At 71.6% G+C, this 57671-nt stretch carries 49 protein-coding genes and 2 tRNA genes (1 of these 51 running past the window's edge); 17 read left to right on the top strand and 34 right to left on the bottom strand.

Annotated elements, in window-relative coordinates; all coding sequences use genetic code 11:
- Nucleotides 1-337: 337 nt before the first annotated feature.
- The 12 genes from BU52_RS17400 to BU52_RS17455 form a co-directional block, all read right to left on the bottom strand.
- Nucleotides 338-2302: a TIGR03960 family B12-binding radical SAM protein gene (locus tag BU52_RS17400; RefSeq protein WP_037935215.1), complete on the bottom strand. Its 1965-nt coding sequence runs from the start codon at nucleotides 2300-2302 to the stop codon at nucleotides 338-340.
- A 101-nt stretch (nucleotides 2303-2403) separates the two neighbouring features.
- Nucleotides 2404-3960, bottom strand: coding sequence for a CYTH and CHAD domain-containing protein (locus tag BU52_RS17405; protein WP_037935216.1), 1557 nt, complete (start codon nucleotides 3958-3960; stop codon nucleotides 2404-2406).
- 101 nt (nucleotides 3961-4061) lie between these two features.
- Nucleotides 4062-5264 carry a rod shape-determining protein RodA gene (gene rodA / locus BU52_RS17410; protein WP_037935217.1) on the bottom strand — a complete coding sequence of 401 codons (1203 nt, stop codon included), beginning with the start codon at nucleotides 5262-5264 and terminating at the stop codon, nucleotides 4062-4064.
- Complete coding sequence (gene mrdA, locus BU52_RS17415) at nucleotides 5261-7537, bottom strand: penicillin-binding protein 2 (RefSeq protein ID WP_037935219.1); 2277 nt, start codon at nucleotides 7535-7537, stop codon at nucleotides 5261-5263. The genes rodA and mrdA overlap by 4 nt, the downstream gene beginning before the upstream one ends.
- A 114-nt stretch (nucleotides 7538-7651) precedes the next feature.
- A complete protein-coding gene (gene mreD, locus BU52_RS17420; RefSeq protein ID WP_037935221.1) occupies nucleotides 7652-8320 on the bottom strand; it encodes a rod shape-determining protein MreD in 669 nt (222 codons plus the stop codon).
- 13 nt (nucleotides 8321-8333) lie between these two features.
- Nucleotides 8334-9275: a rod shape-determining protein MreC gene (mreC, locus tag BU52_RS17425; protein WP_037935230.1), complete on the bottom strand. Its 942-nt coding sequence runs from the start codon at nucleotides 9273-9275 to the stop codon at nucleotides 8334-8336.
- 170 nt (nucleotides 9276-9445) lie between these two features.
- Entirely contained in the window at nucleotides 9446-10465 is a 1020-nt protein-coding gene (locus BU52_RS17430) for a rod shape-determining protein (RefSeq protein WP_024887540.1), read from the bottom strand.
- Nucleotides 10466-10795: 330 nt separating this feature from the next.
- A complete protein-coding gene (gene ndk / locus BU52_RS17435; protein WP_037935232.1) occupies nucleotides 10796-11209 on the bottom strand; it encodes a nucleoside-diphosphate kinase in 414 nt (137 codons plus the stop codon).
- A 65-nt stretch (nucleotides 11210-11274) separates the two neighbouring features.
- On the bottom strand, nucleotides 11275-11625 hold the full coding sequence (locus BU52_RS17440) for a DUF4233 domain-containing protein (protein ID WP_037935233.1): 351 nt from the start codon (nucleotides 11623-11625) through the stop codon (nucleotides 11275-11277).
- 6 nt (nucleotides 11626-11631) lie between these two features.
- A complete protein-coding gene (gene folC / locus BU52_RS17445; RefSeq protein WP_037935234.1) occupies nucleotides 11632-13152 on the bottom strand; it encodes a bifunctional tetrahydrofolate synthase/dihydrofolate synthase in 1521 nt (506 codons plus the stop codon).
- Nucleotides 13153-13207: 55 nt separating this feature from the next.
- Nucleotides 13208-14257, bottom strand: coding sequence for an acyltransferase family protein (locus tag BU52_RS17450; protein WP_037935236.1), 1050 nt, complete (start codon nucleotides 14255-14257; stop codon nucleotides 13208-13210).
- Nucleotides 14258-14411: 154 nt separating this feature from the next.
- Nucleotides 14412-17036 carry a valine--tRNA ligase gene (locus tag BU52_RS17455; RefSeq protein ID WP_037935237.1) on the bottom strand — a complete coding sequence of 875 codons (2625 nt, stop codon included), beginning with the start codon at nucleotides 17034-17036 and terminating at the stop codon, nucleotides 14412-14414.
- 137 nt (nucleotides 17037-17173) lie between these two features.
- Between BU52_RS17455 and BU52_RS17460 the strand changes: the two genes are divergently transcribed.
- Together BU52_RS17460 and BU52_RS17465 are read left to right on the top strand one after the other, a co-directional pair.
- Nucleotides 17174-18142, top strand: coding sequence for a hypothetical protein (locus BU52_RS17460; RefSeq protein WP_037935240.1), 969 nt, complete (start codon nucleotides 17174-17176; stop codon nucleotides 18140-18142).
- A gap of 36 nt (nucleotides 18143-18178) precedes the next feature.
- On the top strand, nucleotides 18179-19039 hold the full coding sequence (locus BU52_RS17465) for a hypothetical protein (protein ID WP_037935243.1): 861 nt from the start codon (nucleotides 18179-18181) through the stop codon (nucleotides 19037-19039).
- A gap of 63 nt (nucleotides 19040-19102) precedes the next feature.
- Here the strand turns inward: BU52_RS17465 and clpX are convergent, their stop codons facing one another.
- The 5 genes from clpX to BU52_RS17490 all read right to left on the bottom strand — a co-directional run bounded on the left by clpX (nucleotide 19103) and on the right by BU52_RS17490 (nucleotide 23988).
- On the bottom strand, nucleotides 19103-20389 hold the full coding sequence (gene clpX, locus BU52_RS17470) for an ATP-dependent Clp protease ATP-binding subunit ClpX (protein ID WP_037935513.1): 1287 nt from the start codon (nucleotides 20387-20389) through the stop codon (nucleotides 19103-19105).
- A 184-nt stretch (nucleotides 20390-20573) separates the two neighbouring features.
- Nucleotides 20574-21254: an ATP-dependent Clp protease proteolytic subunit gene (locus BU52_RS17475; RefSeq protein ID WP_037935248.1), complete on the bottom strand. Its 681-nt coding sequence runs from the start codon at nucleotides 21252-21254 to the stop codon at nucleotides 20574-20576.
- Nucleotides 21255-21365: 111 nt separating this feature from the next.
- Nucleotides 21366-21971 (bottom strand): ATP-dependent Clp protease proteolytic subunit, encoded by a 606-nt coding sequence (locus tag BU52_RS17480; RefSeq protein ID WP_051858342.1) that lies wholly within the window; start codon nucleotides 21969-21971, stop codon nucleotides 21366-21368.
- A 380-nt stretch (nucleotides 21972-22351) separates the two neighbouring features.
- Entirely contained in the window at nucleotides 22352-23746 is a 1395-nt protein-coding gene (gene tig / locus BU52_RS17485) for a trigger factor (protein WP_037935256.1), read from the bottom strand.
- 165 nt (nucleotides 23747-23911) lie between these two features.
- Nucleotides 23912-23988, bottom strand: a tRNA-Pro gene (locus tag BU52_RS17490).
- A gap of 166 nt (nucleotides 23989-24154) precedes the next feature.
- Between BU52_RS17490 and BU52_RS17495 the strand changes: the two genes are divergently transcribed.
- Nucleotides 24155-24225, top strand: a tRNA-Gly gene (locus BU52_RS17495).
- Nucleotides 24226-24309: 84 nt separating this feature from the next.
- Here BU52_RS17495 and BU52_RS17500 read toward each other — a convergent pair.
- A complete protein-coding gene (locus tag BU52_RS17500) occupies nucleotides 24310-24504 on the bottom strand; it encodes a hypothetical protein (protein WP_037935257.1) in 195 nt (64 codons plus the stop codon).
- A 634-nt stretch (nucleotides 24505-25138) separates the two neighbouring features.
- Between BU52_RS17500 and BU52_RS17505 the strand changes: the two genes are divergently transcribed.
- Entirely contained in the window at nucleotides 25139-26332 is a 1194-nt protein-coding gene (locus tag BU52_RS17505; protein WP_078903297.1) for an acyltransferase family protein, read from the top strand.
- Between the two features lie 13 nt (nucleotides 26333-26345).
- Here the strand turns inward: BU52_RS17505 and BU52_RS17510 are convergent, their stop codons facing one another.
- Both BU52_RS17510 and BU52_RS17515 read right to left on the bottom strand, forming a co-directional pair.
- Complete coding sequence (locus BU52_RS17510) at nucleotides 26346-26807, bottom strand: HD domain-containing protein (protein ID WP_051858343.1); 462 nt, start codon at nucleotides 26805-26807, stop codon at nucleotides 26346-26348.
- A gap of 26 nt (nucleotides 26808-26833) precedes the next feature.
- Nucleotides 26834-28015, bottom strand: coding sequence for a PP2C family protein-serine/threonine phosphatase (locus tag BU52_RS17515; protein WP_037935260.1), 1182 nt, complete (start codon nucleotides 28013-28015; stop codon nucleotides 26834-26836).
- 163 nt (nucleotides 28016-28178) lie between these two features.
- Between BU52_RS17515 and BU52_RS17520 the strand changes: the two genes are divergently transcribed.
- Nucleotides 28179-29432 (top strand): GNAT family N-acetyltransferase, encoded by a 1254-nt coding sequence (locus BU52_RS17520; protein WP_037935261.1) that lies wholly within the window; start codon nucleotides 28179-28181, stop codon nucleotides 29430-29432.
- 6 nt (nucleotides 29433-29438) lie between these two features.
- Here the strand turns inward: BU52_RS17520 and BU52_RS17525 are convergent, their stop codons facing one another.
- Together BU52_RS17525 and BU52_RS17530 are read right to left on the bottom strand one after the other, a co-directional pair.
- Nucleotides 29439-30266, bottom strand: coding sequence for an Fpg/Nei family DNA glycosylase (locus BU52_RS17525; protein ID WP_037935262.1), 828 nt, complete (start codon nucleotides 30264-30266; stop codon nucleotides 29439-29441).
- Nucleotides 30267-30313: 47 nt separating this feature from the next.
- Nucleotides 30314-30799, bottom strand: a complete 486-nt coding sequence (locus BU52_RS17530) for a ribose-5-phosphate isomerase (RefSeq protein ID WP_037935264.1) — start codon at nucleotides 30797-30799, stop codon at nucleotides 30314-30316.
- 205 nt (nucleotides 30800-31004) lie between these two features.
- Between BU52_RS17530 and BU52_RS17535 the strand changes: the two genes are divergently transcribed.
- The gene (locus tag BU52_RS17535; RefSeq protein ID WP_037935270.1) at nucleotides 31005-32489 is read left to right on the top strand and encodes an amino acid permease; all 1485 of its coding nucleotides are present in this window, start codon (nucleotides 31005-31007) and stop codon (nucleotides 32487-32489) included.
- Between the two features lie 240 nt (nucleotides 32490-32729).
- On the opposite strand, the gene BU52_RS17540 is transcribed toward BU52_RS17535, so the two are convergent.
- Nucleotides 32730-33314, bottom strand: coding sequence for a biotin transporter BioY (locus tag BU52_RS17540; RefSeq protein ID WP_037935272.1), 585 nt, complete (start codon nucleotides 33312-33314; stop codon nucleotides 32730-32732).
- A 391-nt stretch (nucleotides 33315-33705) separates the two neighbouring features.
- Between BU52_RS17540 and BU52_RS17545 the strand changes: the two genes are divergently transcribed.
- Both BU52_RS17545 and BU52_RS17550 read left to right on the top strand, forming a co-directional pair.
- Nucleotides 33706-35085 (top strand): amino acid permease, encoded by a 1380-nt coding sequence (locus BU52_RS17545; RefSeq protein ID WP_037935274.1) that lies wholly within the window; start codon nucleotides 33706-33708, stop codon nucleotides 35083-35085.
- A 173-nt stretch (nucleotides 35086-35258) separates the two neighbouring features.
- Entirely contained in the window at nucleotides 35259-35501 is a 243-nt protein-coding gene (locus BU52_RS17550; protein WP_037935277.1) for a hypothetical protein, read from the top strand.
- 3 nt (nucleotides 35502-35504) lie between these two features.
- On the opposite strand, the gene BU52_RS17555 is transcribed toward BU52_RS17550, so the two are convergent.
- Nucleotides 35505-36152, bottom strand: a complete 648-nt coding sequence (locus tag BU52_RS17555) for a mycothiol-dependent nitroreductase Rv2466c family protein (protein ID WP_037935280.1) — start codon at nucleotides 36150-36152, stop codon at nucleotides 35505-35507.
- A gap of 137 nt (nucleotides 36153-36289) precedes the next feature.
- Between BU52_RS17555 and pepN (BU52_RS17560) the strand changes: the two genes are divergently transcribed.
- Both pepN (BU52_RS17560) and BU52_RS17565 read left to right on the top strand, forming a co-directional pair.
- The gene (gene pepN / locus BU52_RS17560) at nucleotides 36290-38866 is read left to right on the top strand and encodes an aminopeptidase N (protein ID WP_037935283.1); all 2577 of its coding nucleotides are present in this window, start codon (nucleotides 36290-36292) and stop codon (nucleotides 38864-38866) included.
- Between the two features lie 195 nt (nucleotides 38867-39061).
- Complete coding sequence (locus tag BU52_RS17565; protein WP_037935286.1) at nucleotides 39062-40114, top strand: hypothetical protein; 1053 nt, start codon at nucleotides 39062-39064, stop codon at nucleotides 40112-40114.
- 34 nt (nucleotides 40115-40148) lie between these two features.
- On the opposite strand, the gene BU52_RS17570 is transcribed toward BU52_RS17565, so the two are convergent.
- Genes BU52_RS17570 through BU52_RS17580 form a run of 3 tightly spaced genes read right to left on the bottom strand, consistent with a single transcriptional unit; the run spans nucleotide 40149 to nucleotide 41967 of the window.
- Entirely contained in the window at nucleotides 40149-40601 is a 453-nt protein-coding gene (locus tag BU52_RS17570; RefSeq protein ID WP_200881209.1) for an NUDIX hydrolase, read from the bottom strand.
- Nucleotides 40602-40610: 9 nt separating this feature from the next.
- Complete coding sequence (locus BU52_RS17575; protein ID WP_037935289.1) at nucleotides 40611-41510, bottom strand: pyridoxamine 5'-phosphate oxidase family protein; 900 nt, start codon at nucleotides 41508-41510, stop codon at nucleotides 40611-40613.
- 13 nt (nucleotides 41511-41523) lie between these two features.
- Entirely contained in the window at nucleotides 41524-41967 is a 444-nt protein-coding gene (locus tag BU52_RS17580) for a VOC family protein (RefSeq protein ID WP_037935291.1), read from the bottom strand.
- A 121-nt stretch (nucleotides 41968-42088) separates the two neighbouring features.
- Between BU52_RS17580 and BU52_RS17585 the strand changes: the two genes are divergently transcribed.
- Nucleotides 42089-42637 carry a CGNR zinc finger domain-containing protein gene (locus BU52_RS17585; protein ID WP_037935292.1) on the top strand — a complete coding sequence of 183 codons (549 nt, stop codon included), beginning with the start codon at nucleotides 42089-42091 and terminating at the stop codon, nucleotides 42635-42637.
- A gap of 221 nt (nucleotides 42638-42858) precedes the next feature.
- A complete protein-coding gene (locus BU52_RS17590) occupies nucleotides 42859-46170 on the top strand; it encodes a S8 family serine peptidase (RefSeq protein ID WP_037935295.1) in 3312 nt (1103 codons plus the stop codon).
- A gap of 55 nt (nucleotides 46171-46225) precedes the next feature.
- Here BU52_RS17590 and BU52_RS17595 read toward each other — a convergent pair whose 3' ends face one another.
- Both BU52_RS17595 and BU52_RS17600 read right to left on the bottom strand, forming a co-directional pair.
- Nucleotides 46226-47089 (bottom strand): hypothetical protein, encoded by an 864-nt coding sequence (locus tag BU52_RS17595; protein WP_051858321.1) that lies wholly within the window; start codon nucleotides 47087-47089, stop codon nucleotides 46226-46228.
- Nucleotide 47090: 1 nt separating this feature from the next.
- On the bottom strand, nucleotides 47091-47627 hold the full coding sequence (locus BU52_RS17600) for an RNA polymerase sigma factor (RefSeq protein WP_037935298.1): 537 nt from the start codon (nucleotides 47625-47627) through the stop codon (nucleotides 47091-47093).
- 333 nt (nucleotides 47628-47960) lie between these two features.
- Between BU52_RS17600 and BU52_RS17605 the strand changes: the two genes are divergently transcribed.
- Nucleotides 47961-48977, top strand: a complete 1017-nt coding sequence (locus BU52_RS17605; protein WP_037935301.1) for an aspartate-semialdehyde dehydrogenase — start codon at nucleotides 47961-47963, stop codon at nucleotides 48975-48977.
- 79 nt (nucleotides 48978-49056) lie between these two features.
- Here BU52_RS17605 and BU52_RS17610 read toward each other — a convergent pair whose 3' ends face one another.
- A complete protein-coding gene (locus BU52_RS17610) occupies nucleotides 49057-49545 on the bottom strand; it encodes a DUF1203 domain-containing protein (RefSeq protein WP_037935303.1) in 489 nt (162 codons plus the stop codon).
- Between the two features lie 175 nt (nucleotides 49546-49720).
- Between BU52_RS17610 and pepN (BU52_RS17615) the strand changes: the two genes are divergently transcribed.
- The 3 genes from pepN (BU52_RS17615) to BU52_RS17625 all read left to right on the top strand — a co-directional run bounded on the left by pepN (BU52_RS17615) (nucleotide 49721) and on the right by BU52_RS17625 (nucleotide 53331).
- Complete coding sequence (pepN, locus tag BU52_RS17615) at nucleotides 49721-52300, top strand: aminopeptidase N (protein ID WP_037935305.1); 2580 nt, start codon at nucleotides 49721-49723, stop codon at nucleotides 52298-52300.
- A 168-nt stretch (nucleotides 52301-52468) separates the two neighbouring features.
- Nucleotides 52469-52963 (top strand): TetR/AcrR family transcriptional regulator, encoded by a 495-nt coding sequence (locus tag BU52_RS17620; protein ID WP_037935306.1) that lies wholly within the window; start codon nucleotides 52469-52471, stop codon nucleotides 52961-52963.
- A 2-nt stretch (nucleotides 52964-52965) separates the two neighbouring features.
- Nucleotides 52966-53331, top strand: coding sequence for a hypothetical protein (locus BU52_RS17625; protein WP_037935307.1), 366 nt, complete (start codon nucleotides 52966-52968; stop codon nucleotides 53329-53331).
- Here the strand turns inward: BU52_RS17625 and BU52_RS17630 are convergent.
- Entirely contained in the window at nucleotides 53253-54299 is a 1047-nt protein-coding gene (locus tag BU52_RS17630) for an EamA family transporter (protein WP_078903300.1), read from the bottom strand. The genes BU52_RS17625 and BU52_RS17630 overlap by 79 nt on opposite strands.
- 143 nt (nucleotides 54300-54442) lie before the next feature.
- On the opposite strand from BU52_RS17630, the gene BU52_RS17635 reads away from it, so the two are divergent.
- Entirely contained in the window at nucleotides 54443-54955 is a 513-nt protein-coding gene (locus tag BU52_RS17635; RefSeq protein WP_037935309.1) for a MarR family winged helix-turn-helix transcriptional regulator, read from the top strand.
- A gap of 281 nt (nucleotides 54956-55236) precedes the next feature.
- Here the strand turns inward: BU52_RS17635 and BU52_RS17640 are convergent, their stop codons facing one another.
- The 3 genes from BU52_RS17640 to BU52_RS17650 all read right to left on the bottom strand — a co-directional run.
- A complete protein-coding gene (locus BU52_RS17640; RefSeq protein ID WP_037935310.1) occupies nucleotides 55237-55512 on the bottom strand; it encodes a hypothetical protein in 276 nt (91 codons plus the stop codon).
- An 82-nt stretch (nucleotides 55513-55594) separates the two neighbouring features.
- Complete coding sequence (malQ, locus tag BU52_RS17645; protein ID WP_037935312.1) at nucleotides 55595-57652, bottom strand: 4-alpha-glucanotransferase; 2058 nt, start codon at nucleotides 57650-57652, stop codon at nucleotides 55595-55597.
- On the bottom strand, nucleotides 57653-57671 hold the 3' portion of the coding sequence (locus tag BU52_RS17650; protein ID WP_037935313.1) for a hypothetical protein. Its footprint extends 257 nt past the window's final position; the window shows 19 of its 276 coding nt (coding positions 258-276); its start codon lies beyond the right edge, outside the window; it ends in the stop codon at nucleotides 57653-57655.

Raw genomic sequence — 57671 nt, forward strand, 5'->3', positions numbered from 1 at the left:
AGTCTCACGAGAACCAGGCCGCAGGATCGAACGGCTCCTCCGTTCCATCAGCGTCAATGATGACGATCTCGCTTTCGACACTACTGAGCCCACTCCGGGTCGAAGGGGGCTCAGTAGTCGCCAGAACGCTTCAGCAAAATTCCGAGAGCCTCAGACCCACTCCACCTCTGAGTGGATGGCCGAGGCCCCTCCCGGGCCCGGCAGGGGCGTACAAGGCCCGCACTGCTGCTCCGGCTGCCGACGGCTCGTAGCCCCGACAGCAGCCAACGCAGCAGCCACCTCGGCCTCACTCGCGCCCGCCAGGGCGTCCATCACCCGAACGAGTGCGTCACTCACCTCAGTGCGAGTGACCGCTCGGCGCCGGCGCGGCATTCTTGACCGTGAGAGGCAGCAGCTTCTTCCCGGTCGGACCGATTTGTATGGCCGTGTCCATCTGCGGGCACACCCCGCAGTCGAAGCACGGGGTCCAGCGGCAGTCCTCGACCTCGGTCTCGTCGAGGGCGTCCTGCCAGTCCTCCCAGAGCCAGTCCTTGTCGAGGCCGGAGTCGAGGTGGTCCCAGGGGAGGACCTCCTCGTAGGTGCGCTCGCGGGTCGTGTACCAGTCGACGTCCACGCCGAACTCCGCCAGCGCCTTGTCCGCGCACGCCATCCAGCGGTCGTAGGAGAAGTGCTCGCGCCAGCCGTCGAAGCGGCCGCCGTCCTCGTAGACCGCGCGGATGACCGCGCCGATGCGGCGGTCGCCGCGGGAGAGCAGGCCCTCGACGATGCCGGGCTTGCCGTCGTGGTAGCGGAAGCCGATCGAGCGGCCGTACTTCTTGTCGCCGCGGATCTTGTCGCGGAGCTTGGCGAGGCGCTCGTCCGTCTGCTCGGCCGACAGCTGCGGGGCCCACTGGAAGGGGGTGTGCGGCTTGGGGACGAAGCCGCCGATGGAGACCGTGCAGCGGATGTCGTTGGAGCCGGAGACCTCGCGGCCCTTGGCGATCACGCGGGTGGCCATGTCGGCGATCTGCAGGACGTCGTCGTCGGTCTCGGTGGGCAGGCCGCACATGAAGTACAGCTTCACCTGGCGCCAGCCGTTGCCGTAGGCCGTGGCGACGGTCCTGATCAGGTCGTCCTCCGAGACCATCTTGTTGATGACCTTGCGGATGCGTTCCGAGCCGCCCTCCGGGGCGAAGGTGAGGCCCGAGCGACGGCCGTTGCGGGTCAGCTCGTTCGCCAGGTCGATGTTGAAGGCGTCGACGCGGGTGGAGGGGAGGGACAGGCCGATCTTGTCCTCCTCGTACCGGTCGGCCAGGCCCCTGGCGATGTCACCGATCTCGGAGTGGTCGGCCGAGGACAGGGAGAGCAGACCGACCTCTTCGAAGCCCGTCGCCTTCAGTCCCTTGTCGACCATCTCGCCGATGCCGGTGATCGACCGCTCGCGGACCGGGCGGGTGATCATGCCGGCCTGGCAGAAGCGGCAGCCCCGGGTGCAGCCGCGGAAGATCTCCACGGACATGCGCTCGTGGACGGTCTCGGCGAGCGGGACGAGGGGCTGTTTGGGGTAGGGCCACTCGTCGAGGTCCATCACCGTGTGCTTGGAGACCCGCCACGGGACGCCCGACCTGTTCGGCACGACACGGGCGATACGGCCGTCGGGGAGGTACTCGACGTCGTAGAAGCCGGGGACGTAGACCCCGCCGGTCCTGGCCAGGCGGAAGAGGAGTTCCTCGCGGCCACCGGGGCGGCCCTCCTCCTTCCAGGCGCGGATGATCCGCGTGACCTCCAGGACGGCCTGCTCGCCGTCGCCGATGACGGCGCAGTCGATGAAGTCGGCGATCGGCTCGGGGTTGAAGGCGGCGTGGCCGCCGGCCATGACGATCGGGTCGTCCAGCGTCCGGTCCTTGGCCTCCAGCGGGATGCCGGAGAGGTCCAGGGCGGTGAGCATGTTGGTGTAGCCGAGCTCGGTGGAGAAGCTCAGGCCGAACACGTCGAAGGCCTTCACCGGGCGGTGGCTGTCGACGGTGAACTGCGGGACCTGGTGCTCCCGCATCAGCGTCTCGAGGTCGGGCCAGACGCTGTAGGTGCGCTCGGCGAGGACCCCGTCCTGTTCGTTGAGGACCTCGTAGAGGATCATGACGCCCTGGTTGGGCAGTCCGACCTCGTACGCGTCCGGGTACATGAGCGCCCAGCGGACGTCGCAGGAGTCCCAGTCCTTGACCGTGGAGTTGAGCTCTCCGCCGACGTACTGAATCGGCTTCTGCACATGCGGGAGCAGAGCTTCGAGCTGCGGGAACACAGACTCGGCGGCTTCGGCAGGCATCTCGCGAACCTTCGTGTGGTGACTGCGGGGTCCCCCGGCCGGAGGCTGGGGGCGGGTGACCATCCAGCGTAACCCGGCCGACGGGGTCCCCCGTACGTCGCTCAGACGGCGGTCCTCTTGGTGATCGCGGACCACGCCTCGGGGAGTGCGGCCTCGGCGAGCTGCGCGCGGTGTTTCTCGCGGCCGTGGAGGACGCCGTAGGTGAAGGCGCTCTCCCCTGCCGCGTGGGCGACGGCGGCGAGCTCGCGCAGGGTCCGGCGGGCCATCACGCTGTCCTGGTGGTCGCCGAGCAGGCCCTGGAGCGACTTCATGGACGTGACCAGGTCGTTCGCCGGTTTCCCGAGGGCGGGGGCGGCGGCCTCGGCGGCGTAGCGGGTGCGCTTGGTCTTCTTGCGGGCCTCGTGCAGGGCGACGTCGCGTTCGGTGCCGGGCGGGAGGTCGAGGGCCTGGGTGACGAGGCCTTCGAGCTTGCCGAGGTCCTTGCGCAGGGCCTTGGTGAGGGTCTTCGCGGGTTTGGCTCCGGCCTTCTTGCGCAGCGGCGGGTCGTCGAGCAGGGCGTCCAGGGTGTCGAGGAGGGTGAGGTAACGGCGGGAATCGAGGAGGGCGGTGAGGCGGCCGTGGGCTCCGCTGTGCCGGGCCCGGGACCAGGCGGTGAGGCGGTCGGCGACGGGGCCGTGGACGAGGGCGTCGGGCAGGTCGGCGAGGGCGGTGGTGAGGCGTTCGGCGAGGACTTCCTGGTCGCGGTCCACGCCCAGCGCGTCGGCCAGCCATTTCAGGTCGTCGGCGACGGGGTCGGTGGTCTCGCGGTCCAGGACGTCGCGGAAGGTACGGAAGGTGCTGCGCAGGCGGCGGGTGGCGACCCTCATGCGGTGGACGGAGTCGGGGACGTCCTGGCGGACGGCGGGGTCGAGCTCGACGAGGGCGTCGCGCTGGGCGCGGACGTAGGCGAGGACGTGGTCCCCGGCGGTGACGGGTTCGCCCACCGTCCGTGGGCGCCGTTTCTTCTTCGGGGCCGCCTCGGGTGCTGTGGCGGGGGCGGGTGCCGTCGCGGCCGTGGTGCCGTGGGGGGCGGTCTCGGCGAGTGCCCTGGCCAGCTTGGAGGTCGACGTCGAGGGGCGCATGCCGGCCTTGCGCAGGCGTTTTTCGACCTTGTCGAGGAAGGCGGGGTCGCCGTCGTCGGCGAGTTCGACCTCGATCTCGGTCCACCGGGCGGTGCCGCCGCCGGTGAGTCGTTCGGCGTGGACGGTGTCGAGGCTGACCTCGGCGAGCAGCTCGCCGTCGGAGTCGACCAGGTGGCGTACGTCACGGTCGGAGCGCAGCCGGACGAGCGGCAGCAGTGGGTGATCGCGGACGCGGGAGCGGACGAGGGCGGCCAGTTCGTCCGGGAGGGTGTCGGAGAGCGGGGCGCGGATCTCGTCACGTACTCCGGGGGCGACCGGGAACTTCAGGTGCCAGCCGGCGTCCGAGCCGCCGGTGCGGCGGCGCAGGGTGACGGCCGACGCGGCGAGGCGTTCGTCGGCGGTGTCGTGGTAGGTGGCGTCGAGGTGGGTGACGCCCTTGTCGAGGACGGATGCGACGCCGGGGACGCGGGTCAGGTCGGGCAGTCCGCCGTCGTCGGACTCGTACTTTCGCTCGATCTCGCGCTTGGTGTCCGCCATGAACCGAATCTATCCGCCGGGGGCCGATGTAGTCGCGTGGGTGCGGAGCGGCGGGTGGGCCGCTCCGCACCGGTGACGTGCGGGCCGGGCGGGACGCGTCGCTAGGCGGACATCGGCCGCTGCATCCGGATGGACTGGAGCAGGCCCACGGCGAGCCATACGGCGAACATGGAGGAGCCCCCGTAGGAGACGAACGGCAGGGGCAGTCCGGTGACCGGCATGATGCCGAGGGTCATGCCGACGTTCTCGAAGGTCTGGAAGGCGAACCAGGCGACTATGCCGGCGGCGACGACGGTGCCGTACAGGTCGGTGGTGTCGCGGGCGATGCGGCAGGCGCGCCAGAGGATGACGCCGAGCAGGCCGATGATCAGTGCGCCGCCGACGAAGCCGAGTTCCTCGCCGGCGACGGTGAAGACGAAGTCGGTCTGCTGCTCGGGCACGAACTGGCCGGTGGTCTGTGAGCCCTGGAAGAGGCCGGAACCGGTCAGTCCGCCGGAGCCGATGGCGATGCGGGCCTGGTTGGTGTTGTAGCCGACGCCGGCGGGGTCGAGTTCGGGGTTGGCGAAGGCGGCGAAGCGGTTGATCTGGTACTCGTCGAGGACACCGAGCTGCCAGACGGTGATCGCGCCGGCCGCTCCGGCGCCGAGGAGGCCGAAGACCCATCGGTTGGAGGCGCCGGAGGCGAGCAGTACGCCGAGCACGATGACGACCATGACCATGACCGACCCGAGGTCGGGCATGAGCATCACGATCAGCATGGGGACGACGGCCAGGCCGAGTGCCTGGAGGACCGTGCGGTGGTCGGGGTAGGGCTTGTCGCCTGCGTCGACCCTGGCGGCGAGCAGCATCGCCATGCCCAGGATGATCGTGATCTTCACGAACTCGGAGGGCTGGAGGGAGAAGCCGCCGGGGAGCTTGATCCAGGAGTGGGCGCCGTTGATGGTGGAGCCCAGCGGTGTGAGCACGAGCAGGATCAGGAAGACGGAGGCGCCGTACAGCAGGGGCACGGCGGTGCGCAGGGCGCGGTGGCCGAGCCAGAGGACGCCGATCATCAGGGCGAGTCCGATGCCGGTGTTGAGCCAGTGCCGGACCAGGAAGTAGTAGGGGTCGCCCTGGTTGAGTTCGGTGCGGTTGCGGGTGGCCGAGTAGACCAGGAGCGAGCCCAGCAGGGACAGGGCGACGGCCGACAGCAGCATCGGCCAGTCGAGGCGGCGGGCCAGGGAGTCGCGGGCGAAGACCCGTGTCCAGCCGGCCCGCTCGGGTCCGTATCCGGAGACCTGGAAGCTGTTGACGCCGCCGGTCATGACGCCGTCCTCCGTGTCCCGCCGCGGCCGCTCCGTCGTCGCTCGCGGCGGCGGGTGTCGCGGTTGGTGTTCTCCGGTGAGGGGACCGTGCCGGGCTGCTGCGGGTCGGCGGGGTCGTCCTGTTCGGTGGTGGCCCGGGCGTCGGGCGAGGGCTTCGTCCGGTCCTTGGCGGGGTCCTTGGAGACCTTCGGGGCCTGGATGGTGCCGTCGGTGCGGACCTTGGGGAGGGTCTTCTGCGGTGTGGGCAGCAGCGCCTTCTTCTTGTCGATCTCGCCGTCCTCGGAGACGCCGTACAGGGCGTTGTAGATGTTGCGCACGGCGGGGCCCGAGGCGCCGGAGCCCGTACCACCCTGGGAGATCGTCATGACGATCGAGTAGTCCTTGGTGTAGGTGGCGAACCACGAGGTGGTCTGCTTGCCGTACACCTCGGCGGTACCGGTCTTGGCGTGCATCGGGATCTCGTCCTGCGGCCAGCCCCCGAATCGCCACGCGGCCGTACCGCGGGTGGCGACTCCCTCGAGGGCTCCGTCTATCTGGCTGAGGGTCTTCTTCGTCATCGGCAGTTTGCCGTGCGACTCGGGCTCGATCTCCGTGACGGTCCTGCCGTCGGGGCTGATGACGGCCTTGCCGACGGTGGGGTCGTAGAGGGTGCCGCCGTTGGCGATGGCCGCGTAGATGGTGGCCATCTGGATGGGGGTGACGAGGGTGTCGCCCTGGCCGATGGAGTAGTTGACGGAGTCACCGGCGCGCAGCCGGTTGCCTTCGAGGCAGTTCTCGTAGGCGATGCGCTCGGCGTAGCTGCCGTCCTTCTTGCCGGTCTTGCACCAGACGTCCTTGTTGGCCTTCCAGTAGTCCAGTTTCCACTGGCGGTCGGGGACGCGGCCGGTGACCTCGTTGGGCAGGTCGATGCCGGTCTCCTTGCCGAGGCCGAACTGGTGGGAAGTCTTGTAGAACCAGTCGTCGGGCTTCTTCTTCGGCTTGTTGCCGCCGTCGCGCTTCCACTCCTCGTGGGAGAGGGCGTAGAAGACGGTGTCGCAGGACACCTCGAGGGCGCGGCCGAGGCTGATGGGGCCGTGGTTCTGGGATTCGAAGTTCTTGAAGACCTGGCTGCCGATGGAGTACGAGCTGGAGCAGTTGTAGGGGCCTTCGAAGGAGTACCCGGCGTTGATCGCGGCGGCCGTGGGGATCACCTTGAAGATGGAGCCGGGTGCCGACTGGCCCTGGATGGCGCGGTTGAGCAGCGGGTAGTTGGAGTCCTTGCCGGTGAGGGCGGCGTAGTCCTTGGCGGAGATGCCGCCGACCCAGGCGTTGGGGTCGTAGGTGGGGTTGGAGGCCATCGCGACGACGCGGCCGGTCTTGGCCTCCATGACGACGACGGCGCCGGAGTCGGCTTCGTAAGTGCGGTTGGTGTTGCGGTCGTGCTGCTTGCGGGCTTCCTTCATCGCCTCGTTCAGCTCGTACTCGGCGATGCGCTGGACGCGGGCGTCGATGCTGGTGACGAGGTTGGCGCCGGGCTCGGCGGGGTCGGCCTCGGCCTGGCCGAGGACCCGGCCGAGCTTGTCGACCTCGTACCGCGTGACGCCGGCCTTGCCGCGCAGCTGCTTGTCGTACTGGCGCTCGAGGCCGGAGCGGCCGACCATGTCGGAGCGCAGGTACGGCGAGTCGGTGTCCTGTGCCTTCTGGATCTCCTCGTCGGTGACGGGTGAGAGGTAGCCGAGGACCTGGGCGGTGTTGGCCTTGCCCGGGGCCGCGTAACGGCGCACGGCCTGGGGTTCCGCGGTGATGCCGGGGAAGTCCTCGGCGCGCTCGCGGATCTGCAGGGCCTGCTTGGGGGTGGCCTCGTCGGTGATGGGGATGGGCTGGTACGGCGAGCCGTTCCAGCAGGGCTGGGGGGTCTTGGCGTCGCAGAGCCGGACCTTCTCGCTCACCTCCTTGGCGCTCATGCCGAGGACGCCGGCGAGCTTGGTGAGGACCGCCTTGCCGTCGTCCTTCATCTTCAGGAGTTCGGTGCGGGAGGCGGAGACGACCAGCCGCGTCTCGTTGTCCGCGAGGGCCACTCCGCGCGCGTCCAGGATGGAGCCGCGGACCGCGGGCTGGACGACCTGCTGGACGTGGTTGCCGGAGGCCTCCCTGGCGTACTGGTCGCCCTCGCGGATCTGGAGGTACCACAGGCGCCCGCCGAGGGTGCCGAGGAGGGAGACGACGAGGACCTGGATGACGACGAGCCGGATCTGGACCCGTGGGCTGCGGCCGGTCTCGGGGATGTTGGTCACGCGGCTTCCTCCCCTCTCAGAGCGCGTGCGCGGGTGCGGGTACGAGTGGTGAACGGCCGGTACGCGGGTCGGCGTTCCGCCGCCGTTCACCCGTTCCGGTGAAGTTCGGCCGGGTCACAGGCGTTTGACCCCCTTGATGCGTCCGGCGCGCGCCGTCCGGGCCCGGGCCACCTTGACGCGCAGTCCGCCGCGCTGGCCGCCGATGCGCAGTCCGGTGCCGCCGGACAGCCAGCCGGAGGAGATGTCGCCGGACGTCGCGGAGCCCGTCTCGGCGAGCGGATCGTTCTCGGCGCGCCGCGCCAGGGCCATGACGCCGGGGACGACGAACGGCGCGAGCAGCAGGTCGTACAGCGCGGCGGTGAACAGCAGCCCGCCGAGGCCGACATGACGGGCCGCGGTGTCGCCGACGGCGGCGCCGACACCGGCGTAGAGCAGGGTGGAGCCGACCGCGGCGGCGACTACCACGACCATGGGGCCGGTGGCCGACTTCACCTGGCCGCTCTCGGGTTTGACGAGTCCGGCGAGGTAGCCGATGACGCACAGCACGAGGGCGTAGCGGCCGGCCGCGTGGTCGGCGGGCGGGGCGAGGTCGGCGAGGAGGCCGGCGGCGAAGCCGACGAGGGCGCCGCCGACATGACCGTAGACCAGGGCGAGGCCGAGGACGGTGAGCAGCAGCAGGTCGGGGACGGCGCCCGGCAGGTGGAGGCGGGAGAGGACGCTCACCTGGATCACCAGGGCGACGACGATCAGCGAGCTGGAGAGCAGGATCCGGTTGACGCGCATGGGGTGACAGCTCCTACTGCTCTTGCTGGTTCAGGCCGTCGGCAGGGGCGGAGGGGGTGACGGTCACCGTCACGGTCGGTGTGGGGGTCGGCTTGGGCTTCTTGGGCAGCACCGTGTCGCGCGGGTCCTTCTCGGGGGCCTGGACGACGACGCCGACCACGTCGAGCTTGCTGAAGCTGACGAACGGCGTGACGTGCAGGGTGCGGGTGAGGTTGCCGCCGGTGGGGTCGACGCGGGAGACGACGCCCACGGGAACGCCGGGCACGAAGGGCTTGTCGGCCTGCGAGCCGAAGGTGACCAGCCGGTCGCCCTTCTTGATCTCGGCCTTGCTGTTGAGCAGTTCGACGCGGAGCGGGCGGTCGCCCTGGCCGGAGGCGAAACCGAGTTCGTCGCCGGACTCCATGCGGGTGCCTACGGTGAAGTCGGGGTCGCTGGCGAGCAGCACGGTGGCGGTGTTCGGGCCCACGGTGGTGACGCGGCCGACGAGTCCGTCGCCGTTGAGGACGGTCATGTCGCGTTTGATGCCGTCATCGGCTCCGGCGTCGATGGTGATGGTCCAGGAGAAGCCCTGGGCCGCTCCTATGGCGATGACCTGGGCGCCCTTGATGCCGTACTGGCCCCTGCCGGAGATCTTCAGCAGTTCGTCGAGCTGGGCGAGGCGGCTGCGGCTGCGGTCGTCGCTGCCGAGTTCGGCCTTGAGCGCGGCGTTCTCCCGCTCCAGTTCGGCCAGCCGGTCGTGCCGGTCGCCGGACTCGCGGACGGCGGTGACCGCGTTGCCGATCGGGTCGACCGCGCTGGACACGCCGTTCTCGATCGGGCCGAAGACGGTCGCCGCGGCCTGCCGGGCACCGTCGACCGGTGAGTCCTCCCCGCCGCGGATGTCCACCGTGATCAGCGCGAACGCGATGGCGATCAGCAGCACCAGGAGCAGCCGGCTCTCTCGTGTGTCCCTCACGTGCGGCGGCCGTGCCTTCCTCGTCGAGAACGGGTGTGCGGTGTGGTCTTGTTCAGATGTCGGGCGGTGACCGACGGGCCGTGCGCGGCTCGTGGACAGCCTGTGGCTCTACACCAGCGCTCCGCCGTACGAGACGCGAACGTCCCGTACGGCGGAGTCGAGGAGTCGTGTCATCTGCGGGGCTGGGCGTCCAGCACCTGCTGCAGCGCCTCGAACTCCTCGACGCACTTGCCGGAGCCGAGCGCCACGCTGTCCAGCGGGTCCTCGGCGATGTGGATCGGCATGCCCGTCTCCCGGCGCAGCCGCTCGTCGAGGCCGCGCAGCAGGGCGCCGCCGCCGGTCAGCACGATGCCCCGGTCCATGATGTCGCCGGACAGCTCCGGCGGGCACTTGTCGAGGGTCGTCTTGACCGCGTCGACGATGGCGTTGACCGGTTCCTCGATCGCCTTGCGGACCTCGGCCGCGGAGATGACGACGGTCTTGGGCAGTCCGGACACCAGGTCCCGGCCACGGATCTCGGTGTGCTCGTCGGTGTCGAGGTCGTACGCCGAACCGATCGTGATCTTGATCTGCTCGGCCGAGCGCTCACCCAGCAGGAGCGAGTACTCCTTCTTGATGTGCTGGATGATCGCGTTGTCCAGTTCGTCGCCCGCGACGCGGATGGACTGTGCGGTGACGATGCCGCCGAGGGAGATGACCGCGACCTCCGTCGTGCCGCCGCCGATGTCCACCACCATGTTGCCGGTGGCCTCGTGGACCGGCAGCCCGGAGCCGATGGCGGCGGCCATGGGCTCCTCGATGATGTGCACCTGGCGGGCGCCGGCCTGCGACGACGCCTCGATGACGGCGCGGCGTTCGACGCCGGTGATGCCCGAGGGCACACATACGACGACCCGCGGACGAGCCAGATACCGCCGCTTGTGGATCTTCAGGATGAAGTAGCGCAGCATCCGCTCGGTGATCTCGAAGTCGGCGATGACGCCGTCCTTCAGGGGGCGCACGGCAACGATGTTGCCGGGCGTGCGCCCGATCATCTTCTTCGCTTCGGCGCCGACCGCGAGGATGCCACCGGTGTTGGTGTTGATCGCGACGACGGACGGCTCGTTCAGTACGATCCCACGACCCCTGACGTACACCAGCGTGTTGGCGGTCCCGAGGTCGACAGCCATGTCACGGCCGATGAACGACATTGAGTTCCCCATCAGGATTCGTCTGGCCTTCCCACGAGCTTTTGAGGGCTTTTCAGGTTGGCGAGGTGGGTGCGGTGACGTGAAGGCTTCCATCGTAGACGCGCCTTCGCGAACACTGTGCGAGGGTCTTCGCCATTGTCATCAGACGGCGCGTCGCGCTGCTCCTGGAGACGGGCCATCGGGGGCATCCGTTCCCCCGAACGCGTCGCATATGCCAAAAAATGGCCCGGGGGCAAAGCCCCCAGACCATCCGACAGACGGCAAACGTACTCTACGCGGCCGCGACATGATCGTTATGCACGCGGCCCACGCACGACCGGCCGTACGGCGTTACGCGCGGCCCGGGAAGAAGATCTTCACCTCGCGCTCGGCGGACTCCTCGGAGTCGGAGGCGTGGATCAGGTTCTCCCGGACGATCACACCGAAGTCGCCGCGGATCGAACCCGGCTCGGCGGCGATCGGGTCCGTGGGGCCCGCCAGCCGGCGCACCCCCTCGATGACCCGCTCGCCCTCGACGATCAGGGCCACGACCGGGCCGGAGGCCATGAACTCCACCAGCGGCTCGTAGAACGGCTTGCCCTTGTGCTCGCCGTAGTGCTGCTCCAGCGTGTCCTGGTCCAGGGTGCGCAGCTCCAGCGCGGTGATCTGCCAGCCGGCCTTGCGCTCGATACGGCTGATGATCTCGCCGGTCAGGCCACGACGGACGGCGTCGGGCTTGAGGAGGACGAGGGTGCGCTGGGTCACGACGGAGCTCCTTGTGCGTGAAGTGGTGCGGAGTGACGAGGTTACCGGGCGTGTCGGGGCCGGTGTCACGCAGCGTCAGGCTGGTCGGCGCGGGCGGCGAAACGGGCCTTGGCTTCGTCCACCTTCCGCCCGAAGTGCACCGATGCCCACCACAGCAGCGCGAAGACCACGCCCAGGAAGAACATCATCGGAACGAAGACACCGGAGGCGACGAGGGCGATCTGCAGCGCCCAGCCGAGAGCCACCCCGCCCGGCCGCGTGATCACCCCGCACAGGGCCACGGACAGGAACATCGCGATGCCGCAGACCGTCCACACCGTGCCGGTGGACAGGTCCGGGTCCTTCATCGCGACCAGCCCGGCGAAACCGATGACGAAGAACTCGCCGATCAGGGTCGAAGCACAGAGCGTACGCACGGGATCTCAGCCCCTCCCCAGGAGCAGTCGGGCCTCGCCGACAGTGATGACGGAACCGGTGACGAGCACACCGCCGCCCGCGAACTCGCCCTCCTCCTCGGCCAGCGTGATCGCGGCCTCGAGCGCGTCCGGCAGCCGCGGTTCGACCTGGACGCGGTCCTCGCCGAACACCTCGACGGCGATCGCGGCCAGTTCGTCGGCGTCCATCGCGCGATGGCTGGAGTTCTGGGTGACGACGACCTCGGCGAAGACCGGCTCGAACGCCTCCAGCAGCCCGCGCACGTTCTTGTCGCCGCTCGCGCCGACCACGCCGATGAGCCGGCTGAACTGGAACGCCTCCCCGATCGCCTCGGCCGCCGCCCGTGCGCCCGCCGGGTTGTGCGCGGCGTCCAGGACGACGGTCGGAGACCGCCGCACGACCTCCAGCCGGCCCGGCGAGGCGACGGCGGCGAACGCCTTGCGCACGGTGTCGATGTCGAGCCGCCCCTCACGCTGGGCGCCCACGCCGAAGAACGCCTCCACCGCGGCGAGGGCCACCGCCGCGTTGTGCGCCTGGTGCGCGCCGTGCAGCGGGAGGTACACCTCGGGGTACTCGCCGCCCAGCCCGCGCAGGGTCACCTGCTGGCCGCCGACGGCGACCTGCCGGGCGACGACCCCGAACTCCAGGCCCTCACGGGCCACCGTGGCGTTCACCTCGACGGACTTCTTCAACAGCACCTGAGCGGCGTCCACCGGCTGCTGCGCCATGATCACGGTCGCGTCCCGCTTGACGATGCCGGCCTTCTCCGTGGCGATCTCCGCGGGCGTGGTGCCGAGGCGGTCGGTGTGGTCCAGGTCGATCGGCGTCACCACGGCGACACCGGCGTCGATCACGTTCGTCGCGTCCCAGCTGCCGCCCATGCCGACCTCGACGACCGCCACGTCCACGGGCGCGTCGGCGAAGGCGGCGTACGCCATGCCGGTGAGGACCTCGAAGAAGGACAGCCGGTACTCCTGCGACGCGTCGACCATCTCGACGTACGGCTTGACGTCCCGGTACGTCTCGATGAAGCGCTCGGCGGAGATCGGGGAGCCGTCCAGGCTGATCCGCTCGGTGATCGACTGCACGTGCGGGGAGGTGTAGCGGCCGGTGCGCAGCTCGAAGGCGCCGAGCAGGGCCTCGATCATGCGGGCCGTGGAGGTCTTGCCGTTGGTGCCCGTGATGTGGATCGACGGGTACGACCGCTGCGGCTCCCCGAGGACGTCCATCAGCGCGGAGATGCGGGCGACCGAGGGCTCCAGCTTGGTCTCGCCCCAGCGGGTGGCGAGCTCCGCCTCGACCTCGCGCAGGGCGTTGTCGACCTCCGGGTCCTCGGGGCGCGCGGGCACGTCCGCCTGCGGCGGGCCCCCCTGGGTGCGCAGGGTGCGGCTGCCGGCCTCGATCACCGCGAGGTCGGGGTCGCGGCGGGTCTCCTCCTCGACGAGCTCGGCGAACTCGTCGAAGGTGTCGTCCGGGTCGGGACCTGCTGATTCTGGGCGCTCGCTCACGGTCCCCAGTCTACGGAGCGGCCGGGACGCCGCCCGGCAGCCCCCGTCTCCCGCGTCAGCCGAGCCATCTGCGCATCCCCAGACGGCCCCACAGCACGCTCGCGGCGAAGGACAGGGCGGCGGCGGCCACCGCCGTCACGGCGAGCGCCACGGGTGCCGGGAACCCGTGCGGGAGCCCCTCGGCGACGGGTCCGACCAGCAGCAGCACGAACAGCAGGTGCACCAGGTACGTTCCGAACGACGCGTCCGACAGCCGCTCCAGCACCGCCCGCGCCCTGTCCGGCACCCGCACCCCGCCCACCGCGCCGAGCACGGCGAAGGTCAGCGCGGCCACCGCCGGGCTCCCGTAGGCGGCGGGCTGCCGCACGGTGAGCTGGTACGCGGTCAGGGCGACGAGGGCGACCGCCGCGCCCGCGAGCCACAGCGCACGCGGACCGCGCCGCCGGGCGGCGAGCAGGGCCGCGCCCGCCACCGCGTAGCCCAGGGTGGACAGCGACACCTTCCAGTCCCAGGCGGGCAGCGGCAGCCCGGTGAGGGCCCGCCCGTCCCCGGCGAGCACCGGGGCGACGGCGAACGCGACGAGCAGCAGCAGCGACCGGCGGGGTGCGGCACGCCGGTGGAGGACGAGCACCACGACGCCGAGCAGCAGCAGGAGCGGCACGTAGGTGTAGAGGTACCAGAGGTGGAAGGCGGCCTCCACGGACCCGAAGAGGGCCCGCAGCGCCTCCTCGGCACCGCCGTCGAGGGGCGGCCCGTACAGCTGCTGCCAGAGCAGGTACACCGCCGTCCACACCGCCATCGGACGCAGGATCCGCCCGAGCCGGGTGAGGAGCTGGGCCTCGCCGCGCACCGGCGAGCCCACGAGGGCGGCCCAGCCGGCCATCGCGAAGAACGCGGGCACGGCGAACCGGCCGGCCGAGTCGCCGACCACACCGGTCGCGCGGTGGCCCGCGTCCAGGAACTCGGCGGAGGCGTGGACCAGTACCACGGCGGCCGTGCACAGGACGCGCAGCAGGTCGATGTCGTACCGCCGCTCCCGGCCGGTTCCGCCCCGCGCGGTCGGTCCGGCGGGCGGCACGGCGGTGGGAGGCGCGGTGCGGGGCATCGTGGGGGTGCTCCTGACGGCGTCGGCCCGGTCGGCCGGGCGGTGGGCGAAGCCGCAGGTTCTCCCCGGCGGGTTACGCCGTCCTCACCGCGACGTGAACGGCCCCCGGCCGGGAGGTCACCGGTCGGGGGCCGCGGGCGGTCCGGGTGGGCCGTCAGGCCTGGGGCAGGCGGTCGAGCTGGGACTGGATGCGGAGGATGTCCTCCTCCGCCTTCGCCAGCCGCGTGCGGATCTTGCCGACCACGTGGTCCGGGGCCTTCGCCAGGAACGCCTCGTTGCCGAGCTTGGCCGTCGCCTGGGCCTTCTCCTTCTCGGCGGCGGCGAGGTCCTTGGCGAGCCGCTTGCGCTCGGCGGCGACGTCGATCACGCCGGACAGGTCCAGCGCGACCTCGACACCCGCGACGGGCAGGGTGGCCGTCGCCGTGAACGCCTCGCCCTCCGGCTGGAGGCGCAGCAGCTGCCGGATGGCCGGCTCGTGCGCGGCGAGCGCCGTGCCGTCGAGGCTCAGCCGGGCCGGGACCCGCTGCCCGGGCTGCAGTCCCTGGTCGGCCCGGAAGCGGCGGACCTCGGTGATCACCGACTGGAGCGTCCCGATCTCCCGCTCGGCGTCCGCGTCCCGGAAACCGCTGTCGGACGGCCAGTCGGCGATGACGACCGACTCGCCCCCCGTCAGCGTCGTCCACAGCGTCTCGGTGACGAACGGGACGACCGGGTGGAGGAGCCTGAGCGTGACGTCGAGGACCTCACCGAGGACGCGCTTGCTGACCTCGGCCGGCTCCCCGCCCGCCTGGAAGGTGGTCTTGGACAGCTCGACGTACCAGTCGAAGACCTCGTCCCACGCGAAGTGGAACAGCGCGTCCGACAGCTTGGCGAACTGGAAGTCGTCGTAGTACGCGTCGACTTCGGCGACCACCGAGTTCAGCCGGGACAGGATCCAGCGGTCGGTCGGCGACATCGCCGACGCGTCCGGCAGCGGGCCCTCGACCGTCGCGCCGTTCATCAGCGCGAAGCGGGTCGCGTTCCAGATCTTGTTGGCGAAGTTGCGTGAGCCCTGGACCCAGTCCTCGCCGATCGGCACGTCGACGCCGGGGTTGGCGCCGCGCGCGAGCGTGAAGCGCAGGGCGTCGGAGCCGTACTTGTCCATCCAGTCCAGCGGGTTGACCGCGTTGCCGAAGGACTTCGACATCTTCTTGCCGAACTGGTCGCGGACCATGCCGTGCAGGGCGATGGTGTGGAACGGCGGGGTGCCGTCCATCGCGTACAGGCCGAACATCATCATCCGGGCGACCCAGAAGAAGAGGATGTCGTAGCCGGTGACCAGGACGGAGTTCGGGTAGAACTTCGCGAGCGACTCGGTCTGTTCGGGCCAGCCGAGGGTGGAGAACGGCCACAGGCCCGAGGAGAACCAGGTGTCGAGGACGTCGGTGTCCTGGTGCCAGCCCTCGCCGGCCGGCGGCTGCTCGTCGGGACCGACGCAGACGACCTCGCCGTTCGGCCCGTACCAGACCGGGATGCGGTGACCCCACCACAACTGCCGCGAGATGCACCAGTCGTGGAGGTTGTCGACCCAGTCGAAGTACCGCTTCTCCATCTCCTGCGGGTGGATGCTGACGCGGCCGTCACGGACCGCGTCACCGGCCGCCTTCGCCAGCGGACCGACCTTGACCCACCACTGCATCGACAGCCGCGGCTCGATGGTGGTCTTGCAGCGCGAGCAGTGGCCGACGCTGTGGACGTACGGCCGCTTCTCGGCGACGATCCGGCCCTCGGCGCGCAGCGCGGCGACGATGGCGGAGCGGGCCTCGAGCCGGTCCAGGCCCTGGAAGGGGCCGTGGGCGGTGATGACGGCGTGCTCGTCCATGACCGCGATGGCGGGCAGGTCGTGGCGCCGGCCGATCTCGAAGTCGTTCGGGTCGTGGGCCGGGGTGACCTTGACCGCGCCCGTGCCGAACGCGGGGTCGACGTGCTCGTCCGCGACGACCGGGATGGAACGGTCGGTCAGCGGCAGCTTGACGAGCTTGCCGACCAGGTGCTTGTAGCGCTCGTCCTCGGGATGGACGGCGACGGCCGTGTCACCGAGCATCGTCTCGGCGCGGGTCGTGGCGACGACGATGGTGTCGTCCCCGTCGCCGTACTTCATGGAGACGAGCTCGCCGTCGTCCTCCTGGTAGTCGACCTCGATGTCGGAGATCGCGGTCAGGCAGCGCGGGCACCAGTTGATGATGCGCTCGGCGCGGTAGATCAGCTCGTCGTCGTAGAGCCGCTTGAAGATGGTCTGGACGGCCGTCGACAGGCCCTCGTCCATGGTGAAGCGCTCGCGCGACCAGGCGACACCGTCGCCGAGGCGGCGCATCTGGCCGCTGATCTGGCCACCGGACTCGCCCTTCCACTGCCAGACCCGCTCGACGAACGCCTCGCGGCCGAGGTCGTGGCGGGACTTGCCCTCCTTGGCGAGTTCCCGCTCGACGACGTTCTGCGTGGCGATGCCCGCGTGGTCCATGCCCGGCTGCCACAGGGTCTCGAAGCCCTGCATGCGCTTGCGGCGCGTGAGGGCGTCGATGAGCGTGTGCTCGAAGGCGTGCCCGAGGTGCAGGCTGCCGGTGACGTTCGGCGGCGGGATGACGACGGTGTACGGCGGCTTGTCGCTCTTGGCGTCCGCCTCGAAGTAACCGCGCTCCACCCAGCGCTCGTACAGCGGCCCCTCTACGTCGGCCGGCGCGTACTGGGTCGGCAGTTCGGTGGTGGGCGCTGGTGGCTGCTGCTGAGCGTTCTCGGTCACGGGGCTCAGTTTAGAGGCGTCACGGGCCTGTCCCGAAACGCGTTTCCTTTGTAACGGTGCGACCCCCACTGACCTGAACGTGTCGCTCCTGAGTCAGGATGTCGGCAACGCATGAGCATCCGGAGGGGAACCCAGTAATGAGCTACAACCAGCCGGGCCCGTACGGCGGGCAGCCCCAGCAGCCCGGGCCGTACGGCCAGCAGGGTCCTTACGGCCAGCCGCCGCAGGCTCCGCAGCCCGGCTACGGCTACCCCCAGCAGGCGCCCCCGCCCGGCCAGCCCGGGTACGGCTACCCGCCCCAGCCCGGCCAGCCCGGCGTCCCGCCGCAGCAGCCGTACGGCCAGCAGCCGCCCTACGGCCAGGCCCCGTACGGCATGCCGCCCCAGCCCCCGGCGCCGGGCGGCGGCGGCAAGAAGGCGGCGATCATCGTCGGCGCGGTCGCGGTCGTCGCGGCGATCGGCGTGGGCGCGTACTTCGTCATCGGCGGGGGCGGCGGCGCGGGCGGTCTGGAGGACGACGGCCCGCACAAGCTGTCCACCCCGGCGACGGTCCTCGACGAGTACAAGCGGGTCGGCGACGGAAACCAGTCGAGCGATGCCGACGTCACGAAGGACATGGCGAAGAGCGGCGTCAAGAACGGTACGGCCGTCGTCGGCCAGTGGTCGACCGCCGACTTCAGCGACTACGACCCGCAGGACCCCACCACGCTTCCCGACCAGTCCGAGCTGCTGACCGCCAAGGGAATGACGATGGTCGGAGGGTACGGCGAGATCGCCGACCCCCAGGCCGTCCTGGACAAGTTCTTCGCCAACATCCAGAAGGAGGTCAAGGAGAGCTCGACCAGCGACACCGGGGGCATGCAGAACGCCGAGCTGGTCGGTGACCCCGAGGAGGTCGAGATCGACGGCGCCGTCGCCAAGTGCCAGGCCACGAAGGCCACCAACGCGCTGACCAAGAAGGAGTCGACCGACTGGTTCTGCGCCTGGGCGGACCACAGCACGGTCGCCATGGTCTCCCCCGGTGACAACGGCAGCACCGGCGTCGGCAAGGACACGGCGGTCGACCTGACCACCAAGCTCCGCGAGCAGGTCCGCGTCAAGGCCTGACCGGCGGCGCACGAGCGACTGGAGGGGAACCCCGTAATGAGCTACAACCAGCCGGGCCCGTACGGCGGGCAGCCCCAGCAGCCCGGGCCGTACGGTCAGCAGGCTCCGCAGCCCGGCTACGGCCACCCGCCCCAGCCCGGCCCGCCCGGCGTTCCGCCGCAGCAGCCGCCCTACGGCCAGGCCCCGTACGGCGCGCCGCCCCAGCCCCCCGCGCCCGGCGGCGGAGGCAGGCGGACCGGTCTGATCGTCGGCGCGGTCGCGGTCGTGGCGGCGCTCGGTGTGGGTGCGTACTTCGTCCTCGGCGGGGGCGGCGGGGCGGACATCGCGGACGACGGGCCGCACAAGCTGGTCCCGCCGGCCTCGGTCGGCGAGTACAAGAAGGGCGGGTCCGGTTCGAGTGACGGCGGCCCGACGGGGACCGACTCCGCCGCCGACCTGGAGAAGATCGGCATCAAGAGCGGCACGGTGGTGAAGGCCTCGTACGCCAGCGGCTCCTCCGCGAAGCTCGGCAAGGCCATGGCGTTCAACGGCGCCTACGGGAAGATCGGCGACCCCGGGGGCACCGTCGACAAGGGTTTCGCCATCGCCCACGCCACATCCGGTGACACCGGCGACAACACCGGTGCGAAGGAGACCGTCACCTGGAAGGGCAGCCCGGAGACGGTCGAACCGGACGGGCTGGACGGTGCCGTGATGAAGTGCCAGACGGCGTCGATCACCGAGGGCACGACCGAGCTGGAGATGCCGGTGTGCGTATGGGCCGACCACAGCACCTACGGCGTGGTCAACGGCCTGGACCTGGCCGCCGCGCAGAAGGGCGGCAGCGGCGGCCTCGCCACGGACGACGTCGCCTCGTTCGCCGCCGAACTGCGCTCCGCGGCGCGGGTCGAGGCCTGAACGCAGGAACACCGAAGGGGCCCCGGGTCGACCCGGGGCCCCTTCGCGTTGCCGTGGCGGCGGTCAGGCCGTCTTCTGCTCGCCCGAGCCCCGGCCGCGGGCGTCGCGGGGGATCAGGGTCGGGTTGACGTTGGAGAGGACCACGTCCGCGGTGATCACGACGCGGGCGACGTCCTTGCGGGACGGGACCTCGTACATCACGCCCTGGAGGACTTCCTCCATGATGGCGCGCAGGCCGCGCGCACCGGTCTGGCGGAGGATGGCCTGGTCGGCGATGGCCTCCAGCGCCTCGCGCTCGAAATCCAGCTCCACGCCGTCGAGTTCGAACAGACGCTGGTACTGCTTCACCAGTGCGTTGCGCGGCTCGACGAGGATCTGGAGCAGGGCCTCCCGGTCCAGGTTGTGGACGCTCGTGATGACGGGGAGCCGGCCGATGAACTCGGGGATCATGCCGAACTTGACCAGGTCCTCCGGCATGACCTCCTCGAACTGGTCCTTGGACTCCATCTCCCGCTTGGAGCGGATCGTCGCGCCGAAACCGATGCCCTTGGCTCCGGCCCGGCCCTCGATGATCTTCTCCAGACCGGCGAAGGCGCCGCCCACGATGAACAGCACGTTCGTCGTGTCGATCTGGATGAACTCCTGGTGCGGGTGCTTGCGTCCGCCCTGCGGCGGGACGGAGGCGGTGGTGCCCTCGAGGATCTTCAGCAGGGCCTGCTGGACGCCCTCGCCGCTGACGTCACGCGTGATCGACGGGTTTTCACTCTTGCGGGCGACCTTGTCGATCTCGTCGATGTAGATGATCCCGGTCTCGGCCTTCTTGACGTCGTAGTCCGCCGCCTGGATCAGCTTCAGCAGGATGTTCTCGACGTCCTCGCCGACGTATCCCGCCTCCGTGAGCGCCGTGGCGTCGGCGATCGCGAAGGGGACGTTCAGCATGCGGGCCAGGGTCTGGGCCAGCAGGGTCTTGCCGGAGCCCGTGGGGCCCAGCAGGAGGATGTTGGACTTCGCCAGCTCGATGGCGTCGTCACGGCCCTGTGCGCCGCCGTTCTCGCCGGCCTGGACACGCTTGTAGTGGTTGTACACGGCGACGGAGAGGGCCTTCTTGGCCGACTCCTGCCCGACCACGTAGCCCTCGAGGAACTCGTAGATCTCGCGGGGCTTCGGGAGCTCCTCCCAGCGGACCTCGCTGGTCTCGGCGAGCTCTTCCTCGATGATCTCGTTGCAGAGATCGATGCACTCGTCGCAGATGTACACACCGGGCCCTGCGATGAGCTTCTTGACCTGCTTCTGGCTCTTGCCGCAGAACGAGCACTTGAGCAGATCGCCGCCGTCACCGATGCGTGCCACGGTGTGCTTCCCCTTCGCCTGGGAGACGCCCGGACGTCCGCGTCCGGTCGGCTCCTGGTGCTGCCTTATGTCCGACGGTACCTTGCCGAGCCCCCCGTTCGGGCCCCCCTTGGCACGGTTCACTTTGACGTGGACCGTGCCAAACCGTGCCAAGGGGCGGCAGACGTTACACCCCCGCCCCGCGTCAGCGCAGGCTGGAGTTGTCCATCTTCCGGGTGGTGATGATCTGGTCGATCAGGCCGTACTCCAGCGCGTCCTCGGCCGTGAGGATCTTGTCGCGCTCGATGTCCTCGCGGATCTTCTCGATCGGCCGGGTGGAGTGCTTGGCCAGCATGTCCTCCAGCTGCGTGCGCATCCGGAGGATCTCGTTGGCGGCGATCTCCAGGTCGGAGACCTGGCCGCGGCCGGTCTCGCTGTACGGCTGGTGGATCAGCACCCGCGCGTTCGGCAGCGCCATGCGCTTGCCGGGCGTGCCGGCGGCCAGCAGGACGGCGGCGGCGGAGGCCGCCTGGCCCATGCAGACCGTCTGGATGTCCGGCTTCACGTACTGCATCGTGTCGTAGATCGCCGTCAGCGCCGTGAAGGAGCCGCCGGGGCTGTTGATGTAGACCGAGATGTCGCGGTCGGGGTCCATCGACTCCAGGCACAGCAGCTGCGCCATGACGTCGTTGGCGGAGGCGTCGTCGATCTGCACGCCGAGGAAGATCACGCGCTCCTCGAAGAGCTTCGCGTACGGGTCGTACTCGCGGATGCCCTGGGAGGTGCGCTCGACGAAGCGCGGGATGACGTAACGGGACTCGGCCGCGGGGCCGGTGTACTCGGCACGCGCACGGTCGTACAGGCCGCTGCCGGAAAAGTCGTTCACGGTGTCTCCTGGAAAGGGGCTGAGGCGGTCGGCTGGGGCTGCTGGGGCTGTTCACCGGGCCCGGGGGCCCGGCGGGGCCGGTACGGGGCCACAGGGGCCCCGTACGGCCGCTCAGGCCCCGGTGCCGCCTCCGCCCGGCATGCCGGCGGCCGTGGGGATCACGTCGTCGATGAGGCCGTACTCCTTGGCCTCGAAGGCGTCGAACCAGCGGTCGCGGTCGGAGTCGCGGGTGATCTGCTCGACCGTCTGGCCGGTGTGCTGGGCCGTGAGCTCGGCCATGCGCTTCTTGGTGTGCAGCAGCCGCTCGGCGTGGATCTTGATGTCCGAGGCCGAGCCGGCCAGGCCGGCGGACGGCTGGTGGATCAGGATCTCGGCGTTCGGCAGCGCGAAGCGCTTGCCGGGGGTGCCGGCGCTCAGGAGGAACTGGCCCATGGAGGCCGCGAGGCCCATGGCGATCGTCACCACGTCGTTCTTGATGAACTGCATGGTGTCGTAGATCGCCATGCCGGCGGTGATGGAGCCGCCGGGGCTGTTGATGTACAGGTAGATGTCCTTGTCCGGGTCGGCGGCAAGGAGCAGCAGCTGTGCGGTGATCTTGTTGGCAATGTCGTCGTCGACCGGCTGGCCGAGGAAGATGATCCGCTCGCCGAGCAGCCGGTTGTAGACCTGGTCGCCGAGGCCACCACCGATGGAAGGCTCGCCGGCGGCTGAGGGCATCAGATTCGTCACGTATCCACCTGCTCGTCTTACGACGGCGCCGGGCCGTCTCACGTTTCCCTGCGGGGGGCCTGCGGCGATCTCGCCGTGGTATTCCGGCCCCGTATTCATGGACCCTAACGCGGTGGCTCCGCCGGGGAATCCCGGTAACGGGGGTGTTCGCCGGGGGCGTAGAGGGGTGTACGCCGCGGGTTGCTCCGCAGGGTGCGCCGTTCGCCTTCCCGGCGGCGGCCACCGGTCCGCGGGCGGCTGCCGCCCGGGGGAGGGCCGGTCGCGCGGTTCCCCGCGCCCCTGGGCCGGCCGGCCCGCAGGCCAGACAGCAGGGCCCCGGAGTGATGCACACCCGGGGCCCTGCTGATCACGTCGGAGTGGCGCGGGGCTCAGCCCTCGGTCTTCTCCTCGGCCGGGGCCTCCGTGGACTCGGCCTCGGTGGTGGCCGGGGCCTCGGTGGCCTCGTCCTCTTCCTCGTCCTCGAGGTCGACGATCTCGCCGTTGGTGTCCTTGACCGTGGCCTTCTCGACCACGACGGCCAGGGCCTTGCCGCGGGCGACCTCACCGACGAGGAGCGGGACCTGGCCCTGCTCGACGACGGCCTGGGCGAACTGGTCGGGGGACATGCCGGAGGAGGCGGCGCGGCGCATGAGGTGCTCGGTGAGCTCCTCCTGGTTGACGTTCAGCTTCTCCTGCTTGACGAGCTCGTCCAGCACGAACTGGGTCTTGATGCCCTTGACCGCGGCCTCACGGGTCTCGGTCTCGAACTCCTCCTCGGTCTTGCCCTGGATCTCCAGGTACTTCGCGAGGTCGAGCCCCATCTGGCCCAGCTGGTGGTGCTCGAGGTTGTGCTTGCGGGTGTTGATCTCGTCCTCGAGCAGCTTCTCGGGGACGGGGACCTCGACCAGCTCGAGCAGCTTCTCCAGGACACGCTCCTGGGCCTGCGTGGCCTGGTCGTACTGCTTCATGTTCTCCAGGCGCTTGCGGCTGTCCGCCCTGAGCTCCTCGAGGGTGTCGAACTCGGATGCGAGCTGCGCGAACTCGTCGTCCAGCTCGGGCAGCTCACGCTTGGCGACCTGGGTGACCTTGACGGTGACCTCGGCCTCCTTGCCGGCCGCCGAACCGCCCTTGAGCTCGGAGGTGAAGGTGGCCTCGCCACCGGCCTCCACGCCCTTCACGGCGTCGTCGATGCCGTCCAGCAGCTCGCCGGAGCCGATGGTGTAGGAGACGTCGCTGGCGACGCCGTCCTCGAGGACCTCGCCGTCGACCTTGGCCTCCAGGTCGATGGTGACGACGTCGCCGTCCTCGGCGGCACGCTCCACCGGGGAGGTGGAGGCGAAGCGCTCGCGGAGCTGCTCGACGGACTTGTCCACGTCCTCGTCGCTGACCTCGACGGCGTCGACCTCGACCTCGATGCCGGAGTAGTCCGGGATCTCGATGGCCGGGCGGATGTCGACCTCGGCGGTGAAGTTCAGCGTCTCGCCGTCCTTCAGCTCCGTGATGTCGACCTCAGGCTGGCCCAGCGGGCTCAGCTCCGCCTCGTTGACCGCGTCGGTGTAGAACTTCGGGAGGGCGTCGTTGACGGCCTCCTCCAGCACCGCACCGCGGCCGAACCGCTGGTCGATGACCCGGGCCGGGACCTTGCCCTTACGGAAGCCCTTCACCGTGACCTGCTGGTTGATCTTCTTGTACGCCGCGTCGAGGCTGTCCTTGAGCTCCTCGAAGGGCACCTCGACAGTGAGCCGAACCCGGGTCGGGTTCAGGGTCTCCACGGCGCTCTTCACGGTTCGGTCTCCTTGTGGCTGACTTCTCGGGTTCTGCCGGGACCAGAACGGTCCGGCCGATTCGCCGCCCGGAGGACTTCCAGAGACACACGGGCGTGCAGCTTGCATAGTAACGGCAGCGGCTGCGGCACCCAAAAGGCGATCACCGGTGCCTGAGCAGGTGGCTGGTCGGGGTGGCGGGATTTGAACCCACGGCCTTCCGCTCCCAAAGCGGACGCGCTACCAAGCTGCGCCACACCCCGTTCGGTGCGACACGTAGGGTACATGCACCCAGGCGGAACGGCCGCCGCAATTTCCCGGCGCGGTGCGGCGTCGGCGGCCGGACGGAGACGGGGTGTGCGACGAGGGCGCACAACCCGCTACGATGCCTGTCAGTGCCGTGCTCCTGCGACGCGCGGCGCACTCCGTGCGGGCGTAGCTCAATGGTAGAGCCCCAGTCTTCCAAACTGGCTACGCGGGTTCGATTCCCGTCGCCCGCTCTGTACGGCTCAGGGCCGGGTCGAGATCTTCCTCGACCCGGCCCTGATCGTTGTGGTGGACCGGTTCCGCGCGGCGGGGCGGGGTCAGAAGCTGATCGAGTTGATCATCTCCGCTATCGAGTCCAGGAACCGCTGGATGTCGTCGGCCATGCCCGTCGAGGCGAGGAAGAAGCCGAAGAGCACGGCGACGACGGCCGGCCCGGCCTTGAGGGAGCCACCTCTCAGCAACACCACCAGGATGATCGCCAACAGCAGCACCACTGACAGTGAAATGGCCACAACTGATCACACCCTTGGTCGGTTCGGCTTCCCCGGCCCGGGCGACGCGACCCCGCGCACCCCGCCAGAACCATCGTGCCACCAACCGGGCCGCCCTATGCGGCCGCTGACACATCGTCCGCCTCACAGTGTCCTGGCGGCATCGTGCCGCGCGTCGTCCACGCCCGCGCACGGGGGCCAACAGCTTTATGTCGCACGACAATTCGAAGGAACACCCGCCAGGGAATTCGCTCGGATCGTTTCCGTCTCCACACAACGCGTTCGCAGGTAATTCGATGTGTCGCCGCAGGTGTACCGACGAACCGCGCGACCCACCCCGGAAAGGCGGCGAAGCCGGACATATCACCGGAGTCGCCTGCCGGTCACATGCACGGTTTAGTCAGGAAGAATCCGGACAAGATGGCCTGCGGTACGGTCAAGTCGTGTAACCGGTTGACGTGTTGACCATCACCTCAGCGGCATGCACACTTTCGCGAATGCGGGGTACCCGGACGGGATAACCAGGAATGACGTCGGGCGTTTTACCAAATCCCACGGACAACGCTAGGGTGCCTCAGATGTTTCACGCTGCCTCGTCCCCCGCAAGCGCAGCGAGCTCACCGATCGCCTCCCCGAGTTCCTGCCGGGAGGGTCAGTGACGAACTCGCAGCGACCGTACGGCAACCACAGAACGCCGCTTCCCCCGGCACGGACACCGGCGAACGGAGTGCCGAGCCCCCGCACCCATCCCCAGGAGAGCGACCGGCCGGCGCCGTCCGGCAAACAGCGCGACGCGTTCTTCGACAACGCCAAGTATCTGGCGATCGTGCTGGTGGCCGTGGGTCACGCCTGGGGGCAGATCCTGGACGACGGGGCGGTGGAGACCGCCTACCGCGTCGTGTACATGTTCCACATGCCGGCGTTCATCGTGATCTCCGGTTACTTCTCGCGTAGCTTCGACCTGCGCCCCAAGCACATCAAGCGGCTGGTCACCGGTGTCGTCGTCCCCTACGTCGTCTTCGAGACCGCCTATTCCCTGTTCCAGCGCTACGGCAACGACGACCCGGACCACGGCATCACGCTGCTGGACCCGACGTACCACCTGTGGTTCCTGTGCGCGCTGTTCGTCTGGCGGGTGACCACCCCGTTGTGGAAGACGATCCGTCATCCGCTGCCGGTCTCGTTCGCGCTCGCCGCCCTGGGCTCCGTCTCACCCCAGATCGGCGACGACCTCGAACTGCAGCGAGTCCTGCAGTTCCTGCCGTTCTTCGTGCTGGGCCTGCTGCTGCGGCCCGAGCACTTCCAGCGGGTGCAGCGCCGCTCGGTGCGCCTGATGTCTCTGCCGGTGCTGGCCGCGGCGACGGTCGTCGCCTGGTGGTCGATGCCGCACATGCGGCTCGGCTGGCTCTACCACAGCAGTGCCGCACAGGAGCTGGGCTCGCCGTGGTGGACGGGCCCGGTCATGGTGTTCGGGACACTCGGCTGCTCGCTGGTGCTGACCGTCTGTTTCTTCGCCTGGGTGCCGCGCCGGCGCATGTGGTTCACGGCCCTCGGCGCGGGCACGATCTACGGCTACCTGCTGCACGCGTTCCTGGTGAAGGCGGGCAACTACTCCGGCTGGTTCGACCACCCGGTGCTCGAGGAGCCGGCCGGCGCAATCGGGCTGACCGTCTTCGCGGCCGCCGTCGTCACGGTGCTGTGCACCAGGCCGGTGCAGCGGGCCCTGCGGTGCGTGGTGGAGCCCAGGATGGCGTGGGCCTTCCGGCAGGATCCCGGCGAGGCGGCCCGGGACCGGGAGCGGCTGGGGACCACCGAGGTGCGTACGCGGGGCGAGAAGGTCCCGGTCTAGCGCGCCGTCCGGCTCATCCGTCCAGGCCGAGAAGTGCGCGCATCCGCGCGTACTTCTCGGTCAGCCGGGTGCGCGTGGCCTCGTCGAGGACGGCGAGGCGGGCCGGGTCGGCGTTGTGCGCCAGGTCCGCCTCCTTCACCAGCGCCGCACCGGGGGTGGCGAGGACACGGGCCGCGTACGACTCGGGCGTCTCCCCGGACCGCTTGGTGACCGCCAGGACGATGTCCTTGGTCCGCCGGGTGAGCGCGGCCTCGTCGAGCCACTGCCGCGTCAGCCTGTCGTCCTCGACGGCGTCGTGCAGCCAGGCCGCCGCGATCTGCTCCTCGTCGCCGCCGCGTTCCCGTACGCCCTCGGCGACGGCCCGGAGGTGCTCGGCGTAGGGCCGGCCCGCCTTGTCGGTCTGGCCGGCGTGCGCGGCGCGGGCGATGGCCTCCACCCGGTCCGTGGTCAGCGTGATGCGCGGTGTCCTCGTCACCCGTTCAGTGTGCCCCGGGCACGGGGTCAGCGGATCGCCGCTGCGGCCGTCGGGCCCTGCCTGCATATGAGCAGCAGGGCCCGGTCGTCGTTGACGTCCTTGGCGACGGACTCGATGAGATGCCACGCGGCGCCGTGGAAGCCGCCGGCGACATAGCGGTCGGCCTCGCCGGTGAGGCGGTCGATGCCCTCGACCATGTCCCGGTCGGAGGTCTCCACCAGGCCGTCCGTGAACAGCATCAGGACGTCTCCGGGACGCAGCGAGCCCTTCACCGGGTCGAACTGGGCGCCGTCGTACACGCCCAGCAGCGGGCCGTCGGCCGCCTTCTCCTCCCAGCGGCCGCTGCCGGCGCTGAGCTGGAGGCCCGGCGGGTGCCCGGCGGAGTAGAGCTCGTAGTCGCCGGAGTCGAGGTCGAGCACCAGATGGATGGAGGTGGCGAAGCCCTCGTCCCAGTCCTGGCGCAGGAGATAGCCGTTGGCGGCCGGGAGGAAGGCGTGCGGCGGGAGGCTGCCGAGCAGACCGCCGAAAGCACCGGAGAGCAGCAGGGCGCGCGAGCCGGCGTCCATGCCCTTGCCGGAGACGTCCGTCAGCACGACCTCGAGGGTGCGCCCGCCGTTGGTACGGGCCGCGACCACGAAGTCACCGGAGAAGGACTGACCGCCCGCCGGGCGCAGCGCCATCTCCCGGTGCCAGCCGTCCGGCAGCTTGGGCAGCTTGCTCTGCACCCGGATGCGTTCGCGCAGGTCGAACAGCATGGTGCCGCCGCGCCGCCACGGCACGCCCACCCGGCTGCGGAACTGGGCGACGAGCAGACCGAAGGCACCGCAGGCCGCGACGGTGAGGACCACGCCGGGGGTGACCCGGGCCGCGCCCTCGGTGTAGGGGCCGAGCTGTACCGCCTCCACGATCAGTGCGGTCGCCGCCGCCGCGTACAGGCCGAGCAGGCTCGCCGGGCGCAGCAGCAGGCCGCCCGCGACGATCGGGACGACCAGGGCGGCCGGCGCGCACCACACGGAGTTGGCGAGCGTCCCGGCCGCGATCAGCGGAACGGTGAGGAGCAGCCCGGCGAGCGCTATCCAGTCCGAGCCGTCCCCGCGGAAGTAGTCGACAGCGGCCCGGCGCACGCCGACCCGGGCCCGGTGCCACTGTTTCTTCAACCGGGCCATGAACGTGTCGGCTTCCGCGCGCCGCTGTCGTCCTGCTGCCATTAGTTCGGGACCCTATCCATCGGACCGGTCGCTTGGCACGGGAGGTCCTGGTTGTCCCCCTGACGGGGACCGGACTCACAGTGAACTTCACGGGACGGCGTGATGGGGCCGCCCCCGGGAAATTCCCTCGCTCGTCCCGCATCGCCCTGGTAGGCATGGGCCCATGGCGAACGAGCAGACGGGCCCCGCGCCCGAACTCCGGGTGCTGCGGCCGGATGAATGGGACACGTCGTACGCGAACCTCGTCCGCGCCTTCGGCGGGCCGCCGGAGGCGGACGAGGAGCGGGAACTGTGGAGGGAGCTGACCGAGTTCGGCCGCTTCCTGGCCGCCTGGGACGGCGACGCGTGCGTGGGGAGCGCGGGCGCCTTCTCCTTCCGGCTGACCGTGCCCGGCGGCGCGTCCGTCCCGGCCGCCGGCGTCACCATGGTCAGTGTCGCCGCCACGCACCGGCGGCGCGGGGTGCTGACGTCGATGATGCGACGGCAGCTGGACGACGTCCGCTCCTGGGGCGAGCCGCTGGCGGTGCTCACCGCGTCCGAGCCGGCGATCTACGGCCGGTTCGGCTACGGGGCGGCGACCTTCCAGACCAACGCGGAGATCGACACCCGGCGCGCGGGCCTGTCGGTGCCGGCCGGCACCGACGACGTGGGGCTGCGCTACGCGGACCCCGCCGACGCGCTGGACGCCTGTGAGGCGGTCTACGCGCAGCTGGTGCCGGGCCGTCCGGGAATGCTGGCGCGCGGGCCGGGCTGGGAGCGGCTGGGGTTGCTCGACCCGGAGAGCGAGCGGGGCGGTGCGTCGCCGCTGCAGTGCGTGCTCGCCGAGCGGGGCGGCGAGACGGTCGGGTACGCGCGGTTCCGGGTGAAGCCGTCCTGGGGGCCGGGCGGTCCCGACGGCGAGGTGATCCTCAGCGCCCTGGAGGCGCTGGACCCGGCGGCGGGGGCGGCGCTGTGGCGGTTCCTGTTCGACATCGACCTGACGTCGACGCTGGTGGCGCGGGGGCGGCCGGTCGACGACGGCTGGCAGTACCTGGTGTCGGACATACGGCGGTGCCGTCCGGCGCTGCGCGACGCGCTGTACGTGCGGCTGGTGGACGTCGGCGCCGCGCTCGATGCACGGACCTACCAGGCGCCGGTGGACGTCGTGCTGGACGTGGAGGACGCCTTCTGCCCCTGGAACACGGGGCGTTGGCGGCTGACCGGGGACGTGAAGGGCGCGTCCTGCGAGCGCACGCAGGACGCGGCCGACCTCGCCCTGTCCGTGCGGGAGCTGGGGGCGGCGTACCTGGGCGGGGTGGGACTCTCGGCGCTCGCCGCCGCGGGCCGGGTGCGCGAACTGCGGCGGGGCGCGCTGGCGGAGGCGTCCCTGGCGTTCGGCAACGCCGGTGCGGCGCCGTGGCTGCCGCACGGCTTCTGAGGGTTCTCAGGGGCGCTGGCAGGCGGGACACCAGAAGAGGTTGCGGGCGGCGAGGTCGGCGGTGCGGATCTCGCCGCCACAGATGTGGCAGGGCAGGTGGGCCCTGCGGTAGACGTACACCTCGCCGCCGTGGTCGTCGACGCGCGGCGGGCGGCCCATCGCCTCGGGTGTGTGCTCGGGGCGCACGGTGTCGATGCGGTTGTCGCGGACGCCCTCACGCATGAGCGCGACGAGGTCGGCCCAGATCGCGTCCCACTGGGCCGGGGTGATGTCCCGGCCCGCGCGGTAGGGGTCGACACGGTGCCGGAAGAGGACCTCGGCGCGGTAGACGTTCCCCACACCGGCGATGACCTTCTGGTCCATCAGGAGCGCGGCGATCGTCGTACGGCTGCGGCTGATCCTGCGGTACGCGAGGGCCGGATCGGCGTCCGGGCGGAGGGGGTCGGGGCCGAGGCGGTCGTGGACCGCCCGCTTCTCGCCGTCCGTGATCAGGGCACAGGTGGTGGGGCCGCGCAGATCGACGTAGGAGGCGTCGTCGGCGAGCCGCAGGCGGACGGTGTCCGTGGGCGGCGGCACCGGGGCCGGGCCGAAGGTCACCTTGCCGAAGAGGCCGAGGTGGATGTGGACCCAGTCGGTGTGTGCGGGCCCGGGGTCCTTGAAGCCGAGGAACAGGTGCTTGCCGTGGGCGTCGGTGGTGTGCAGCGGGGTGCCGTCGAGGAGGGCGGCCGCGTCCGTGAACTTGCCCTGGGGACTGGTGACGCGGAGGGGGGCTCCGGCCGGGAAGGTCCCGGCGTAGTCCTCGGCCAGCCGATGGATCGTGTGGCCCTCGGGCACGGCTCCCCCCTCGCTCGCTCTGCTTCGTCGTCCCGCCTTACGCCGCCCTACTGCTGGGGGTGGTGGGCCGGGATCGGGGGGAGGTCGCCGCTGGTCTCGTACGCGGAGAGCATGTCGATCCGGCGGATGTGACGCTCATCACCGGAGAACGGGGTGCTCAGGAAGGTCTCGACGAACTTCGTCGCCTCGTCCTGGCTGTGCATACGCGCGCCCACCGCGACCACGTTGGCGTTGTTGTGCTGACGCCCCAGGGCCGCCGTCTCCTCGCTCCAGGCCAGGGCCGCCCGCACGCCCGCGACCTTGTTCGCGGCGATCTGCTCGCCGTTGCCGGAGCCGCCGATCACGATGCCGAGGGAGCCCTCGTCGGCGGCGGTCCGCTCCGCGGCACGGAGGCAGAAGGGCGGGTAGTCGTCCTGGGCGTCGTAGAGGTGCGGGCCGCAGTCGACGGGCTCATGGCCCGCTTCCCTGAGCCACTCGACGAGGTGGTTCTTGAGTTCGTAGCCCGCATGGTCGGAGCCGAGATACACGCGCATGCGTCGAGTGTGACACGGCCGCCGCGGGGAATCGGCGCGGGGTGCCCTCCGCGAAAAGTGTGACCGAAGCCATAGAAGACCAGGCAAAGGCCGAGCAAAGAACCTAAATCAAAGGTTCCCTCATTCGTTCACCTCCGTTTCACTGGTCCGGCTCGTGCACCGCTCGTACGGGTACCGCACAACCGGCTCACAGGAAGACCACCCCATGACTTCGCAGCCGACCCAGACCAAGGCCGGCAACGGCCCCGAACGGCCCGGCGGCCACGGAACCCCGCCGGATTCCGGCCTCCAGGCCGGGCTCAAGAACCGCCACCTCTCGATGATCGCCATCGGCGGTGTCATCGGCGCCGGCCTCTTCGTCGGTTCCAGCTCCGGCATCGCGACCGCCGGACCCGGCATCCTCCTGTCGTACGCCCTCGTCGGCACGCTCGTGGTGCTGGTGATGCGGATGCTCGGTGAGATGTCCGCGGCGAACCCGACCTCCGGGTCCTTCTCCGCACACGCCGACCGTGCGCTCGGGCCGTGGGCCGGGTTCTCCATCGGCTGGCTGTACTGGTTCTTCTGGGTCGTCGTGCTGGCGGTCGAGGCGACCGCCGGTGCCGCGATCCTCGAAGGATGGATACCGGCCGTTCCCCAGTGGGGGTGGGCGCTCATCGTGATGGTGGTGCTGACCGCCACCAACCTGGTGTCCGTGGGCTCCTACGGCGAGTTCGAGTTCTGGTTCGCCGGGATCAAGGTCGTCGCCATCGCCGCGTTCATCGTCGTCGGCGGCCTGGCCGTCTTCGGAGTGCTGCCCGGCGTCGACAGCGACCAGGCGGGGCTCGCCAACCTCACGGACCACGGCGGCTTCCTGCCCAACGGCGCCGGCGCGATCCTCACCGGCATCCTGCTCGTCGTCTTCTCGTTCATGGGCAGTGAGATCGCCACCCTGGCCGCCGGCGAGTCGGAGGACCCGCAGCGGGCCGTCACCAAGGCGACCAACAGCATCATCTGGCGGATCGGCGTCTTCTACCTCGGCTCGATCTTCGTCGTGATCTGCCTGCTGCCCTGGGACAGCAAGAGCATCGCCGAGGACGGCTCCTACGTCGCCGCGCTGGACTCCCTCGGCATCGCGCACGCCGGGCAGATCATGAACTTCATCGTGCTGACGTCGGTGCTGTCCTGCCTCAACTCCGGGCTCTACACGGCCTCCCGGATGGCCTTCTCGCTGGGGCAGCGCGGAGACGCGCCGAAGGCGTTCGCCCGGACCACGAGCCGGGGCGTGCCGCAGACCGCGATCATCGCGTCGGTCGTGTTCGGCTTCGTCGCGGTGTTCTTCAACTACAAGTTCCCGGACTCCGTCTTCCTCTTCCTCGTCAACTCCTCCGGTGCGGTCGCGCTGTTCGTATGGCTGGTGATCTGCTTCTCGCAGCTGCGGATGCGGAAGATCATCCAGGCGGAGGCGCCGGAGAAGCTGGTCGTGCGGATGTGGCTGTACCCGTACCTGACGTGGGCCAGCGCCGCGCTGATCGTGTTCGTGCTGGGCTACATGCTGACCGACACGGAGCACAACGGGCGGACCACGGTGCTCCTGTCGCTGCTGGTCGCCGGCGTCGTCGTCGCCATCGCCGTCGTGCGGCAGCGGGCGGCGGGGCGCCGTGCCGTCGACGCGCCGGGCACCGCGGACCGCGACGAGGTCCGGGTCGGCTGACACGGGTGCCCCGCCGGGATTCCGGCAGGGGCGGGGCCGGGGCCGGCGGCACGGGTGCCGTAGGCCCCGGCCCCGTCGTGTGCACGGCCCCGGCCGCCCCGGCCGGCGATGCGCCCCGGCCGAGGTCCCGGCAACGGCCGCGGCTCGATCGCCCCTCTCCCGCCGGGGTGGCGACACATACGCAGAGGCCCGCCGGCGCTGCGGCCGGCGGGCCTGTCGTGCGTGGGGACCGCTCGGCGGTCAGCGCTTGTCGGCGAGCTTCCAGGCGGTCGGCAGCAGACCCATCGCCAGGGCGGCCTTCAGGGCGTCACCGATGAGGAACGGGGTCAGGCCGGCCGCGATGGCGGCGGAGGCGGACATGCCGGTGGCGAGGGCCAGGTAGGGCACGCCGACGGCGTAGATGATCGCCGAGCCGAGCACCATGGTGCCTGCCGTCCGCCAGGCGGAGCGGTCGGCACCGCGGCGGGCCAGCGCTCCCACGACGACGGAGGCCAGCAGCATGCCGAGGATGTAGCCGAAGGACGGCATGCCCATCCCCGACGTGCCCTCCGCGAACCACGGCACGCCGGCCATGCCCGCCAGCGCGTACACCGCGAGGGAGACGAAGCCGCGCCGCGCGCCGAGGGTGGTGCCCACCAGGAGCGCCGCGAAGGTCTGGCCGGTCACCGGCACCGGGGAGCCGGGGACGGGCACCGCGATCTGGGCGGCGAGACCCGTGAGCGCGGCACCGCCGAGCACGAGCGCGGCGTCCCGGACGCGGGAGGCCGGGACGAGGTCGGCGAGGACCTGCCCGGAGCGGGCGGACGTGACGGTGGCGGTGCTCATGAGGTCTCCGCGGGGTGAGGGCGGTGGGGGACACCGTGACGCTATACCGGCGTCCCCGCGCCGATCACCATCAGCGCCCGACAAAGGCACGATCACGGACTTGGTGGGCTCCGGACAAAGATCGGCCGTGACCAGCGGTACGAGGTGACGCCGGTCACGGAGGTGAGGTGGCATCACCGACATCCGGCGGGAGCGGGGCGGCTGTGGGGAACCGCCAAAGGGAACCACGAAGGGAACCACGAAGGGAACCGCCGGGGGACCCGCCGGGTAACCGGGCCCCCACCCTCCGGACGACCGGTGTCCACATGCTGGGCAGCCACCCCCTGACCGCCGGGAGACCGCCCAGACTGGGCGGCGTTTTGTCGTCTCCCGCATTGGACGAGCCGCGCCCATGCCCAGCACCACCGTCGAGACGCCCCCGAAGCCGGACGGCGCCTCCCTCTCGCACGGCCTCAAGCAGCGCCATCTGTCGATGATCGCCCTCGGCGGGGTGATCGGCGCCGGGCTGTTCGTCGGCTCCGGTGCCGCCATCGCCGCCGCCGGGCCCTCCGTCGTCCTCGCCTACACCCTCTCCGGCATCCTGGTGATGCTGGTGATGCGGATGCTGGGCGAGATGTCCGCCGCGTACCCGTCCTCGGGTTCGTTCTCCGCGCACGCCGAGCGGGCCATCGGCCCCTGGGCGGGGTTCACCGCGGGCTGGTCGTTCTGGGTGCTGCTGTGCACGGCGGTCGGCCTGGAGGGCATCGGCGCCGCGAAGATCGTCACCGGCTGGCTGCCGGGCACGCCGGAGTGGGCGTGGGTGGCGCTGTTCATGGTGGTGTTCTGCGCGACGAACCTCGCGGCGGTGAGGAACTTCGGCGAGTTCGAGTTCTGGTTCGCGGCGCTGAAGGTCGGCGCGATCACCCTGTTCCTCGGGCTGGGCGTGCTGGCCGTGGCCGGTGCGCTGCCCGGCACGGACTCCCCCGGCACCTCCCACCTCACCGACCTCCTGCCCAACGGCGGCGAGGGCCTGGTGATCGGACTGCTCGCCTCCGTCTTCGCGTACGGCGGTCTGGAGACGGTGACCATCGCGGCGGCCGAGTCGGAGAACCCGGTCAAGGGCGTGGCGAGCGCGGTCCGTACGGCGATGTGGCGGATCGCGGTGTTCTACATCGGTTCGATGGCGGTCATCGTCACCCTCGTCCCGTGGGACTCCCCGGCGGTCGTCGAGGACGGCCCCTACGTCGCCGCACTGGACACCCTCGGCATCCCCGGCGCCGGTCAGCTGATGAACGTCGTGGTGCTGGTGGCGCTGCTGTCCGCGATGAACGCCAACATCTACGGCGCCTCACGCATCGGCTACTCCCTGGTGCGCCGCGGCCAGGGGCCGAAGGCACTCGGCCGGGTGTCGGGCGGGGTGCCGCGGACCGCCGTACTGGCCTCCTCCGTCTTCGGGTTCGCGTGCGTGCTGCTGAGCTACTGGCGGCCGGACGACGTCTTCGCCTGGCTGCTGAACATGATCGGCGCGGTGATCCTGGTCGTCTGGATCTTCATCGCCGTCTCCCAGCTGCGGCTGCGCCGCCGGCTCGAGCGCGAGGCGCCCGAGAGACTCGCGGTGCGGATGTGGGCGTTCCCGTGGCTGACGTGGGTGGCGCTGGCCGGCATGGCGGCGGTCTTCGTCCTCATGGCCCGGGAGCCGGGCACCCGGGTGCAGCTCTACTCGACGGGCGGGATGACGCTGGTCCTGGCGGCCGTCGGCTACGCCTGGCAGCGGGCGCGCGCCCGGAGCTGACCACGGACAGCCCTTTCTGCTGTTAGCGTGCAGTTGCGAGCTATTTGCAACAAGAACCCTGCCTCGTGGTCGTCTTCTCACCGTTCACCCGGCAGGCGGACAGAGTGAGGCCCCCGCGGGGACATGACCCGCGGGGGCTTCCGGTATGCGGCGATCCGGGCCATCGTTGCGCAATGGCGACACAGAGGACGAAGAAGGACTACTGCTGGACCTGCGACGGGGACCAGCAGCACCGTCAGCTCACCAGGAAGGAGGAGGACTGGCTCAAGGAGCGGCTCGGCCGGTCCGGGGTCGGCGAGTTCTGGCTCTGTGTGAACGTGCTCGACGCCGACACCGGAAAGCAGTGCCGCAACCTGCGCACGGGCTTCAACAAGAAGCCGTTCGCCGCGGCGATCAAGGTACCCGTGCTGGACTGACCGTCACAGGTTGCTGAAGTCCGGCCCCTTCGTCCGCGTCCGCTTGATCTCGTAGAAGCCGGGGACGGAGGCCACCGCGAGCGTGCCGTCCCACAGGCGGGCGGCCTCCTCGCCCCGGGGGGCGGGAGTGACCACCGGGCCGAAGAAGGCGATCTCCTCGCCGTCGGGACCGGGGACCGCGACGACCGGGGTGCCGACCTCCTGGCCCACCTTCTCGATGCCCTCCTTGTGGGAGGCCCGCAGCTCCGCCTCGTACGGGGTGGAGTCCCAGTGCTCCATGAGGGAGGCGGGCAGACCGACGTCCTCCAGGGCGGCGGCGACCGTCTCCTTCTCCGGCCCCTCGCCCCTGTTGTGGATGCGGGTGCCGAGCGCGGTGTAGAGGTCGCCGAGCACCTCGGCGCCGTGCTCCTGCTGGGCCGCGATGACCACGCGGACCGGCCCCCATGCCTTGACCTCGAGCATCTCGCGGTACTCCGCGGGGAGGTCGTCGAGCTTGTCCTCGTTGAGCACCGCCAGGCTCATCAGGTGCCAGCGGACCTCGATGTCCCGCAGCTTCTCCACCTCCAGCACCCAGCGGGAGGTCATCCAGGCCCAGGGGCAGAGCGGGTCGAACCAGAAGTCGACAGGCGTGGCGGGGGACTTGTCCGACATGTCACTCCTCGTGAAGGCGGTATCTCTGGGAGACAACGCCGCGGCTCGTCCTGGCCATTCCCGGCTGCCCGGCGTCAGGGGCACATGGCAGGATCGGTCCTGTTCATCCATGTCGACGACGCATGAGGAGTCCGCACGTGCCCGGTGAGAATCTGACCCGCGACGAAGCCCGGGAGCGGGCGGCCCTGCTGTCCGTGGACGGATACGAGGTGTCCCTCGACCTGCGGTCGGCGGTCGGCGGGAACGACGGTGAGGGTGCGCGCACCTTCCGCTCCGTGACCACTGTGCGCTTCCGCTGCGCCGAGCCGGGCGCGAGCAGCTTCGCCGACCTGATCGCGCCGGGGGTGACGAGCGTGGCGCTCAACGGGCGCGACCTCGACCCCGGCCAGGTCTTCGACGGATCGCGGATCCTGCTGGAGGACCTCGCCGCCGACAACGAGCTCGTCGTCGACGCGCAGTGCGCCTACTCCCGCACCGGCGAGGGCATGCACCGCTTCGTCGACCCCGAGGACGGCGAGGTGTACCTCTACACCCAGTACGAGCCGGCCGACGCCCGGCGCGTCTTCGCCAATTTCGAGCAGCCCGACCTCAAGGCCCCGTACCGCTTCGAGGTGCGGGCGCCCGAGGGCTGGACGGTGTGGAGCAACGGCGCCGGGGAACTCACCGACGGCGTGTGGCGGTTCGCCGAGACCAAGCCCATCTCCACGTACATCACCTGTGTCGTCGCGGGTCCGTACCACTACGTGACGGACACCTATGAGCGGGAGTTCGAGGACGGCACCCGTCTGCGGATCCCGCTGGGCGCCATGTGCCGCAAGGGTCTCGCGCCGCACTTCGACGCCGACGACGTGTTCCTGGTGACCAAGCAGGGCCTGGACTTCTTCCACGACCACTTCGACTACCCGTACCCGTTCGGGAAGTACGACCAGGCCTTCGTGCCCGAGTACAACCTGGGCGCGATGGAGAACCCGGGGATGGTCACCTTCCGCGAGGAGTTCATCTTCCGGGGCAAGGTCACACGGGCGTCGTACGAGGGCCGGGCGAACGTCGTCCTGCACGAGATGGCGCACATGTGGTTCGGCGACCTGGTCACCATGGAGTGGTGGGACGACCTGTGGCTGAAGGAGTCCTTCGCCGACTTCATGGGCGCGTTCTCCCTGGTCGGGGCCACCCGCTTCACCGACGGCTGGATCACGTTCGCCAACCGCCGCAAGGCGTGGGCCTACCGCGCGGACCAGCTGCCCTCCACGCACCCGATCACCGCGGACATCCGCGACCTGCAGGACGCCAAGCTCAACTTCGACGGCATCACGTACGCGAAGGGCGCCTCGGTCCTCAAGCAGCTGGTGGCGTACGTCGGTCAGGACGCGTTCCTGGAGGGCGCCCGGCGCTACTTCAAGCGGCACGCGTACGGCAACACGCGCCTCGGTGACCTGCTCTCCGTCCTGGAGGAGACGAGCGGACGGGACATGGGCGCATGGGCCCGTTCCTGGCTGCAGACGGCGGGCGTCAACGCGCTGACCCCGCAGGTGCTGCTCGGCGCGGACGGACGCGTCGACGAGCTGGCGGTGGTGCAGGAGGCCGCCGAGTCCCATCCCGAACTGCGCCCGCACCGGGTGGCGGTGGGCCTGTACCGGCGCACGGAGTCCGGCACCTTCGAGCGGTACGCGCAGGCCGAGACGGACGTGGAGGGCCCGCGCACGGTCGTGGCGGAGCTGGCGGGCGCGGACGCGCCGGAGCTGGTGCTGGTCAACGACGACGACCTGACGTACTGCAAGACCCGCTTCGACGAGACGTCCCTGGCGGCGCTCCGCGACGGCCTGGGCGACCTCACCGATCCGCTGGCCCGCGCCCTGTGCTGGTCGGCGCTGTGGAACATGACGCGGGACGCGCTGCTGCCGGCCCGGGAGTTCATCGGCCTGGTGCTGCGGTTCGCGGGCCGGGAGTCCGACATCGGCGTGCTGCAGATGCTGCACGCGTGGGCCGAGTCGGCGGCCGTGCACTACACCGCGCCCGGACGGCGGGAGCAGGCCGGGCGTCTGCTCGCCGAGGGCGCCTCGGCCCAGCTCCACGCCGCCGAGGCGGGCAGCGAGCACCAGCTCGCGTGGGCGAGGTTCTTCGCCCGCGTCGCCGGCGCGCCGGCCGACTTCGAGCTGCTGACCTCGCTGCTCGAGGGCACGGAGGCCCTCCCTGGGCTGGAGGTCGACCAGGAGCTGCGCTGGGCGTTCCTGGCGCCGCTGGCCGCACACGGGGCGGCGGACGAGAAGAGGCTGGACGCCGAACTGGCCCGGGACGACACCGCGTCCGGCAAGCGGCACCACGTCCGCTGCCTGGCCGCCCGCCCGTCGGCGGCGGTCAAGGCGCAGTGCTGGGCGCAGGTCGTGGAGTCGGACGCGCTGTCCAACGCGCTGGTGGAGGCGACGATCGCGGGCTTCGCTCAGTCGTCCCAGCGGGAGCTGCTCGCGCCGTACACCGAGAAGTACTTCGCGGCGATCGAGCGGGTGTGGACCGAGCGGTCGATCCAGATCGGCATGGATGTGGTGCGGGGTCTGTTCCCCTCCTTCCAGGACTCGCGGGCGACGCTCGACGCGACGGACGCGTGGCTCACGTCCCACGAGGACGCCGCCCCGGCACTGCGCCGGCTGGTCCTCGAGGCCCGGGACGACCTGGCCCGGGCCCTGCGCGGCCAGGCGTGCGACGCCACGGCGGACTGAGCCGCCCCCGCGCACCCCGCCGTCCGCGGCCGTTACCGAACGCGGGCAATCACGCCGTAACCCCTGGTTCTCACCCGAACGGACCAGGGGTTTTCGGTGTCCGAACAGACGTCCTTCAGTGCGGGCTTGTCCTTGTTCGTCGACGAGCCTGTAACAGGGGTTCGAGGGGCGGCCGGAGACGGGAAATTGCCGGGCATGAACCACAACACCCCGCTCTCCCCCCGCCCCCTGCACCACCTCCCCACCAGCACGGGACGCCGTGTCCTGACCCACGCGCAGCTCCGTGCCCACGGCGTCTCGGCCGCGGAGGCCGGTGCGCAGTGCCGCCCCGGCGGGCCCTGGCAGCAGCTCCTCCCCGGCGTCGTCCTGCTCCACCCCGGCCCGCCGACCAGCGAGGAGCGGCTGCACGCGGTGCTGCTGTACGCGGCACGGGAGCGGACCACGGGCGTTCCCGTGCAACCCGGCGCGGACGGGCCGCCCGCGTCCCCCTACGGCGAGGTGATGATCACCGGGTTGGCCGCGCTGACCCTGCACGGCTTCTCCTCCGCTCCCCCGCTGCCGTCCCTGGAGGTCCTCGACGTCCTGGTCCCGCGGCTGCGCCGGCTGCGCTCGACGGGTTGCGTCCGTGTCGTCCGGGCCTCCGCCCTGCCGCCCCCTCAGGAGGTCACGGGCCTGCCCGTGGCACCGGTCGCGCGGGCGCTGGCCGACGCCGTGGCGGACCTGGGGGACGCGGGCACCGTGCGGCGGCTGCTCACGGAGGCGGTGCGGGGCGGGCACTGCGAACCGGCGGCGGTGGTCCGGGAGCTCACCGCCGCCAAGCTGCTCAGCCGGCCGCACGTGGTGGACGCGGTGGACTCGCTGCTGGCCGAGGGCCGGGCGCTGGCGGAGTCCCGGCTGTACCGGATGGTCCACGACCACGGCCTGCCGGACCCGTGCTGGAACGTCGAGCTGCGGCTGCCCGGCGGTCCCCGTCTCGGTGGTGTGGACGCGTACTGGCCGGAGCAGTCGGTGGCGGTGGAGCTGGACACCCGCGCGCCCCGTCCGGGCGGGCGGCCGGAGGACGACGCCGAGTGGTCGGAGTACGCCCGCAAGCGGGAACACCTGGAGCGGCTCGGCATCACGGTCGTCCGCATCGCCCCGCGGGCGCTCCGGGACGCGGCGGAGCAACAGGCGGCGGTGGTCCGCACGGCCCTGACGGCCTCGGCCGACCGCGACCCGGCGGCCCACGTCCTGGTCCTGCCCCGCTAGGGCCTGTCCGGCCCCGGGCGGCGCACCGTGCGGATCAGGCCGGTTCCGCCCGGCCCGTCGCCGGGCGTTCGCGCCACAGGCGCAGGGCGATGTCGACCAGGCGGATCCGGACCAGGCCGGGGACGGCGTCGAGGGGCTGCCAGGCGGCGAGGTCGGTGGAACCGCCCACCTCGTTGCGCAGTTCGCCTCCGGTGACCCGGGCCTCGTAGAGCAGCCGGACGCCGTGGTGGTCGACGGCGCGGCCGAACCGGCCGGGGAAGGTGCGCCGGGTGGAGTGCACGCCGAGCAGGCCGGTGACCTCGACGAGGTGACCGGTCTCCTCCTCGACCTCCCGGCGCACGGTGTCGTAGGGGTCCTCGCCGTGCTCCATGCCCCCGCCCGGCAGCACCCACTCGGGGACGCCGCCGGGGCCGGGGGACCGGGCGAGCAGGAGCTGTCCGTCGCGCACGCACACGGCGTAGGCCGCCACCCTCAACTTCCTTCGCATCCGTGGACGTTAACCCGGCGGCTGCGGATTGGCAGGTGAGTACTCGGGGGCGGACCAGCGCAGCGGGAGCGCGTGCGGGGTCTCCAGCGCCTCGTGCACGGTGAAGCGGACCCGGCGTTCCCCGCCGGGGCCGAACTCGGTGCGCGCCTCACCGGTGAGACCGAGGGTCGTGCCGGTCGTCCAGTCCGCGAAGAGCAGACCGGCGCGCGGGTCGGCGGCGAGGTTGCCGAGGGTGAGGAACATGGCGTTGCCCGGGTAGTCGCGCCATGTCAGTTCCGTCGGCGAGGCCACCCGGACGAAGCCGGGGTTGCCGCCCCGGTGGCTGGCGTCGGCGCCGTCACCGTGCACGGTGGCGATGAAGAAGGTGTCGGCGTCCGCCACGAACGCCGCCTGAGCGCGGCTCAGTTCGCCGGAACGGCGCGCCGTGCCCGGCGTGCGGTCGCCGACCGTCTCGTAGGACTGCCGTCGTTGCAGGTACTTGGGGCAGTTGGCGAACACCTGGTCCGCCTCGACGGCGAAGCCCCCCGGCGTGGGCCGGAGCCGGCCGTTGAGGCGCATGCGGCGGCGGGTGCGCGGGTCCAGGGCGAGGGTGCCGACCGGGGTGCCCACGGTGGTGAGGGCGGTGGCGAGCGGGTCGGCCGCCGGCACCCGGCCGGTGACCGACATCTGCCGAGTGCCGGTGGCCCGGACGAAGCCGGGGGTTCCGGTGAGCGCCCCGGCCCACACCCGGCCCGAGTCCGGGGCGGCGGCGCCGATCACCAGCATCGGCTGGAGGCCGAGGAACGCCGCGGCCACCGGTTTGATGTCCCGTCCGATGGACCGGCCGACGTGGTCGGCGTTCCGGCGGACGCCGACCCGGTCCTGCACCGTGCGCGAGCCCGCGTGGTACACGGCCGCGGTTTCCGTCATGGACGCGTCCCTCCTAGAAGAAACCGCAGGTGGGTGCGGACTGGCTGGGCGCCGGGGCGCCCTCGGCGCCGCTGGGCGCGTAGATCTCCAGGCGGGTGCCGTCCGGGTCGTGGAAGAAGATGCCGCCGGAGGCCGCGCCCTCGCCGTGGGCGACGACGCCCTCGTAAGCGAACTCGGTGCCGTGGGCGCGCAGGGCGGCCTCGTACTCCCCGACCCGCTCGATCGACTCCACCTCGAACGCGAGGTGGTGCAGCCCGGCACGGTCGGCGCCGTACGGACGGTCCGCCTGCTGCCAGAGGGCGACCACGAGGTGGCGTCCGTCGCCGAGGAACGCGTAGCGCCGGCCTTCCTCCTTGCCCTCGCCGATCAGGGTGAAGCCCAGGACGTCCCGGTAGAAGGCGAGCGAGGCGCCGAGGTCGGTGACGTTCAGGCCGATGTGGCCGGTGCGCAGGGTCATGCGTGTCCCTTCGTCGGGTCCCGCGGGAGCGGGACTAACCGTTGAAGTTCACGTTAGACGGTTAGAAGAAGGGATGCAACCAGTCCCGTACCCTTGACTGGTTAGTACGAAGGGAGCCCTCATGTCCGACCCGGACCGCACCGACCCGCGACCGCTCACCGGCGAGCCGCTCGCGCTCGACCTGCTCAACACGCGATGGGGGAAGGGCTCCGCCGCGCGGGACCTGCTCACCGGCACCGACGGGCTCGCGGTGTGGCTCGGCGCCAACGGACTGGACGCCCGCTTCACCGCCGACGAGGCAACCCTGCGGCACACCCTGCGGGCACGGGACGCCCTGCGGGAGGCCGTGGAGGGGACGTCCGGCGAAGGAGCGGCGGCCGTGGACGCCGTACTCGCGCACGGGCGCATCCGGGCGACGCTCACCGCGGACGGGCCGGGCGAGCGGCCGGAGTTCGACGACGCCTCCTGGGGGCCGGCCTGGCTGGCCGCCCGCGACTACCTCCTGCTGCTGGGCACCGCTCCCGACCGGATCCGCCGGTGCGCCCACGAGGCGTGCACGCTGCACTTCCTCGACACCTCACGCAACGGCACCCGCCGCTGGTGCTCCATGGCGTCGTGCGGCAACCGGGCGAAGGCTTCCCGCCACTACGCGCGCACCAAGGACGCCTGACCCTACGCACGCGCGGCGACTTGTCCGCTTCGGGCCCCATCTCCCCATAAGGACACCGGGGGTTTTCCCCACACATCCATTTCGTTTCGGTCAACCCTCCCCAAACAGCAGACCCTTGAGTAAGGCTCAACGATCGTCCGGGACCGCGTTCCGGACCGTCGCGGCCAGGGTCGATCGGCTCCGGTCGCTCCCGATCGTTCCTTTACGTGCAAGGGATGCCGATGACCCACACCCCCCAGCGCGACCCGATATCGGGCACCAGACGCGCGGCCCGCATCGCCGTCGCTGCCGGTCTCGTCGCCGCGCTCGCCGCGGCCGGGCCGGTGCCCGTGGCCCTCGCCGCCGACACGCCGCCCGCCGCGCCGGCCGACGCCGACGTCAAGACGGCACCCGACAAGCTCGGTTCGGACGACGCCGAGCTGCTCGCCGAGGCCAAGGCCGACGGCGCCAAGCACGTCACGATGATGATCGCCACCGCTCCCGGCAGGACCGAGCAGGTCGCCGAGCAGCTCGGCGCGGTCAAGGGCGGCTCGGTCGGCCGGACCGACGACAAGCTCGGCTACGTCCGCGCCACCGTCCCCACCGCCAAGGCGGACGCGGCGATCGCAGCCGCCACCAAGCTCTCCTCCGTGCACGGCGTCGACCTGCGCGACGAGATCCCGCTGGACGACCCGACGCCCAGCGCGGACACCACCCGCCAGGCCGGCAGCCAGGGAACCGCGACGTACCCGGCCCCCGGGAAGCGGACCCCCGCGAAGAACCCGTACAACCCGTCCTTCGAGACCGGCGCCGTCGAGTTCGTCGAGGACAACCCGAAGGCGGACGGCCGCGGCGTCACCATCGGCATCCTCGACTCCGGCGTGGACCTCGGCCACCCGGCGCTGCAGAAGACCACCACCGGCGAGCGCAAGATCGTCGACTGGGTGACGGCGACCGACCCGATCGTCGACAGCGACCGGACCTGGCGCCCCATGGTCTCCTCCGTCTCCGGACCGGCCTTCACCTACGGCGACAAGACCTGGACGGCCCCGGAGGGCACGTACCGGATCAGCACCTTCCTGGAGTCCTACACCGCCGGCGGTGACGCGGCCGGTGACGCCAACCGCGACGGCGACACCACCGACTCCTGGGGCGTGCTCTACGACGCCGCCGCCGGCACCGTCCGGGTCGACCTGAACAACAACCAGGACTTCTCCGACGACACGGCGATGAAGCCGTACAAGGACGGCTTCCAGATCGGGTACTTCGGCACCGACGACCCGTCCACCGACGTCGCCGAGCGCCAGCCGTTCGTCGTGGAGATCCGCAAGGACGTCCCGATGGACCCCTACGGCGGCGACTGGACCGGCAAGAAGGCCGACTTCGTCAACATCGGCGTCATCGAGGGCTCGCACGGCTCGCACGTGGCCGGCATCACCGCCGCCAACGGCCTGTTCGGCGGGCGGATGGACGGCGCCGCCCCCGGCGCGAAGATCGTCTCGTCCCGCGCCTGCACCTGGACCGGCGGCTGCACCAACGTCGCGCTCACCGAGGGCATGATCGACCTCGTCACCAACCGCGGCGTCGACATCGTCAACATGTCCATCGGCGGCCTGCCGGCGCTCAACGACGGCAACAACGCCCGCGCCGAGCTGTACAACCGCCTGATCGACGAGTACGGCGTCCAGCTGGTGATCTCCGCGGGCAACTCCGGCCCCGGCGCCAACACCATCGGCGACCCCAGCCTCGCCGACAAGGTCATCTCCGTCGGCGCGTCCGCCTCCAAGGAGACCTGGGCCGCCAACTACGGCTCCGTGGTGGAGAAGAAGTACGCCATGATGCCCTTCTCCTCGCGCGGTCCGCGTGAGGACGGCGGCTTCACGCCGACGCTGGTCGCGCCGGGTGCGGCGATCAACACCATCCAGACCTGGCTGCCGGGCGCCCCGGTCGCCGAGGCGGGCTACTCCCTCCCGGCCGGCTACGGCATGCTCCAGGGCACCTCGATGGCCTCCCCGCAGGCCGCGGGCGCCTCCGCGCTGCTGCTGTCCGCCGCGAAGCGCAAGGGCATCGACCTCACCCCGGCGGAGCTGCGCACCGCCCTCACCTCCACCGCCGATCACATCAGCGGTGTGCAGGCCTACGAGGAGGGCGCCGGCCTCATCGACATCGAGGACGCCTGGGACGCCATCCGGGACGGCGCCACCGCGCACCGGTACACGGTGAAGGCGCCGGTCGACACCGCGATCGACCAGTTCCTGAAGACCCCGGGCTTCGGCACGGGCCTCTACGACCGCGAGGGCGGCCTGAAGGCCGGCCAGAAGAAGACGTACGACGTCACGATCACCCGTACGTCCGGCCCGGACCGCGCGATCCGCCACGAGCTCGGCATCGAGAACAACGCGGGCCGCACCTTCCGCGTCCTCGGCGACGACGAGGTCCGCCTGCCGCTCAACCAGCCGGTGACCGTCAAGGTCCAGGCCGCGCCCGGTTCCGCCGGCATCAAGAGCGCGATCCTGGAGGTCGACGACCCGCGCACCGAGGGTGTCGACCAGCAGATCATGACCACCGTGGTCGTCTCCGCGCCGCTGAAGCACACCTTCGCCGCGTCGGGCACCGCCCAGCGCAACAGCACGACCTCCTACTTCGTCACCGTGCCCGAGGGCGCGAAGACGCTGGAGATCGCGATGAGCGGGCTCAAGGACAAGAGCCAGACCCGGTTCGTCGCCATCCACCCGTACGGCGTCCCGGCCGACCCGACGTCGACGGTCAACTGCTACCCGAACTACAACAACCCGGCCAACACCTGCCGCCCCGACGTGCGTTCGTACGCGAATCCGCAGCCGGGCGTCTGGGAGATCGAGGTCGAGTCGCGCCGCACCTCGCCGCTCCTCGACAACCCGTACAAGCTGGACGCCGCCGTGCTCGGCGCGGCCTTCGACCCGGAGACCGTGACCGTGCCCGAGGCGAAGGTCGGCACGCCGGCCGCCGCCTCGTGGAAGGTGACGAACGAGCTCGCCGCGCTGGAGGGCAAGCTGGTCGGCGGGCCGCTCGGCTCGTCCAGGACCGACCGCCCGGCCATCAGGACGGGTGAGAAGCACACGATGACGGTCGAGGTGCCCGAGGGCGCCGCGTCACTCGACGCGGCCATCGGCAACGTGTCCGACGCCTCCGCGGACCTGGACCTGACGGTCTACGACAAGGCCGGCAACCGGGTCGCCCAGTCCGCGGACGGCGACTCGGAGGAGTCGGTGTCCATCGCCTCCCCGGCGGCCGGTACGTACACCGTCGAGGTCGTGGGCTACTCGGTCCCGGCCGGTTCCACGGACTACGACTACCGGGACGTGTTCTTCGCCGCCTCGCTCGGTTCCGTCAGCGTCGACGGCTCCGCGACGGTGAAGCTCGGCACGGGCGACTCCGCCACCGTCTCCGGCGACGTCACCGTCGCGGCGGCGGCTCCCGAGGGACGGGCGTTCTTCGGGCGCGTGCAGCTGGTGAACGCGCGCGGCACGGTCGCGGGCGTCGGCAGCGTGGCGATCGGGAAGGTCGTCCCGTAAGCGCCGGCTGACGAAAAGGGGGCGGGCGTCCGTACGGGCGCCCGCCCCTTCGTCGTCACCAGCCGCAGCTCAGCGTGCGTGACTCGGGCAGCGCGGCGATGATCCGGGCCCGCTCGGGGGCGATCTCCTCCTCGCCGACGAGCACCATGTCGGGGCGGTCGCCGTCGCGGAGCATGCCGATCAGCACGCGGTCGCCCCGGCGCAGCGGGGGCTCCACGACGGCGTCCCGGAGGAACGTGACCTCGCCCTCGCCCTTGTAGTACCGGCTCACCCTCAGTGTGACCCGTTCGGTGCCGGCGGCCCCCGGCACCTGCTCCACCGCCGTCACCGCACCCTCGGCGACGAGCCGCGCGCACGCGAGGTGGCGGGGGCTGCCGAAGGCGACCCCGCCCGCCTCCTTGGCGTCCGCGGCGGCACCGCTGTCCGCCGCTCCGGCCCCTCCCCCGCCCTGCGCCACGAGCCACCCCGTGCCGAGGACCAGAGCGGCGGCGGCAGCGGCGGCGAGTCCGCCGAGGACGGCCCTCACCGGCCGGCGACGGGGACGCCGGGACGGCAGGCCCCTCAGCGGGGCGGGCCCGGTCTCCGCGTGGCCGGGCGCCGCGCCGCCCGGGGCGTGCGTCCCCGCGTCCGCTCGCTGCGGCCCGGATCCGGTGTCCGGCCGCTCCCCGGGGCGGGCGGCCGCGTCTCGCCCCGCCGGGGCACCGTCCGGCGGGCCGGCGAGCGCGTCCGCGATCACCGTCAGCTGCTCGCGCAGGACCACGAGGTCGGCGAGGGCCGCGTCTCGCGCGGCCAGGAACTCCGGATCCCGCCGGGCCCCCTCCGGCAGCGGCTCGTCGAGGAGGGCGGCCGTCAGGGCGTCCATGCCGTCGTGCTCGGGCCCTTCGCGGGACGGGTCCCGGGCCTCGTCGTGGGCGGTCATGTCACACCACCTCGTCCTCGTGCAGGCGGGCGCGCAGGGCGCGTACCGCCGTGTGCAGCCTGCTCTTGACCGTGCCCTCCGGAACACCGAGCTGCTCGGCTATGGAGCGCACCGGCAGGTCGGCGTAGAAGCGCAGCACGACGACCTGGCGCTGCGCGTCGGGCAGCCGGTCCAGGCCGCGGGCGACGGCGAGGGAGAGCAGGCTGGTCTCCTCGCCGGAGGGCGCTTCCGCCGGCCGCAGCGCGGCCAGCCGCTCCCCGAGCCGCTCCTGGCGGCGCTTGGCCCGGTGCCAGTCCATGGCCAGGTTGGAGGCGACGACCGCCGCCCACGCCGAGACGTCCCGCGGCGCCTCCCGACCGCTCGCGGCCCGTTCCAGCAACCGCAGGCGGACCTGCTGCACCCCGTCCGGCAGGTCCGCCTGCGGCACCCCGCCCAGTGCGAGCACCGCCCGCACCCGGCGTTCCTGCGCCGCGTCCAGCGGGTCGGCGTCGGCAGCGACGTATGACCCCCGGCCGCGCCGGATCCTTCCGCGCAGCACTGGCCACCCCCCTCACGCTGTTTCTCCTACGACGCCGCTCCCGCGCGGAACGTTCACGCGTTTTTTCCGGATCCCGCCGAGGCGTACGTCACATCTCCGTGTGGAGGAGGGCGGGCCGGGCAGGGGACCTTGCGGTCCACGGCCCCCGGGGGCTGAATTTCTGCAGCTCAGTGGGGTGACGACCGAAGGTCCGCGCCCCGCGCGCACCGCCCGTCCGTCCCAGTGGGCGGGCATGGTGGCAAAGAAGTGGACAGGCGGGCCGTGGTCGGCCGCATCATGGAAGAGCCTCGGCCAGGCACATCAGGTACGTATCAGGAGCAGTAGGGAGTCGCCGTGAGGGTCGGAATCGTCGGAGCCACCGGTCAGGTGGGCACGGTCATGCGCAGGATCCTCAAGGAGCGGAACTTCCCGGTCACCGAGCTGCGCCTGTTCGCCTCGGCCCGCTCGGCCGGCACGGAGCTGGACGGCGTGACGGTGGAGGACGCCTCCACCGCCGACTACACCGGCCTGGACATCGTCCTGTTCTCCGCGGGCGGCGCCACCTCGAAGGCGCTGGCCGAGAAGGTCGCCTCGCAGGGCGCGGTCGTGATCGACAACTCCTCCGCCTGGCGCCGGGACCCCGACGTCCCCCTCGTCGTCTCCGAGGTGAACCCGCACGCCATCGCGAACCGGCCCAAGGGCATCATCGCCAACCCGAACTGCACCACGATGGCCGCGATGCCGGTCCTGCGCCCGCTGCACGCGGAGGCGGGCCTCGAGGCACTCGTCGTCGCCACGTACCAGGCGGTGTCGGGCTCCGGCCTCGCGGGCGTCGCGGAGCTGCACGACCAGACCCGGAAGGTCGTCGACGAGGCCGACAGGCTGACCCACGACGGCTCGGCGGTCGACTTCCCCGAGCCCGGCGTCTACAAGCGCCCCATCGCCTTCAACGTGCTGCCCCTCGCCGGCAACCTCGTCGACGACGGTCTGAACGAGACCGACGAGGAGCAGAAGCTGCGCAACGAGTCCCGCAAGATCCTGGAGATCCCCGAGCTGAAGGTCTCCGGCACCTGCGTGCGCGTCCCGGTCTTCTCCGGCCACTCGCTCCAGATCAACGCCCGTTTCGCCCGTCCGATCAGCGTCGAGCGCGCGACCGAGCTGCTCGGACAGGCCCCGGGCGTCGTCCTCACCGACATCCCCACCCCGCTCCAGGCCGCGGGCCAGGACCCGTCGTACGTCGGCCGCATCCGCCCCGACGAGACGGTGGACAACGGCCTGGCGCTGTTCGTCTCCAACGACAACCTCCGCAAGGGCGCGGCGCTGAACGCCGTCCAGATCGCGGAGCTGGTGGCGCAGGAGCTGCGCGGCTGACGCCGGCGGACCCAGGAGAGGCGGGCGTCCCGGGCGGGGCGCCCGCCTCTTCGTGCCGGTCCGTGCGGTCGGCCGGAGGTCAGCCCCGCCGGACCTCGTACAGGAAGCAGCCGTACTCGACGGCCCGTACGTGCACGAGCGCCACCTCGGGGTCGGCGAACGCCTCGTCGAGGGCCGGTGCGAAGTCCTCCGGAGCCTCCACCAGCCGCCCGCCCAGGATGCGGCCGCCGGCCGAGTAGCGGCGCAGGGTGCGGTGGGCGTGGGTGAAGGGGAGGTCCCCGCCTGCCGGGCCCGCGCACTCCCCGGCGTGGACGAAGACCGGGCCCTGCTCGTCGTAGGGGCCCGGGTCCGCGCCCGTCTCCGCCGCCCAGCGGCGCAGGGGCGCGTAGGACACGAGCGCGATCGGCTCCCCCGGGCGACTGCGCCGCAGGCAGCAGCGGAGCGGGGCGCCGCCCTCGTCGTCGGTGACGGGGACGGCCGGGCGGCCGGCGTCGTCGGCGGTCAGCAGTTCCCTCACGACCGGCGCCGGGACGGGACGTGCGAGGTGGCTCGTGCGGATCGTCGTCATACCGGCCAGGCTCGCCCGCCGGCCCCCATCGCGCCGGCGGATTCCGGACCTCTTATCACACCCCCCGCCGTGGGCCCCGACACAGGGGTATCCCCATGGTCCGGCTCCGTCATCGCCCGATGCCGATGTCGCGTGGAAGGATGACGCAACCCACACATAACGAGGAGATGACCGCGTGCCTGGCACAAACCTGACTCGCGAAGAGGCGCAGCAGCGGGCGAAGCTGCTGACCGTTGACTCGTACGAGATCGATCTCGATCTCTCCGGCGCGCAGGAGGGCGGCACCTACCGGTCCGTGACCACGGTGCGCTTCGACGTCGCCGAGGACGGCGACGGCGCGGAGTCCTTCATCGACCTGGTCGCTCCGACCGTGCACGAGGTGACCCTCAACGGCGACTCCCTCGACCCCGCCGAGGTCTTCGCGGACTCCCGCATCGCCCTGCCGGGCCTGCTCAAGGGCCGCAACGTCCTGCGGGTGAGCGCCGACTGCGCGTACACCAACACGGGTGAGGGTCTGCACCGGTTCGTCGACCCGGTCGACGACCAGGCGTACCTCTACACGCAGTTCGAGGTGCCGGACGCCCGCCGCGTCTTCGCGAGCTTCGAGCAGCCGGACCTGAAGGCGACCTTCCAGTTCACCGTGAAGGCGCCGGAGGGCTGGACCGTCATCTCCAACTCGCCGACGCCCGAGCCGAAGGACAACGTCTGGGTCTTCGCGCCGACCCCGCGCATCTCGTCGTACGTCACGGCGCTGATCGTCGGCCCGTACCACTCCGTCCACAGTGTGTACGAGAAGGACGGCCAGTCCGTCCCGCTCGGTATCTACTGCCGCCCTTCGCTCGCCGAGTTCCTCGACGCGGACGCGATCTTCGCCGTGACCCGGCAGGGCTTCGAGTGGTTCCAGGAGAAGTTCGACTACGCGTACCCGTTCGAGAAGTACGACCAGCTGTTCGTCCCGGAGTTCAACGCGGGCGCGATGGAGAACGCGGGCGCGGTGACGATCCGCGACCAGTACGTGTTCCGGTCCAAGGTGACCGACGCCGCGTACGAGGTGCGGGCCGCCACGATCCTGCACGAGCTGGCCCACATGTGGTTCGGCGACCTGGTCACCATGGAGTGGTGGAACGACCTGTGGCTGAACGAGTCGTTCGCCACCTACGCCGAGGCCGCCTGCCAGGCGGACGCGCCCGGCTCCAAGTGGCCGCACTCCTGGACGACGTTCGCGAACTCCATGAAGACCTGGGCCTACCGCCAGGACCAGCTGCCGTCCACGCACCCGATCATGGCCGACATCCGTGACCTGGACGACGTGCTCGTCAACTTCGACGGCATCACGTACGCCAAGGGCGCCTCGGTGCTGAAGCAGCTCGTCGCGTACGTCGGCGAGGACGAGTTCTTCCGGGGCGTGCAGGCGTACTTCAAGCGCCACGCGTTCGGCAACACGCGCCTGTCCGACCTCCTGGGCGCGCTGGAGGAGACCTCGGGACGCGACCTGAAGACGTGGTCGAAGCAGTGGCTGGAGACGGCCGGCATCAACGTCCTGCGGCCGGAGATCGAGACGGACGGCAACGGTGTCATCACCTCCTTCGCCATCCGCCAGGAGGCCCCCGCGCTCCCGGCCGGCGCCAAGGGCGAGCCGACCCTGCGTCCGCACCGCATCGCGATCGGCCTGTACGACCTCGACGAGGCCTCCGGCAAGCTGGTGCGCGGCGACCGCGTCGAACTGGACGTCGACGGCGAGCTGACCGCCGTGCCGCAGCTGGCCGGCAAGCGCCGTCCGGCGGTCGTCCTGCTCAACGACGACGACCTGTCCTACGCCAAGGTCCGCCTGGACGAGCAGTCCCTGGCCTTCGTCACCGCGCACCTGGGCGACTTCGAGTCGTCGCTGCCCCGCGCTCTGTGCTGGGCCTCCGCCTGGGACATGACCCGGGACGCGGAACTCGCCGCGCGCGACTACCTCTCCCTCGTCCTGTCGGGCATCGGCAAGGAGTCCGACATCGGTGTCGTGCAGTCGCTGCACCGTCAGGTGAAGCTGGCGATCGACCAGTACGCCGACCCGGCCGCCCGCGAGACGCTGCTGGGCCGCTGGACCGACGCCACGCTGGCCCACCTGCGGTCCGCCGAGCCGGCCAGTGACCACCAGCTCGCGTGGGCACGCGCCTTCGCGGCGACCGCCCGCACCCCGGAGCAGCTCGACCTGCTGGAGGCGCTGCTGGCCGGCACGCAGACCGTCGAGGGCCTGGCCGTGGACACGGAGCTGCGCTGGGCGTTCGTCCAGCGGCTGGCGGCGGTGGGCCGGTTCGACGAGGCGGAGATCGCGAGCGAGTACGAGCGGGACAGGACGGCGGCCGGTGAGCGCCACGCCGCGACCGCCCGCGCGGCCCGCCCGACCCAGGAGGCGAAGGCGGAGGCCTGGGCCTCGGTCGTGGAGTCCGACAAGCTGCCGAACGCCGTCCAGGAGGCGGTCATCGCCGGCTTCGTCCAGACCGACCAGCGGGAACTGCTGGCTCCGTACACGGACCGGTACTTCGAGGCGCTGGCGGACGTCTGGGCGTCCCGGTCGCACGAGATGGCCCAGCAGATCGCGGTCGGCCTCTACCCGGCCGTCCAGGTCTCCGGCGAGACCCTCGACAGGACGGACGCCTGGCTGACCACCGCCGAGCCCAACGCGGCGCTGCGCCGCCTGGTCTCGGAGTCCCGCGCGGGCGTGGAACGCGCCCTGCGGGCCCAGGCGGCGGACGCGGCGGCCTCCTGAGCCACCAGGCGCGTACGCGGGGCCGCCCGGCTTGGTGCCGTGCGGCCCCGCGGCCGTTGTCCGCCCCGACCGGACGGCCGACAGCGCCGCCGGACTCCCCACGCGCGGCCGTCCGTTTGAGAACGCTCGTTCTTGACCGACCGTTCTCAAACGCGTAGGGTCACACCCATGGGACGACCACGCGCCTTCGACACCGACCAGGTCGTCGCGGCCTCGGCCGCCCTCTTCGCCACCCACGGTTACGAGGGCACCTCCGTGGACGACCTGGTCACCGCCACCGGTGTGCACCGGGGCAGCCTCTACAAGGTGTTCGGATCGAAGCGGGGCCTGCACCTGGCCGCGCTCCGCACACACCTCGACCACGAGATCCACCCGGCCACCGCCGCCATCGCCACCCTCACCGACCCCGAGCAGGCACTGACCGCGGCCATCGCCTCGTACGACAACGGACCGGCCGCCGGGCTGCTCCTGCTCGCCGCCGCCGAACGGGCCCCCCGCGACCCGGAGGCCGCCGCGCTGGTCGCCGAGGGCGTCGCCGCACTGGAGGACGCCCTGCGCCCCTCGCACGGCGACGCCGCACCCCGGCTCGCCTCCACCGTCCTCGGCGCCCGCCTGCGGCTGCGCGCCGCACAGCCGACCGCGACCCCCTCCAAGGAGCACTGACCATGGCCCTGATCTCCGTCGACCGCGAACGCGGCCTGCTGAACGTCGAGTTCCAGGGCCTCGACAAGCTGTGGACGCTCAAGAGCCGCCTGGAGATCCCCCTCGCCCACGTGCGCGGCGCCACCCACGACCCCGGGATGGCACGCGAACCGAAGGGCATCCGGGTCGGTGGCACCCACTTCCCCGGCGTCATCACCGCCGGCCGCTTCCGGCGCCACGGGGAACGCCTCTTCTGGGACGTGAAGAACCCGGACAAGGCGGTCGTCGTCGAACTCGCCGACGCCGAGACCTACGACCGCCTCGTCGTCGAGGTCGACGACCCCCGCGCCACCGTCGCCCTCATCGAGCGGTCCATCGCCCGCGGCTGACGCACGGGCTCCCGCGAGCTGTCAGGCTGCGCGTCACCCTCCGGGGCGGCAACGGCCGAACGCGCCACTTTCGCCCCGCGTGGCGCAAAGGACGCGGTCGCCCCGGCACCGGGCCCCCGGCCGATCTGCCCGGCCACCGTCGCCCCGAACGCCAGTGCCATGCCCGCCACTTGCGGGGGTGTCAGCGCCTCGCCGAGGGCCGCCCAGCCGACCACCGCGGCCGTGAGCGGGGAGAGCGGGCCGAGGAAGGTGACCTGGGTGGCGGAGAGGTGTCCGATGCCCCGGAACCACAGCCAGTACGCGACCGCCGTGTTCGCCAGGGCGAGATACACGTACCCTCCGGCCGCCGGAGCGTCCAGGGCCGGGGGTGCGCCCTCGGCCAGGAGGGCGAGGGGGGCGATGAGCAGACCGCCCGCGGTGAGCTGCCAGCCGGCGAGGGCGAGGGGTCCGACGCCCTCGGGACGGCCCCACCGCTGGGTGAGCACCGTACCGACGGACATCGACGCGGTGGAGGCGAGGGCAGCGAGCACGCCGACGAGGTCCAGCGCTCCGGCCGCCCTCAGGACGACCAGGCTGACGCCGGAGGCGGCCACGACTCCAGTGAGGACGGTGCGGGCCGTCGGCCGTTGCCCCAGCAGCAGGGCCGACAGAGCGACGACGAACAGCGGGCCGGCCGAGCCGACGACCGCCGCCATGCCGCCGGGCAGCCGGTACGCGGCGAGGAACAGCAGGGGGAAGAAGGCCCCGATGTTGAGCGCGCCGAGCACGCTCGCCCTCCACCACCAGGCGCCGCGCGGCAGCACCCGGACCAGCGCCAGCAGCACCAGTCCGGCGGGCAGGGCGCGCATCAGGCCGGTGAACAGCGGACGGCCGGGCGGGAGGAACTCCGTGGTGACGGCGTAGGTGGTGCCCCAGGAGACGGGGGCGAGGGCGGTGAGCGCAATGAGGGTGGCACGGCCGGCGGCCATGGGGCACTCCCCTTCCGGTCGGTGGCGGATCACCCTTTTAGGTCGATGGCAAGTAGCTTAGCTCTAAGCTACTTGCCGTCAAGCCGCTTTCCGCCGATCCACTTTCTTGCCGACGATCCAACACCCGGCGGATACTCCTGCCCATGAGCACACCCCCGGAGCAGCACCCGCAGGACCCCGTCGACGCGATCATCGAGCAGTGGGCCCGGGTGCGGCCCGACCTCGACACGGCCGCCATGGCGGTCTTCGGGCGCATCTCCCGGCTCGCGCGCGCCATGGGCGACCGCATGGAGAAGGCGTACGCCAGGTACGGCATCTCACGCGGGGAGTTCGACGTCCTGGCCACCCTGCGCCGGTCCGGGGAGCCCTACACCCTGTCGCCCCGGCAGCTCTCGGGCACGCTGATGCTCACCACCGGCGGGATGACGGGCCGCCTCGACAAACTGGAGCGCGCGGGATTGCTGCGCCGCTCCCCCGACCCGCACGACCGGCGCGGGCTCCAGGTCACGCTCACCGACGAAGGGCTGCGGCTGATCGACGAGGCCGTGGGCGCGGGCCTCGCCGAGCAGACGCGGGCGCTGTCCGCCCTGGACGGCGAACGGGCGGCACACCTGTCGGCGCTGCTGCGGGAGTTGCTGCTCGTCACCGAGAGGTAGGTCGGCCGGGTGCGTCCGCGCGGGCGCCGTCCTCGGGCGAGCCGCACGCCGGGGACGCGGGGGCCGGTCACGTGGTGCGCGGCGAGGGGCGCCGCGTACCGGGCGCCGGTGCCGGTGCCCCCTGGCCGATGCGGCGTTCCCGGTGAGGAGGTGGTGCCGCGGCGGAACGGGCGAGGGCGCGGGGCGCGCGGGCAGCACCGAGGGCGCCGGCCCCGCGCACGGCGGAGACGGCGCCCTCGGGAAAGCGCGCTGGGGCGGCCCGGCGAGCGGCCCTGCCCCGGTCAGGCCTTGGCTTCGGCCTCGGTGCTGATGTTGGACGTGGTGACGTCCTTCTTCTTGTGCGACTTGTCACCGATCATCACCAGCGCGGCGATGGCCAGGAACAGGCCGATGGGAGCCAGGACGTAGAGGCCCAGCGTCTCGATGACGCTCAGGCCCGTGCCGGGGTCGTCGCCGTCGTCGCGGCTGAGCGCGAGCGCGGGGGACGACATGAGCAGCATCATCAGCGTCGTACCGGCTGCCAGGGCGCCGGCGCGCAGGGCGTTCTTCTTGTCCACGGTCCCCAAAGTATCGAACGCGGTGGGGCCGCGCTCGCCCGGGGTGTCCTAAGGGCCCGGGACGACGGACGCGGCCGGCGGCTCACTCCCTCAGCACGTCCATCAGCGCCCGCAGCCTCGCCGACCCCGCCAGGTCCTCCAGCGTCACCGGCCGCCCCCGCGCGTCGGCGATCGGCAGCCGCCAGTTCGGGTACTGGTCCCACGTCCCGGGGAGGTTCTGAGGGCGCCGGTCCCCGACCCCGTCCGGCAGCCACACGCCGATCATCCGGGCAGGGGTGCGCAGCAGGTACCGGTGCACTGCCTGGATCTCCGCCTCCTCGGAGGAGTCCCCCCGCACGAGACCCAGCCGCCGCAGCAACTCCCGCCACTCCCCGACGTCCGCCGCCGCCTCCGCCCGCTCCTCCTCCAGGGGCCGCGTCAGCAGCCCCAGTCCGTCCCGCAGCTCCACGTGCTCACCGCTGAGCCGGGCGGCCGTGGAGGGCAGGTCGTGGGTGGTCGCCGTGGCCAGGCAGTCCGCGCGCCAGCCCTCCGGCGGCAGCGGGCTGCCGTCGCCCTCCCAGTCCCGCTCGAACCACAGCACCGACGTGCCGTACACCCCGCGTTCGCGCAGGGCCTCGCGCACCCCCGGCTCGACGGTGCCCAGGTCCTCGCCGATCACGACCGCCCCGGCGCGGGAGGCCTCCAGGACGAGCACGGCGAGCATGGCCTCCGCGTCGTAGCGGACGTAGGTGCCCTCCGTCGGCGGGTGGCCCTCGGGCACCCACCAGAGCCGGAACAGACCCATGACGTGGTCGATGCGCAGGGCTCCCGCGTACCGGAAGAGGGCCTGGAGCAGGGCGCGGAAGGGGGCGTACCCCGAGTCGGCGAGGCGGTCGGGGCGCCAGGGCGGCAGGCCCCAGTCCTGGCCGCGCGCGTTGAAGGCGTCCGGGGGCGCGCCGACGGACATGCCGGCCGCGAAGAACTCCTGCTGCGCCCAGGCGTCGGCGCCGCCGGGGTGGACGCCGACGGCGAGGTCGTGGACGATCCCGACCGGCATCCCGGCCTCGCGGGCCGCGCGCTGGGCGGCGGTGAGCTGGGCGTCGGTGAGCCAGACGAGGCGGGAGTGGAAGTCGACGCGGTCCGCCAGCTCGCGCCGGGCGCGGGCGGTCTCCGCCGAACGGGGGTCGCGCAGCGCGGCGGGCCAGCGGTGCCAGTCGGCGCCGTGGACCTCGGCGAGCGCGTACCAGGTGGCGTGGTCCTCCAGGGCCCGGCCCTGTGCGGCGAGGAAGTCCCGGTAGGCGGCCCGGCGCCCGGGGCCGAGCGGGACCTCCCGCACGAGTTCCAGGGCCTCCCGCTTGGCCTCCCAGACCGCGTCCCGGTCGATCAGCCCGCCCGTGACCAGCACGGCCTCGCGCAGTCGCCCGGCCCGTTCCCGCAGGGCGCGGACGCGGTCGCGGTCCTCGACGTAGGCGAACTCGGGGACGTCCTCGACGCGCAGGTGGACCGGGTCGGGGAAGCGGCGCGAGGACGGCCGGTAGGGGGAGGGGTCGGTCGGGGGGCCGGGGACCGCCGCGTGCAGCGGGTTGACCTGGACGAACCCGGCGCCGAGGGTGCGTCCGGCCCAGGCGGCGAGTTCGCCGAGGTCGGCGAGGTCGCCCATGCCCCAGGAGCGGCGGGAGAGCAGGGAGTAGAGCTGGACCAGGAGGCCGTGGGAGCGTCCCGGGGGCGCGGGCAGCGCGTCCGGGGCGACGATCAGGTGGGCGCGGGCGGTGCGGCCGTCGGGGGTGGTGACGGTCAGTTCGTGCACGCCCGGCGGGAGGCGCTCGGCACAGGTGCGGATCTCGCCCTGCTCGGTGCGGACGAGCAGGCGGGAATCGCGCGGGAGCGCGGTGAGGGCGGCCGGGGTGCCGGTGCCCCAGCCGACGACGGTGGGGGGCAGCAGCCGTTCGGCGCGTTCGCGCTCGCGGGCGGTGAGCGCGGTGCGGACGGCCTCGGGGGTCGCCGCGTCCACGCCGAGGGCGGCCAGCGCCAGGGTGACGGCGGTGGCCGTGGCCGCGACCGTGCGGTCCGGGGAGGGGCTGTAGGAGGTGGCGACGCCGTGCAGGGCGGCGAGCCGGGACAGTTCCTCGTCAGGGGGCTCGGCCGGCCGTGGCGCGGCCACCTAGGGCTCCGGGCGGTAC

The sequence above is a fragment of the Streptomyces toyocaensis genome (assembly GCF_000725125.1).
Taxonomy (GTDB): domain Bacteria; phylum Actinomycetota; class Actinomycetes; order Streptomycetales; family Streptomycetaceae; genus Streptomyces; species Streptomyces toyocaensis.

Coding starts and splice junctions, on each gene's coding strand:
- BU52_RS17465 (WP_037935243.1), top strand. CDS start 18,179: ATGAGCTACAACCAGCCGGGCCCGTACGGCGGGCAGCCCCAGCAGCCC.
- mreD (WP_037935221.1), bottom strand. CDS start 8,320: ATGCGCGTCAACCGGATCCTGCTCTCCAGCTCGCTGATCGTCGTCGCC.
- BU52_RS17520 (WP_037935261.1), top strand. CDS start 28,179: ATGGCGAACGAGCAGACGGGCCCCGCGCCCGAACTCCGGGTGCTGCGG.
- BU52_RS17635 (WP_037935309.1), top strand. CDS start 54,443: ATGAGCACACCCCCGGAGCAGCACCCGCAGGACCCCGTCGACGCGATC.
- BU52_RS17610 (WP_037935303.1), bottom strand. CDS start 49,545: ATGACGACGATCCGCACGAGCCACCTCGCACGTCCCGTCCCGGCGCCG.
- BU52_RS17575 (WP_037935289.1), bottom strand. CDS start 41,510: ATGACGGAAACCGCGGCCGTGTACCACGCGGGCTCGCGCACGGTGCAG.
- BU52_RS17565 (WP_037935286.1), top strand. CDS start 39,062: ATGAACCACAACACCCCGCTCTCCCCCCGCCCCCTGCACCACCTCCCC.
- BU52_RS17480 (WP_051858342.1), bottom strand. CDS start 21,971: ATGCCCTCAGCCGCCGGCGAGCCTTCCATCGGTGGTGGCCTCGGCGAC.
- BU52_RS17545 (WP_037935274.1), top strand. CDS start 33,706: ATGCCCAGCACCACCGTCGAGACGCCCCCGAAGCCGGACGGCGCCTCC.
- BU52_RS17540 (WP_037935272.1), bottom strand. CDS start 33,314: ATGAGCACCGCCACCGTCACGTCCGCCCGCTCCGGGCAGGTCCTCGCC.
- BU52_RS17515 (WP_037935260.1), bottom strand. CDS start 28,015: ATGGCAGCAGGACGACAGCGGCGCGCGGAAGCCGACACGTTCATGGCC.
- BU52_RS17620 (WP_037935306.1), top strand. CDS start 52,469: ATGGGACGACCACGCGCCTTCGACACCGACCAGGTCGTCGCGGCCTCG.
- BU52_RS17585 (WP_037935292.1), top strand. CDS start 42,089: ATGTCCGACCCGGACCGCACCGACCCGCGACCGCTCACCGGCGAGCCG.
- BU52_RS17555 (WP_037935280.1), bottom strand. CDS start 36,152: ATGTCGGACAAGTCCCCCGCCACGCCTGTCGACTTCTGGTTCGACCCG.
- BU52_RS17630 (WP_078903300.1), bottom strand. CDS start 54,299: ATGGCCGCCGGCCGTGCCACCCTCATTGCGCTCACCGCCCTCGCCCCC.
- BU52_RS17580 (WP_037935291.1), bottom strand. CDS start 41,967: ATGACCCTGCGCACCGGCCACATCGGCCTGAACGTCACCGACCTCGGC.
- BU52_RS17595 (WP_051858321.1), bottom strand. CDS start 47,089: ATGACCGCCCACGACGAGGCCCGGGACCCGTCCCGCGAAGGGCCCGAG.
- BU52_RS17550 (WP_037935277.1), top strand. CDS start 35,259: ATGGCGACACAGAGGACGAAGAAGGACTACTGCTGGACCTGCGACGGG.
- BU52_RS17450 (WP_037935236.1), bottom strand. CDS start 14,257: ATGCCCCGCACCGCGCCTCCCACCGCCGTGCCGCCCGCCGGACCGACC.
- rodA (WP_037935217.1), bottom strand. CDS start 5,264: ATGACCGGCGGCGTCAACAGCTTCCAGGTCTCCGGATACGGACCCGAG.
- BU52_RS17570 (WP_200881209.1), bottom strand. CDS start 40,601: ATGCGAAGGAAGTTGAGGGTGGCGGCCTACGCCGTGTGCGTGCGCGAC.
- BU52_RS17400 (WP_037935215.1), bottom strand. CDS start 2,302: ATGCCTGCCGAAGCCGCCGAGTCTGTGTTCCCGCAGCTCGAAGCTCTG.
- BU52_RS17535 (WP_037935270.1), top strand. CDS start 31,005: ATGACTTCGCAGCCGACCCAGACCAAGGCCGGCAACGGCCCCGAACGG.
- BU52_RS17590 (WP_037935295.1), top strand. CDS start 42,859: ATGACCCACACCCCCCAGCGCGACCCGATATCGGGCACCAGACGCGCG.
- BU52_RS17430 (WP_024887540.1), bottom strand. CDS start 10,465: ATGTCGTTCATCGGCCGTGACATGGCTGTCGACCTCGGGACCGCCAAC.
- BU52_RS17460 (WP_037935240.1), top strand. CDS start 17,174: ATGAGCTACAACCAGCCGGGCCCGTACGGCGGGCAGCCCCAGCAGCCC.
- BU52_RS17405 (WP_037935216.1), bottom strand. CDS start 3,960: ATGGCGGACACCAAGCGCGAGATCGAGCGAAAGTACGAGTCCGACGAC.
- BU52_RS17530 (WP_037935264.1), bottom strand. CDS start 30,799: ATGCGCGTGTATCTCGGCTCCGACCATGCGGGCTACGAACTCAAGAAC.
- BU52_RS17625 (WP_037935307.1), top strand. CDS start 52,966: ATGGCCCTGATCTCCGTCGACCGCGAACGCGGCCTGCTGAACGTCGAG.